Source organism: [Actinomadura] parvosata subsp. kistnae (assembly GCF_900323885.1).
Lineage (GTDB): Bacteria > Actinomycetota > Actinomycetes > Streptosporangiales > Streptosporangiaceae > Nonomuraea > Nonomuraea composti.
Genome location: NZ_OOHJ01000022.1, coordinates 566,832 through 622,642 on the forward strand (window position 1 = coordinate 566,832; position 55,811 = coordinate 622,642).

Consider the following 55,811-nt stretch of genomic DNA (forward strand, 5'->3'; position numbering starts at 1 on the left):
ACAATCCTGGCCAGGGGCTCGCGCCCGCGCAGGCCGGCCTCGTCGGTCAGCAGCAGGGCGGCGGCGCCGTCGTTGAGCGGGGAGGAGTTGCCGGCGGTGACGGTGCCGCCGTCCTTGCGGAAGGCGGGCTTGAGCTTGGCCAGCGCCTCCAGCGAGGTGTCGTGGCGGATGCCCTCGTCGCGGGTCACGCCCGCGATCGGGACGATCTCCCGCTCGAACGACGCCTTGGCCGCCTTCTGGTGGCTGGCCAGCGCGAACGCGTCCTGCTCAGCCCGGCCGATGCGGTGCTTGTCGGCGATCAGCTCGGCGCCCTCGCCGAGGGCGACCGTGTGCTCGGCGGGCATGGCGGGGTTGACCAGCCGCCAGCCGAGCGTGGTGGAGACCAGCTCCTGACCGCCCGCCGGGAACGCCTTGTCGGGCTTCGGCAGCACCCACGGGGCGCGGGTCATCGACTCGACGCCGCCGGCGATCACGGTGGAGGCGTCGCCGAGCGCGATCGCGCGGTACGCCTGGATGACGGCCTCCATGCCGGAGCCGCACAGGCGGTTGACCGTGACGCCGGGTGTGGTGACGGGCAGGCCGGCCAGGATGGCGGCCATGCGGGCGACGTTGCGGTTCTCCTCGCCGGCGCCGTTGGCGTTGCCGAGGACGACCTCGTCGGCGGTCTCCAGGCCGTTGCGTTCGGCCAGCGCGGCGATGACGTGGGCGGCCAGGTCGTCGGGGCGGATCTTCGACAGGGCGCCGCCGTAGCGGCCGAAGGGGGTGCGTACGGCATCGACGATGTAAACGTCTTTCACGCTGCGGTCACCTCCTCCGCTGAGACGATGCGAACGTTCCTCATGCCGCGATCACCTCCGCGCCGGTGCGCTCGCGCACCTCGTCCACGCTCACTCCGGGCGCGCGCTCCACCAGCGCGAGCCCCCGCTCGGTCACGTCGAGCACGCCGAGGTCGGTGATGATCCGGTGCACGCACTCCTTGCCCGTCAGCGGCAGCGAGCACTCCTCGACGATCTTCGGGGAGCCGTCCTTGGCATTGTGGTCGGTGATCACGATGACCTTGCGGGCGCCGTGCACCAGGTCCATGGCGCCGCCCATGCCCTTGACCAGCTTGCCGGGCACCATCCAGTTGGCCAGGTCGCCGCGCGCCGACACCTGCATGGCGCCGAGCACGGCCACGTCGATGTGGCCGCCGCGGATCATGCCGAACGACAGCGAGGAGTCGAAGAACGACGCCCCGGGCAGCACGGTGACCGTCTCCTTGCCGGCGTTGATCAGGTCGGGGTCGAGGTTGTCCGGCGTCGGGTACGGGCCGACGCCGAGGATGCCGTTCTCCGAGTGCAGCACCACGTCCACGCCGGGCGGCAGGAAGGAGGGGATGCGGGTGGGCAGGCCGATGCCGAGGTTGACGTAGTCGCCGTCGCGCAGCTCGGCCGCCGCGCGGGCGACCATCTCGTCGCGGGTCCAGCTCATGCGGTGATCGTCCCTTGTGCCTGGGGGTCGGAGACCGTGCGCCGTTCGATACCCTTGTCGGCGGCCTGTTCGGGGGTCAGGACGAGCACGCGCTGCACGAAGACGCCCGGCAGGTGCACCTCGTCGGGGTCGAGCTCGGTCAGCTCCTCGACCTCCGCGACCGTGACGCGGCCCGCCATGGCGGCCAGCGGGTTGAAGTTCCTCGACGCCTTGTTGAAGACCAGGTTGCCGTACCGGTCGCCCTTGGCCGCGCGGACCAGCGCGAAGTCCGTACGGATGCCGTGCTCCAGCACGTACTGGCGGCCGTCGAACTCCCGCACCTCCTTCGGCGGCGAGGCGAGCGCGATCGAGCCGTCGGGGTGGTGGCGCAGCGGCAGGCCGCCGTCGGCGATCGGCGTGCCGACGCCGGCGGGCGTGTAGAACGCGGGGATGCCGCTGCCGCCGGCGCGCAGCCGCTCGGCCAGGCTGCCCTGCGGCGTCAGCTCGACCTCCAGCTCGCCGGACAGGTACTGGCGGGCGAACTCCTTGTTGTCGCCGATGTAGGACGCGGTGACGTGGGCGATGCGGCCGGCCGCCAGCAGGATGCCGAGGCCGCCGCCGTCGACGCCGCAGTTGTTGGAGACGACGGCGAGGCCGGTCACGCCGGTGTCGTACAGGGCCTTGATCAGCACGTTGGGGATGCCGCTGAGGCCGAAACCGCCGACGGCGAACGACGCGCCGTCGTGCACGCCGGCCAGCGCCTCCGCGGCCGTGGCGACCACCTTGTCTCTGGGCACGACGCTCCGTTCGTGACGTGTTCGCTCTGCGAACTTTAGTTCATTATGATGATGTGCTCCAGTATGTGGAGCGGGGCACGGGCTGTCAAAGGTCCCTGTCGTGCCCGTTTTGCGGTGAGGAGCAGCCCATGGAAGCGGCCGGAACCCTGGAGCGTGGCCTCGCCGTGCTGCGCGCGCTGGCCGCCGACCCCCGCCGGCCCGTGCGGGCCACGGACCTGGTGCGCGCGACCGGCCTGGCCAGGTCCACCGTGGACCGCGTGCTCGCCACGCTCGCGCACCTCGGTTACGTACGGGCGGAGGGCCGCGACGTGCAGCCCGCGCCGCGCCTCATGGAGCTGGGCGAGGCCTACCTCGCGGGCGGCGGCCTGCGTGACGCGCTCGCGCCCCTGGCCGGACGCCTGGCCGACGAGCTCGACGAGTCCGTGTCGCTGGCCGTCCCCGACGGCGACGGGGTGCGCTTCATCGTCCAGCGCACCCGCCGGCGCACCATGTCGGTCACCTTCCGGGTCGGCGACCTGCTGCCCGCCTCCCGCTGCGCCGCCGGCCTGGCCCTGCTCGACCCCGCCGCGCCGTGGGCGGAGGACGACCAGCTCATCGAGCCGGGGCTGATCGCGGTGGCGATGCCCGTACGGGACAGGGCGGGGCGGGCGGTGTGCGCGGTCAGCGTCGTCAGCCACACCAGCCGGCACACGGTGGCCGGGCTGCGCGAGCACTGCCTGGGCGCGCTGCGCAAGACGGTCGCCGAGATGGAGGCGGCGCTGGCCGGACGCCTGCCGTCCCCTACGGAGGCGGCGCCCGTGCCGTCCCCTAGGGAGGCCGGACCTCTGCCTTCCCCTTTGGCGGCGGAGACCCTGTCGTCTCCGCCGGGCGCCACCGGTGTCGATCCGTCCCGCGCGGCCAAGCAGGAGCTCGGCATGGGCTTCCTGCAGTCGCTCGCCCGCGGCCTGGCCGTCATGGTCGCGCTCGGCACCGCGCCGGGCGGCCTGACCCTCGCCGACTGCGCCAAGGCCACCGGCCTGCCTCGCGCGACCGTCCGGCGAGCGGTGCAGACCCTGGAACGCCTCGGCTACGCCGGCGCCGCCGGTGGGGGCCGCTTCGTGCTGCTGCCCCGGGTGCTGGAGCTCGGGTACGCGGGCCTGTCCGGGCTGACGATCGGCGAGATCGTGCAGCCGCACCTGGCCGACCTGGTGGCCCGCGTGCGGGAGTCGGCGTCCGTGGCGGTGCTGTCGGGCGACGACGTGATGTACGTGGCCAGGGTCCAGACGGTCAGCCTGATGAGCATCAACATCACGGTGGGCACCCGGTTCCCCGCGTACGCGACCTCCATGGGCCGGGTGCTGCTGGCCGAGCTGCCCGACGAACGGCTCGCCACCATCGAGCCCCGCCCCCTGTCGCCCAGAACGGTCACCTCGCGCACGGAGCTGCGCGCCCTGCTGCGCCAGGCCGCCGCCGACGGGTACGCCCTCGTGGACCAGGAGCTGGAGGAAGGCGTGCGGTCCATCGCCGTGCCGATCCGCGACCGCACCGGACGCACCGTGGCCGCCGTCAACGTCGCCACCCACGCCGGCCGCGCCACCAACGACACGCTGCTGCGCGACGTCCTGCCCGAGCTGCGGAAGGCGGCCGCCCGCATGGAAGCCGATCTCGCCCACGTGCGCACCGCCACCGACGGGTGATCGGTGGCTAGAATCCGGGCATGAAAGCCGCAGTGCGCGCCCGATACGGCCCGCCGGAAGTGGTGAGCGTTTCAGAGGTCGAAAAGCCGGCCCTCAAAGACGGTGACGTGCTCGTCCGCGTACGCGCGACGACCGTCAACCGCACGGATTGCGCGATGCGCGCCGCCCAGCCATTCATCTGGCGATTCATGACGGGGCTCGTCAGGCCGCGCATCCCCGTTCTCGGCACCGAATTCGCCGGCGACGTCGAAGCGGTGGGCAGCGGCGTCACCGCTTTCAAACCGGGCGACAAAGTGTTCGGTTACAACGACGCGCGGTTCGGGGCGCACGCACAATACATGGTGATCCCGGCGGGCGGCACCCTCGCGCCGCTGCCGGAGGGCCTCACGTACGAGGAGGCCGCACCCGCCACCGAAGGCTCCCACTACGCGCTGGCGCTGATCACCGGCGCCCGGGTGCGTGCCGGCCAGGACGTGCTGGTGTACGGCGCGACCGGCGCCATCGGCTCGGCCGCCGTGCAACTGCTCAAAAGCGTCGGCGCGAACGTCACCGCCGTCTGCGGCCCCGAACACCTCGACCTGGTACGCCGCCTCGGCGCCGACAAAGCCGTCGACTACACCGCCACCGATTTCACCGCCGACGAGCAGAAATACGACGTCGTCATCGACGCCGTCGGCAAGAGCACATTCGGGCGGTGCCGCCGGTTGCTGAAGCCGCGCGGCAGCTTTCTCGCCTCCGACGTCGGGCCCTTATGCCAGAACCTCGTCCTGGCGGTCGTCACCCCGTTGTTCGGGGGGCGGCGGGTGCGGTTTCCGTACCCTCGGCATGACGCGGGAATGGCGCGGCATTTCAAGGAGCTCATCGAGTCCGGCGCGTTCCGGCCGGTCGTCGACCGGCATTACTCCCTCGACCAGATTCTCGACGCCTACCGTTACGTGGAGACGGGGCAGAAAACGGGGAACGTCGTCATCACGGTCCCCTGACCCCGATCATGCCGACCGCCGAGACCTGGGCGGACGGGGACCGCGACATCATGTGCGCGGTCTACCGCCGCACCGGCCGCCTGTCAGGATCGGTCCTGCCCTGACGCCGCCCACCTGCCGGAGGCCGGGGGCCGTCCCGGCACCGCGCGCCTCACGGGCCCGGTGCTTCCCTGAACGTGCACAAGCGCTGCGGGTCAGATGACCTTGCCGGGGTTGAAGATGCCGGCCGGGTCGAGGGCCGACTTGATCGCGCGGTGCAGCGCCAGCACGTCCTCGCCCAGCTCGGCCCGCATCCCGCGCTTCTTCAGCAGCCCGACGCCGTGCTCGCCGGTGACGGTGCCGCCGAGCGCGACGGCGTCGTCGAGGATCGACTCGAACGCCTGCTGCGCCCGCTCCCGCGCCTCCTCGTCGCCGGCCGGCACGACGATGAGCGGGTGCAGGTTGCCGTCGCCGGCGTGCGCGATGTTGGCGATGTGCACGTCGTGCGCCTTGGCGTGCGCCTCGATGCGGGCCAGCATCTCTGGGACGAGGCCGCGCGGCACGCACACGTCCTCGGTGAGCACGGGCCCGAGCCGTTCGAGCGCCGGGTAGGCGAGCCGGCGGGCGGCGAACAGCGCCTCGGCCTCCTCCGCGTCGGTGGAGCGGGTGCTGAAGACGGCGCCGGCCGCGTCGAAGCACGCCTGCAGCGCCGCCGCCTCGCTCTCGTCGCCGGTGTCGATGCGGCCGAGCAGCAGGACGTCGCCGAGGTCGGCCAGGCCCATGTTCTTCCAGTCGTCCACGGCCCGCAGGCAGTAGCGGTCCACCAGCTCCAGCGCGGACGGCGTGATGCCCGCTCTGGCCACCGCCGCCACGCCCTCGCCCGCCGCGACCAAGGAGTCGAACGCGCCGACGACGGTCTTCGGCGGGGCGGCCGGCAGCCGGAGCAGCCGTACGGTGATCTCGGTGATCACGCCCAGCGTGCCCTCCGAGCCGACGAACAGGCCGGCCAGGTCGTAGCCGGCCACGCCCTTCCTGGTGCGCCGGCCCAGCGTGATCAGCTCTCCCCTGCCGGTGACGACCTTCATGCCGAGGACGTAGTCGCGGGTCACGCCGTACTTGACGCAGCACACGCCGCCGGCGTTCGTGGCCGTGTTGCCGCCGATCGTGGACCAGGGCGAGCTGGCCGGGTCGGGCGGGTACCACAGTCCGTGCCCGGCTGCGGCGGCCCGGAGGTGGTCGTTGATCACGCCCGGCTGGACGACGGCGAGCTGCTCGGCCGGGTCGATCTCCAGGATGCGGTCCATGCCGTCGAGGGCGAGCAGCACGCAGCCGTCCACGGCGTTCGCCCCGCCGGACAGGCCGGTGCCGGCGCCGCGCGGCACGATCGGCACGCCGTGCTCGGCGCAGGCGGCGACGACCGCGCGGACCTGCTCGGCGTCCTGCGGCTTGACCAGCGCGACCGGCGTGCCGGCCGGAGCCCAGGCGGCCTGGTCGCGGGCGTAGGCGCCGATGACGTCGGCGTCGAGGACGATGCGACCGGGTGGCAGGGCGGCGGACAGCGCGTCGATGAAGGGCACGAGCAGCACGGTAACAACCCTCCTGAGGGTCGAGGGTCGTGGGACGCGGGTCGCGCGGCGCGGGTCGCCGGTCGCGCGGCGCGGGTCGCGGGTCGCGCGGTGTCCGGGAGCATTCTTGACCGGGCCTTATCCCGTCATATGGGGATAAAAACGGCGCTCGGCACTAGCGTGGCGCGTATGACCTCGGAGGTAGCGACCGAGCTCACGGTCAACGGTGAGGCCGTCCGCCTCGACCTCGACCCGCGGGAGTCGCTGCTCGACGTCCTGCGCGAGCGGCTGGGCCTGACCGGGTCGAAGAAGGGCTGCGACCACGGGCAGTGCGGCGCCTGCACGGTCCATCTGGACGGGCGGCGCGTCGTGTCCTGCCTGCTGCCCGCCGTGCAGGCGAACCATCGGTCCGTACGGACGATCGAGGGCGTCTCCGGAGCCGATGGGGGCCTGCATCCGCTCCAGCAGGCGTTCGTGGACCATGACGCGCTGCAGTGCGGCTACTGCACGCCCGGGCAGGTCATGTCGGGGCTGGCCTGCATCGCCGAGGGCAACGCCGGGGACGACGACGAGATTCGCGAGCACATGAGCGGGAACCTGTGCCGGTGCGGGGCGTACACGGGCATCCTGGCGGCCATCCGCGCCGCCGCCGGAAGATCCGACGAGACGGCCGCGAAGCCTGAGGGGATGACCGGCGAGCCCGGCGGGCGGGCCGACGAGCCCGGCGGGCGGGCCGACGAGCCCGGCGGGCGGGCCGACGAGCCGGCGGGCGGGCCGACGAGCCCGGCGGGCGGGCCGACGAGCCCGGCGGGCGGGCCGACGAGCCCGGCGGCGGGCCGACGAGCCCGGCGGGCGGGCCGACGAGCCCGGCGGGCGGGCCGACGAGCCCGGCGGGCGGGCCGACGAGCCCGGCGGGCGGGCCGACGAGCCCGGCGGGCGGGCCGGGGAGCCGGGCGGGCGGGCCGGGGAGCCTGGCGGTGCGTGCGGGCGGCGGGAGGGCTGAGGGGTGCGGCCGTTCGCGTACGCGGTGCCCGCCACCCTCGACGAGGCCCTGCGCGCCCTGTCCGAGGCGGGCCCCGGCGCGAAGCTGCTGGCCGGCGGCACCACGCTCTACGACCTGATGAAGCTGGACGTCGAGACCCCGCCCGCCGTCGTGGACATCCGCGCGCTGCCCGAGCTGGCCGGCGTCGACACGGCGGGGGCGAGCGAGCTGTCGTTCGGGGCGGGGGCGCCGATGGCGGACGTGGCGGCGGACCCGGTGCTGCGGCGCGACTATCCGGCGCTGGCGGAGTCCCTGGCCAAGGCCGCCTCCCAGCAGTTGCGCAACGTGGCGACGGTCGGCGGGAACCTGTTGCAGCGCACCCGCTGCCCCTACTTCCGCGGCGGCCTCGCCTTCCCGTGCAACAAGCGGCGGCCGGGCAGCGGGTGCGCGGCGATCGGCGGCCTCGACCGCGGCCATGCCCTGCTCGGGGGCAGCGACGCGTGCATCGCCACGTACCCGGGTGACTGGGCGGTCGCGCTGATCGCGTTCGACGCGATCCTGGACGTGGCGGGGCCGCGCGGCTCCCGCACGCTCCCTCTCGCGGGCCTGCACGTCGAGCCGGGCGACCGGCCGGACCGGGAGCACACGCTGGCCTGGGACGAGATCGTCACGCGCATCCGCGTGCCGGTCACCGCCGCCGGGCGCGGATCGACGTACCACAAGGTGCGGGATCGGGAGTCGTACGCGTTCGCGCTGGCCTCGGCGGCGGTGGCGGTCACGCTGGGCGCGGGCGGGACGGTCGAGGAGTGCCGCGTGGCCGTGGGCGGCGTGGCCACCCGGCCGTGGCGCTGCCACGAGGCGGAGCGGGAGCTGGTGGGGGCGGTGCTCGACCGGGGCAGCGCGCGGCGGGCCGGGGAGACCGCGTTCGCGGAGGCGCGCCCGGGCAGGCAGAACGCGTTCCGGATCGAGCTGGGCGTGCGCACGGTTGCCGAGGCGCTGCGCATCGCCGGGGAACGGGCCGAGCGATGACCAGCCGCGAGGACGAGGGGCGCGGCCGAGCGATGACCAGCCGCGAGGACGAGGGGCGCCGCCGGACGATGACCGGCCGCGAGGGCGAGGGGAGCGGCCGGACGATGACCGGCCGCGAGGGCGAGGGGAGCGGCCGGACGATGACCGGTCCCGAGGACACCACGACTCCGATGGGAGCGGCGCGACGATGACGAACGCGGAGATGCCTCGCGTCGGGGCGCGGGAGAAGGTCACCGGGGCGGCCCGGTACGGCGCCGACCACACGCCGCCCGGCGTCGCGTACGCCATGCCGGTCGTCGCGACCGTCGGCAAGGGCCGGATCACCCGCCTCGACACCACTGCGGCCGAGGCGGTCTCCGGTGTCCTGCTGGTCCTGTCGCACCTCGACGACCTGGGCATCGTCCCGGCGGGTTACATCATGGCCGGCGGCTACGCGTTCCAGAGCCTGCAGCCGCTGCTGGACGATCGGGTCGCGTACCGGGGGCAGCCGATCGCGCTGGTGGTGGCGGACACGCTGGTGGCCGCGGCGGAGGCGGCGGGGCTGGTGCGGGCGGTGTACGAGGAGGAGCCGTTCGCGGTGGAGCTGGACGCGGCCGGCACCGAGACGGTGCTCCAGGAGGAGGCGCTGCCGCTGCCGTTCCTGGCCGACGTGGTCGTGGGCGACGCCGACGGCGCGTACGAGCGCAGCCCGCTGCGCGTGGACGCCGTCTACGAGGCGGGACCGCAGCACCAGGTGCCGATGGAGCTGATCGGCGGCGTCGCGGAGTGGCGCGGGGACACGCTCGTCGTCCACGAGGGCAGCCAGAGCGTGGGCGCGCTGCGCGGCGGCCTGGCCCGCCAGCTCGGCCTCGACCCGGACCGGGTGGAGGTGATCGCCCCGTACGTGGGCGGCGGGTTCGGGCAGAAGAACTCGTTGCAGCCGCATCTCGCGCCGCTGGCGGTGGCGGCCCGCCGGCTGGGCCGTCCGGTGAAGCTGGTGCTGCCGCGCGCCGACACCTTCCACGCGGCCAGTTTCCGGCCGGTGAGCCGGCACCGCGTGCGGCTGGGCGCGGACCGCTCGGGCCGGCTGCTGGCCGCGATCCACGAGGTGGACCAGCAGGCGTCCCGCCACGACCTGCTGCCCGCCAGCTACACGGAGATCACCTCGCGGCTGTACGACATCAGGAACTTCCGCGGCCGCCAGCGCCACGTCCGCACCGACGTGCAGACGCCGGGGTACATGCGCGCGCCGTTCGAGCATCCGGCCGCGTTCGCGCTGGAGTCGGCGGTGGACGAGCTGGCGCACGCGGCCGGCCGCGACCCGGTGGAGCTGCGCCTGGCCAACGACGCGGTGAAGGATCCGGTGACGGGCAAGCCGTTCTCGTCCCGGCACCTGGCGGCGTGCCTGCGGCGGGGCGCGGAGCTGTTCGGCTGGGCCGGCCGTTCGCCGGATCCCTGCTCGATGCGGGCGGCCGACGGGACGCCGGTGGGCTGGGGCGTGGCGGCGGGGGCGTACCCGGCGATGACGGTGCCGGTGCTGGCCCGCGTGCGGGCCGGCGCGGACGGCGGGGTGCTGGTCGAGGCGGGCGGGCACGAGATGGGGCAGGGCATGACGTCCGCGCTGGTCAGCGCGGTGGCGCAGGACCTGGGGATCGGCGCCGGCTCCGTGCGGGCGGTGGTGGGCGACACCCGGGTGGCGCCGCACCACTTGACGGCGGGCGCGTGGGGCACCCACAGCACGCTGCTGGCCGTCCACGCCGCCCTGCGTGAGCTGCGCGAACGCCTGGGCGTGCCGCCGGAGGGCCCCGTGGACGTGGCCGCCGCCGTCGCGGCGACCGGCGAACGCGAGGTGGTGACCGAGGCGGTCACCCGGGGGCCGGGCCAGCCGCCCGAGGCGGTCGACCGCATGCGCGCGGGGCTGGTCGCCCCGGACGGCCCCGACTATCCCGATCACGTCGCTTTCAGCTTCGTCGCGCATTTCGTGGAGGTACGGGTGGAGCCGGCGGCGCCGCGCGTCCGGGTGTCCCGGGTGGTGAGCGTGGCCGACTGCGGCCGGGTGGCCAGCCCCGTCACTGCGGACGCCCAGGTGCGCGGCGCGGTCGTGTGGGGCATCGGCGCGGCGCTGAGCGAGCACAGCGAGGTCGATCCCCGCTTCGGCGGCTTCCTCAACGCCGACCTGGCCGACTACGTGATCCCGGTCAACGCCGACGTCGGCGCGATCGAGGTGGACTTCATCGGCGAGCCGGACCTCACGCTCAACCCGATGGGCGTCAAGACGCTCGGCGAGGTGGCGCTGGTGGGCGTCGCCCCGGCCATCGCGAACGCGGTCTTCCACGCCACGGGCCGCCGCCCCCGCCGGCTGCCGATCCGGATCGAGGACCTGCTGTAGCCTCAGAGCCCCGCTCGTACGGCCGGTTGTCGTTCAGAGGGCCGCTCGTACGGCCGGCTGTAGTTCAGAGCCCCGCCCGTACGGCCGGCCGGGACGAGCCGGGCGCCTTTCCCGCGGCCGGGCGGCGCAGGATCGCCCACGCGGCCATCACGACGCAGCCGGCGCCGAGCAGCAGCCCCCACATGACGTCGGTGAGGAAGTGCATGCCCCGGTAGAGCCGGGAGAAGCCGACGATCAGCGGCGCGGCGACGGCGGGCGTCCAGATGGCCACCCGCGCCACCGTGCCGCGCACGCGCGAGGCGAGGACGACCGCGACCCCGCAGTAGAACCCGACGGCGGCGCTGACGTGCCCGGAGGGGAAGCTGGAGGTGGGCGGCGCCGGGTCGAGGTGCGGCACGGGCGGGCGGTGCCGGCCGACGACCTCGGTGGTCGCGAGGAAGACCAGCGACTGGCTCCACACGGCGGCCACGAGGAAGATCGACTCTCGCCACCGGTGCAGCCACAGCCGGAACACGATCGCGGTCACCGCCGTGAGCGCCACGATGTACGGCGTGTCGGACAGGCTGCTGCCGAAGTCGGTCACCGCGTTCCAGAACGGGTCGCGGCCGGCGGCCAGCGCCCGGCTCACCGCCGCCTCCCCGGTGGGCCAGGCCAGGATCGCCTGGCCCGCGCCGTACGTGACCGCCGCCATCAGCAGCATGGGCGATAACAGGGTCAGCCCGTAATACTTCAAATCCTCTGCTCTGACCATGAAGCACCCCTTCACTCGCGAAGCGCCCGCACCGACTCGGGCTCCACTCCCTCTGCCACCGGCGAGGCGGGCCTGCGGCCCTGGTCCCGCCGCCACGTCTCGAACGCCGCCGCCGTCGCGGCGATCACCGCCACCCCCAGCACGAGCCCCGCGACCACGTCGCTCACCCAGTGCACGCCGAGCGCGATCCTGGTGTAGCCGACCGACAGCGCCAGGAAGGCCGCCACCGCCCAGGCCACGCGCCGCCCCCAGCGGGGCAGCACGGGCAGCAGGAGCAGGACGATCACGCCGGCGCCGAGCGTCGCGTTGACCGTGTGCCCGGACGGGAAGCTGTCGCCCGGGGCCAGCGCCACGGGGTCCGGCAGGTGGGGCCGCGCCCTGGCGACGATCACCTTGACCGCCAGCCCGAGCAGCCCGCCCACGGTCACGGTGGTGACGGCCCAGAGCGCCGCCCGTTTCGCGCCCTTGAGCAGCAGCCAGGCGGCGCACGCCACGACGGCGATCCGCCACGGCCACGGCCCGAACACGTCCGTCCACACGAGGAGCACCCTGGTCACGCCGGGGTGCTCGAGCGCGTACGCGTGCAGGTCGGCGGCGACTCCCGCGTCCAGGTCGTTGAGCGGCCGCTTGGCGACGACGAGCAGCAGGCTGAAGGGGATGAGGATGAGCCACGCGGCGAGACCGGCCAGGGTCAGCCGCGGCCCCAGGCCGCGGGCCCGAGCCGGCCACGCTGCTTTCCCTCGTTGCGCATCCGCGCTCGGCTACCCCATCAGGACGTGTCCATTCCTGAGCGGGGGCAGGCCCCCGTGGCGACGGCGGCGCACCTGCGTGGACCGGCTCGGGGCGGCTCCGGGAGTGCTCAGCGGCGCGGCACCGGGAGCAGCGCGAGATGGTCGGCGGTGACCAGGTCGAACTTCAGCGCCACCGACACCAGCGCGTGCCGCTGCCAGTCGGCCTTGCCCTCCCCGCTCTGCGGGCTCTTGACGTGCAGCTTCTTCTCGGCCAGGTAGCCGATGTGGAAGCCGACGGCGGTGCGGCTGAGCCCGAGGTCGGGCAGGCGTTCGATGATCTCGGGGATCGTGGGGATGCGCGAGGTGGAGGGGTCGCGCAGGCGCGGCTCGCACAGGGCGACCAGGATGCGGAAGTACTTCGCGTTCTGGTCGAGCGGGTAGGCGACCTGCGTGACGGCGCCGCCGTCCGCGTGACCGGGCGGCACGTGAACGTGCTGCGGCGCGAACACCAGGAACGAGACCGTCCCGTCCACCGCCGGCAGCGTCACCCGCGAGAACTCGAACGGGATCGGCGCCCCCATCCGCCCCGGCGGCACCTTGACGAACTCGCCGCCGCCCTCCGGGTTCTCCACCACGTACGTCTTGGACGTGCTCAGGTTGGACAGCAGCCAGTAGTCGCCCACCGCGACGATCCGGCCGGCGCGGCGCGAGACGGCGGGGTCGTCCAGCACGAGGTCCACCGGCGAGCCGGGCGTCCCCCGCCCGAAGAACGCCTGCTCCCCCGGCGCGAGCTCCAGCGAGTACGGCCGGTCGTCCGTGGGCGTCGCGGCGAGCTGGATCAGGATCGTGCTGTGGGACATCGGGCGCGACCCTACTCGCGCGCCCGCGCAGGTGTCGAGGTCATGCGGTTCCTCCCCGTATCGGTGCCGCCGCCTCGATCGTGCGGGACGGCGCCCCGTCCGCGTAACCTGCCAGCTTCCAGGGCGCGTGGACGGATCCAGCATGATCCACCATCATGAGCTGAATGACGGCTCCCTCCCACGCAGGCCGCTACCGGATCGAGCAGCTCATCGGGGTCGGAGGGTTCGCCTCCGTCTACCTCGCCCGCGACGACGACCTCCGCTCGTGGGTGGCGGTCAAGATCCTCGCCGACAACTGGGCCAGGCAGGCCGACGTCCGCGAGCGGTTCCTCCAGGAGGCGCGGCTGCTGCGCCGGGCCGACTCCCACCTGCTCGTGCAGGTCTTCGACCTCGGCGAGCTCGACGACGGCCGCCCCTACTTCGTCATGACGTACGCCGACCGCGGCACCCTGCTCGACCGGCTGAAAGGCCCGCCCATGAGCGTGGAAGAAGCGCTCGGCCTGGTCGACGAGATCTGCCAGGGCGTCGCCGTGCTGCACAGCATCGGGGTCGTCCACCGCGACCTCAAGCCGTCCAACGTGCTGTTCTGCTCGCGGCCCGAGGGCGGGGAGCGGGTGATGGTGGCCGACCTCGGGATCGCCCGCTCCACCGACCACCTGAGCGGGCTGACGCTGCCGGCCGGCTCGCCCGGCTACCAGGCGCCCGAGCAGCTCCACTTCGACGGGGCGCCGGACGCGCGGGCCGACGTGCACGGGCTGGGGGCGCTGACGTACCACCTGCTCACAGGGCAGGTGCCGGCCAAGCCCGAGCACCGGGTGCCGCCCAGCGCGCTGCGGCCCGAGGTGCCGGAGGCGGTGGACGTGGCGGTGATGCGGGCGCTGGACCCGGACCGCGCGCTGCGCTGGCCGGACGCGGCCGCGTACGCCGCCGCCCTGTCCTCCCCTACCCCCGCACCACCTCCACCTGAGGACGGCGGCCGGCCCGAGGACGACCGCCCCGAGGACGACCGGCTTGAGGGCGACCGGCTTGAGGGCGACCGGCCCGAGGAGGGGCGGGCGGGGGGTGGCAGGCGGCGGGCGCTGCTCGCCGGCGGCGCGGCGGTGGCCGTCGCGGTCGTGGCCGCCGTGACCCTCGTGCTGATCCGCCCGTCCGGCGGCGCTCCCGGAGGCACCGCGCGCCCGGCGCCCGTCACCGGCTCCCGCTCCAGCCCCGGCTCCAGCACTGACTCCAGCCCCGGTTCCACCCCCAACTCCAGCACCGGCTCCGACGCCGGCTCCAGTGCCGCGACGAGCTCGGGCCCGGCCCGGAGCGTGACGGAGGGCTCGACCGCGCGCTGGCTGCGCGAAGATTCCGACATCCCGCGCGAGTACCGCACGCTGATCGTGCAGGCCGGCACGTACTGCGAGGAGCCCGGCCTGAGCCCGGCCCTGATCGCGGCGATGCTGAAGGCGGAGTCCGGCTACGACCCCGAGCTGTCCGACAGCGTCCGCAACGAGTACGGCATCGCCCGGTGGACCCCCGAGGTGCTGTGGCACTGGCAGCCGGGCGGCCTGCAGAGCCCGAAGCCCGCGCCGCCGTTCGGCCCCGAGCTGTCGATCCTGTCGATGGGCCGCTTCCTGTGCGGGCTGGGCCCGCAGGTCGAGCAGTTGCCCGGCGATCCGGCGCTGAAGCTGGCCGCGCTGTACCGCAGCGGGGTGGCGCCGCTGCGGCGCGCGAACGGCATCCCGGCGAAGTGGCGCGCGTACACGGAGAAGGTCTCCCGTTACCTGCGCGACTACCAGCCCGCCTGACACGGGGGTCTGACCGGTGGTCGTGAGTATGGCTTCCTGGTTTCATTGCACTGTGCAATGATAAAAGTGCGAACCGTTGCAAAGCGGAGGGGTGGAATGAGAAGCGCTGACCGCACCGGCTTCTCCTGGGTCGTCACGCAGAGTGACGACGCTGCTGTCCTGCGTCCTGCCGGCGATCTGGATCTGGCCTCGAAGGAGGAGTTCCGCCACGGCCTGACCGAGGCGATCTCGTGCCTCAGGCCGCCGTCCGTGGTCGTCGATCTGCAGGACGTCGCCTTCTGCGACTCCTCAGGGCTGAACACGCTGATCTGGGCCGCCAACACGGTTGAGGCCGCCGGCGGCTCGCTGCGGCTGAGCGGGCTCCAGCCCCGCCTGACTCGGCTCCTGCACGTGACGGGCCTGGACAAGCGGTTCTCCCGCACGCCGACAGGGTCGTGACGCCCTCTAGGGCTGCCGGCCCACCGCTCCGATGAGGCTGGGCACGGTGAGGTCCACGGCGACCTGCCGGTCCAGCTCGGACTCGGGCCGCCACGACTTGACGGGCACGAGGCCCGGCTCCAGCAGGGTCATCCCGTCGAAGTAGGCGGCGATCTGCGGGAGCGAGCGGGCGATCAGGGCGCCCGGCTTGGTGGCCTTGTAGACCTGCTGGCCCGCCCTGACCTTGGGATCGTCGGTGTCGGGCGCGTAGAAGTGGGAGATGAGCAGGTGGCTGCCCGGCGCGAGCGGCGCGCGCAGCGTCTTGACGATGTCGCTGGTCAGCTGGTCGCCGGGGACGAAGTGGAGCACCGCCGAGATCAGCAGCCCGACGGGGCGGCCGAAGTCGAGGTGCCCGCTCACGTCGGGGTCGTTCAGGATGGCGGCCGGGTCGGTGATGTCGCCCCGCACCGCGAGCGTGCCGGGGTTGTCGGCCAGCAGGGCGCGGGCGTGCGTCAGGACGATGGGATCGTTGTCGACGTACACCACCCGCGCGTCGGGGACGATCCGCTGCGCGACCTCGTGGACGTTCTCCTGGGTGGGCAGGCCGGCGCCGATGTCGAGGAACTGCCGCACCCCCTGCTCGGCCATGAGCCGCACGGCCTTGCCGATGAAGGCCCGGTTGTCGCGAGCCGTCTCGCGCACTTCGGGAACGATCGAGATGATCTTCTCCGCCGCCGCCCGGTCCGCGGGGAAGTTGTCCTTGCCGCCCAGGTAGTAGTCGTACATGCGGGCCACGCTGGGGATCGTGGGGTCAACACCGGGCACATCCGGCTCAACGGCACTCACGCATCGTCTCCCTGCACTGAGGTGCCGCCAGCCTAGCGATCAGTCTGGTACGGGTGAAGTGTCGGTTTTACCGGAGTAATCCAGCTTCGTGAAGTGCCTCCAGAACCAGCCCGTCGACGTACGACACCCGGTGCCGGTCCTCGTACCCGAACCACGCCGTCTCCGCGATCTCCATCGACGGCGTCAGCGGCCCGTCGTGGTCGGCGGTGTAGCAGATCATCCGGAACGGCCCGCGCTCCGGATGCCCGGCCGGCACCTCGAACGTCCCGACATGCACCATCGAGCCCGCGTCGATCGCCGTCAGCAGCTCCTCCTCGATCTCCCTGACGAGCGTCTGGCTGTCGGACTCGCCCGGCTCCCGCATCCCGCCGGGGAAGTAGAACACCTCGCGGCCGTGGCTGCGCGTCACCAGCACCCGGTGGTCGCGCACCAGCACCCAGGCCACCTTCTCGCGTACCGCCTCGTCGTTCGCCATGACGCCAGACCCTAGTGGAGACTTGGGGGGGTGAGCTCCGAGAACGACCGTCCCGCCGCCCCCACCACCAGCGCCTCCATCGTGGTGCTCACGCTGGCGCGCCAGGTCGAGGCCGAGCTCGGCGCCGCGCTCGCGCCGCTCGACCTCACGGTGAGCCGGCTCGGTCTGCTCGGGCACATCGCGGCGATGCCGGGGGTGTCGTTCAGCGAGCTCGCCCGCATGTCGGGCATCACCGTGCAGAGCGTGCACGCGGCGGTGAAGGCGCTGGCCGGGGCGGGGCTGGTGCGCGATCACACCGCCCGCGCGGGCTCGGCGTCCGCCATCGAGGTCACGCCCGAGGGGGCGCGCCTGATGGAGCGGGCGCGGGCGGCGGTGGCCGAGGTGGACGAGCGCCTGTTCGGTGAGTCCGCCGACCCGATCAGGCGGCAGGTGGGCGACACGATCCGCGCCGCGTTCTCCGGTCAGGTCCCGTCCCGGGAGGTTCGTCAGCCCGGTACGGCTTAGGGCCCGTTCAGAGAGGTTCGTCCGTCAGGTACGGCTTAGGGCCCGTTCAGAGAGGTTCGTCCGTCAGGTACGGCTCAGGGCCCGTCTAGAGCGGCTCGTCCGCCAGGTACGGCGGCGCGGGCTCGTACTGGAGCTGCCTGCGCACCGCCCGGGCGTGCTCGCGCCCGTGGAGCCGCCCGACCAGCCACAGCGCGGCGTCGATCCCGGCCGAGACGCCCTGGCTGGTGAGCAGCTTGCCGTCCACGACGTAGCGGGCGTCGCGCACGACCGTCACCTCCCCCAGCGCCTCCAGCTCCTCCTCGTGCTGCCAGTGCGTGGCCACCCGCCGCCCGCGCGCCGGCCCGGCGGCGTGCAGCACGAACGCGCCGGTGCACACGCTCGCCACCCAGCTCGCCCGCTCCGCCACCGCCGCGACCCAGCCGGTGACGACGGGGTTGTGCGCCTGGACCTTCCTGGCGCCCCGGCCGCCGGGGACGAGCAGCACGTCCAGGGGCGGATGGTCGTCGAGGCCGTGGTCGGGCAGCACGCGCAGGCCCTTGGCGCAGCGCACGGGGCCGGGGTGGTGCTCGGCGATCAGCACCGCCGTGTCGGCGCCGCCGCGCAGCGCCGCCGACATGGTGAAGACCTCCCAGGGGCCGCCGAAGTCGAGCTCCTCGGCGTCCTCGAAGATGAGCAGTCCGTACGTGGTCACAGGTCGCCTCCCTGGGCGTGGGCGTGGAATCGGTCGCGGTAGTCGGACGGGGCGACGCCGACGCGGCGGTGGAACGTGCGGCGCAGCGTCTCGGCCGTGCCGAAGCCGCAGCGGCGGGCGATGACCTCGACGGGCTCGTCCCCGCCCGCCAGCGCCCGCTGGGCCGCCTCGACGCGGACCCGCTCGACGTACGAGCCGGGCGGGACGCCGAGCTCGGCGGTGAAGCGGCGTTGCAGGTGGCGCGGGCTGAGGCCGGCGTGCGCGGCGAGGTCGTGGATGTCGTGGCGGGCGCCGGGGTCGGCGTGGATGGCCTGCACGGCGGCGCGGATCGGGTCGGTGGACGGCTGCGCCGACCACAGCGCCACGCTGAACTGCGACTGGTTGCCCGGCCTGCGCAGGAACAGCACCAGGTGGCGGGCCACGTCGAGCGCCACCTCCTGGCCGAGGTCGTCCGCCACGAGGGCCAGGGCGAGGTCCATGCCGGCGGTCACGCCCGCCGACGACCACACGCGGCCGTCCCTGATGAAGATCGGCTCGCTGTCGACGGTGACGGCGGGGTGCTCCCGCGCCAGCCTGTCGGCGCGGGCCCAGTGGGTGGTGACCCGGCGGCCGTCGAGCAGGCCGGCGGCGGCCAGCAGGAACGCGCCCGTGCACACCGACGTCACCCGGCGGGCCGTGGCGCCCGCGGCGGCGATCCAGGCGAGCAGCGCCGGGTCCTGCCTGGCCGTGTAGACGCCGCTGCCGCCGGCCACGACGAGCGTGTCGACGCCGCCGGGCTCCAGGGTGTCGATGCCGTGGCCGGCGTGCACGGGCAGGCCGCTGCCCGCTCGTACGGGGCCGGGGGCGGGCGCCACGATCTCGCACGCGTAGCGGCCCGAACGCCGGCCCGCCTGGTGGAAGACCTCGTGCGGGCCGGTCAGGTCGAGGGCCTGGAAACCGTCGTAGACGACGAAGACGATGCGGCGCTGGCTCACCCCTTCACCCTCCTGGGCGTCGCCGGATGGCGTCAACGACCGCTGCCCCACACATCGCGCCATACCTTCAGGCACCCTGAAGGATTCGTGCTAATCTTCAGGCCATCTGAAGGTTTGGAGGGGAGTACTTCGTGGAGCCTCTGCTGCTGTCCATCCACGTGGTCGCCGGCATCGTGTTCGTGGGTGGCTCGGCGATCGCGACCAGCCTGTTCCCGCGCTATGTGCCGGTGACCGGCGCGGACGGAGCCCAGGAGCGCAGCCGGGCCGTGGCCGCCGCGCTGCACCGCATCACCCGCGGCTACAGCATCGCCGGGCTCGTCGTGCCCGCGGCCGGCATCGTCCTGGCCTTCGTGCAGGGACGTACCGGCGAGATCTGGATCACCCTCGCGATGATCCTCACCGCGGCGGCGGGCTTCCTGCTGGCCGTGCAGATCTACCCGCGCCAGCGCGACGCCCTCGCCACCCCCGGCGCCCGCGACCGCCTGCGGCCCCTGGCCATGCTCGCCGGGGTCTACAACCTGCTGTGGACCGTGGTCGTCGTCCTGATGATCGTGCGGCCCGGCGCCGTGGAAGGGGCGTGAGCGCCATGCGGGCCCTGCGCGTCGCGGTCGCCGTGGAGACGCTCTCGCTTGCGGTCCTGCTGGTCAACCTGGTCACCGTGCACCTCAAGGCGGTCTCGTCGCTCGTCGGGCCCGTGCACGGCGGCGCCTACCTCGCCGTCATCGCCTGCACGGTGCTCGTGCCCGGCAGCGCCGCGACCGGGGCGCGGTGGCGGGCCTGGATCCCGGCCGTCGGCGGCCTGCTCGCCGTCCGCCGCCTCCGCCTCGCCCCGGCCGGCCTCACCGACCGTCCCTGATCTTTCCAAGCCCGCCATGGACCGGGCCTGAGCGGCTTAGAGACTCATCCGGCCATGCGGCCGTCCTGGCGGTGGCGCTCCTCCTGGCCCGTCATCGACCCGCCGTCGCCGCCCCCGTCCTCGATCGAGCCGGGCGAGTAGTAGCGCCGCAGCCAGTCGGCCAGCCCGTCCAGGCCGGGCAGCAGGACGCGCTCGGTGATGTTCGCCTGGTCGAGCCGCTGCCTGACCTCGGCCTTCACCTTCGCCGGGATCACCCAGGCACGCGCGAGCCCCGGATGCTCCTCCAGCCACTCCTCAAGCTGGAACGCCGGGTCGGAGAGCAGCGACAGCACCGAGGACTGGTTGATCACCCGTTCGTCCAGCGACGGCGGCTCGAAGAAGGCCAGGAACGGCCGGTCGCCGGTCAGCCCGTCGAAGGAGGGCAGGTCGGCCGCGACCCGGGCGAGCATCTCCGTGGTGAACACCAGCGCGCCCTCCTCGGCCAGCAGCTCGCTCAGCGACGGCGGCAGCAGCTCGTGGGCGCCGGCGCAGTCGATCGCGAGCAGCACGCCGTCGTCCTCTGGCCAGGAGGCGGTGGCGAAGTGCAGGGCGACGAGCGGGGAGAACGTCCAGTCGAGCAGGCGCGTGGGCAGGCCGTGGTGCTGGCCGAGGGCCAGCCAGTCCCAGACCGTCGGCCCCGGGGCTTGCCGGTGCGCATATTTCCGGAAATTTCGTATCAGGTGGGACTCGACGGCCGCATAGTCCCCCCGCAGCCGCGCCAAACCCGACATGTGCGTGTACGTACTGCGGGCCAGCCCCCGGAACACCAGCGTCGAATGCGAGTGCCCGGCCCCGGCACCGCGGCCCGCCTCGCCCACCGAATCATCCAGCTCCCGCCAGGACGACACCGTAACCTCTTCCATCCTGATCACGTTGCCCCTGGTCAGCCGCTTCACACGAGCCGGTCTCGACAACTTCGGCCACGGAACCTACGTTCGGGGAGACCTACGTCGTTCCCCCGCACGAGGTGACCTCCCATGGCACTGGACCACGCGACGACCGAGTTCCTCAAACAGCTCGCCGAGACGGGCGGCAAGCCCATCCACGAGATGAGCGTGGCGGAGGCCCGCGCCCTCAGCGCCTCCCTGAGCGAGATGTTCGGCAAGGGCCCCGACCTGGCCCGCGTCGAAGAGGTCAGCATCCCCGCCGAGGACGGCGCCGCGTTCCCCGCCCGCGTCCTGACCCCCGACGGCCCGCCGCGCGGCATCCTGCTCTACTTCCACGGGGGCGGCTGGGTGCTCGGCGACATCGACGAGTTCGACACGCTCGGCAGGGAGCTCGCCGTACGCACCGGCTGCACCGTCGTCCTGCCCGGCTACCGGCTCGCGCCCGAGCACCGCTACCCGGTCGCCGCCCGCGACGCCTACGCCACGCTGCGCTGGGCCGCCGGCCACCTGCCCGGCCTGCCGATCGTCGTGGCCGGCGACAGCGCGGGCGGCAACCTGTCCGCCGTCGTGGCCCAGCGCGCCAGGGACGAGAACGGCCCCGCCATCGCGCTCCAGGTGCTCGTCTACCCGGTCACCGACTGCGACCTCGACCGCCCCTCCTACCTCGACCCCGAGAACCAGCTCATGCTCACCCGCGACGCCGTCTCCTGGTTCTGGGACCACTACGCGCCCGACCCCGCCCAGCGCGCCAACCCCGACGCCTCTCCCCTGCGCGCCGCCGACCTGTCCGGCCTGCCGCCCGCGCTCGTCCTGACGGCCGAGCACGACGTGCTGCGGGACGAGGGCGAGGAGTACGCGCGGCGGCTGCGGGAGGCGGGGGTGCCGGTGGAGCTGCGGCGGTTCGACGGGCAGATGCACGTCTTCTTCACGCTGGTGAACGTGCTACCCGCCGGTGCCGACGCCCTCGACCTGATCGCGGAGACGGTGGAGCGGCGACTGGGGTGAGGGGCGCTGTCCGGCGGGTTGGGCCTGCGGTGAGAGGCACTGTCCGGCGGGTTAGGCGTGCGGTGAGAGGCACTGTCCGGCGGGTTAGACGTGCGGTGAGAGGCACTGTCCGACAGGTTAGGCGTGCGGTGGGAGGCGCTGTCCGGCCGGGGTAAGCCTGATGTCACCCGCCCTGCTCCCTAGGGTGAACCCTGGCCGTCCCCCTGTTGTCGGCGCGGCGCGGCCCGGCCTATCGTTTCGGCCTATCGTTTCGGCGGACCTGCCGTCCCCGGAGGTGCGACGATGCTGCTCGCCAAGGTGGCCGCGCCGATGCCGGAGCTGAGGTGGCCGGCGCAGTTCTCGCTCGACGGGCTCGGCGACCGGGCCAGGCTGCACCTCCTCGTTCCCGAGGGGTACCTGGTCGAGGGGCAGCTGGCCGCCGACCTGCTGCGGGCCGGCCGGGGGCTCGGGTGGCTGCGGCCGGACCCGTACGAGCTGGAGCCCGACGACCTGCGGCGCCTGGCGGCGGCGAGCGAGCCCGCCGGCACCGTCGTCATCCAGCAGCCGCTCGCGGACCCCACCCGGCTCGGCGGCCCCGCCCCGGCGCTGGCCGCCAGCGAGGTCGTCCTGTCGCCGTGCGCGGGTGACCGGGGGCTGGCGGTGCGGGCGGAGAGCGCCGTCGCGGCGGCCGGGCACCTCGACTGCCCGCTGCGGCGCGATGTCATCGACCGGCTGGTGGCCGTGACGGGAGGGCGGTCGGCGGTCATCGACTCGGTGCTGCGGGCCGCGTGCCTGCGCGGCGCCGCCCGCCAGGACGTCCTGGCCGAGCGGGTCATGCGCGCCGGCGGCCTGGCCGAGCTCGTCGCCTCCGTCGTGGCGTGGCTGCTCCGGGACGCCGAACCGGCCCGGCTCCAGGCGCTCGCGCTGGCCGCGCGGCTCGGGTACGCCCACGAGGACCTGACGGCGCTGCGGCCCGCGCTCCGCGAGCCCGGCAAGGAGCCGTGGTGGGAGCCGCTCACCGGCGGCTGGTACCGCATGCTCCCGTTCTGGTCCACCGCCATCTGCGCCCTGCGCCCCGCCCGCACCCCGGCCTTCCGGCGGCGGCTGGCGCTGCTGGCGGGCGAGCTGGTGGGGGCGCACGCGGCCCGGGAGGCGGTGGAGCTGTCCCGCCGCGCGAACGACCGCGCCCTCCTGTCCGACCTCCTGTCGGAAACGGACGTCACCCTCACCCCACCCGGACCGGAGGTGATGTCCGCCGAACCGGAGGTGATGTCCGCCGGACCGGACGGGCCGCCGGCCGGGGCGGGCGGGATGCCCGCCGGGTTGGAGGCAGCGTGGCGCCGGGCCAGGGCGGCGCTCGTCGTCGGGCGGCTGGGCGAGGCGCTGGAGCACGGCCGCCGGGCCCGCGACCTCACCACCGAACCGGAGCCGGCGGACCGGATCCGGCACGCGCTGCGCCTCATCCGCCGCACGATGCGGGCCCGCTCGGCCCACAAACGCATGATGCTGCTGCTCCAGGCGATGGAAGCCACCACCTGGCCTCACGCGACCGCCTCGGCCACGAGCACCACCGCCCCGCCGCACGCCACCACCTGGCCCCGCACAGCCGCCTCCGGCACGGGCGCCACCGCTCCGGCGCATGCCACCACCTGGCCCCACGCGACCGCCTCCGGCATGGGCGCGACCGCTCCGGCGCACGTCACCGCCTCGCCGCACGCCACCATCCCGCCGAACGGAGCGGCACCCACCCCGCCGACCCCTGCCGCGCCGCCCGACCACGTGGCGACGCGGCAGGCGACGACCCCCGGCGCGGCAGCAGCGCACACTCGGCCGGAGCGGGCCACCACCTCAGGACCGGAAGGCGAGGTGCACAACGTGGCCGGGGCGGCGGCTGGGTTCGGCCGGGAAGGCGGGCGGGCCGATGTGGAGGCGTGGTTGCTGGGGACGTTCCGGCTGCGGGTGGGCGGGCGGCCGGTGGAGGAGTGGTCGGGGAAGCTGGGCAGGTCGGTGCTGATGTACCTGCTCCTGTCCCACCCCAAGCCCATCCGCCGCGACGTCGTGATCGACGCGATCTGGCCGGGCGTCCCGGAGGGCGCCGCCCGTAACCGGCTCAACGCGACCATGCACGCCCTGCGCGCCGACCTCCGCAAGGCCGCGCACCCGGACCGCCAGGTGATCGTCTACGAGCGGGAGACGTACGCCCTGGCGCCCGGCCTGTCGATCTGGCTGGACGTCGAGGAGTTCGCCGGGCGGTGCGCCACGGCGGCCCTGCTCCAGGAGGAGGACGGCAAGCGCGGGGAGGCGATCGCCCGGCACGAGGCGGCGAGGGCACTGTATGCGGGCGACCTGCTGGAGGACGCCCCGTACCTGGACTGGGTGGTGCCGGAGCGGGAGCGGCTGAGCACGGCGTACGTGGACCTGCTCGACGGCCTGGCCGCCCTGTACCTGGCGGAGGGCGCGTACGCGAAGTGCGTGGACACGTGCCGGCGGGTCCTGGCCAGGGATTCGTGCAGGGAGCAGACCCACCGCCTGCTCATGCGCTGCCACGCCCGCCAGAACCAGCCGCACAAGGCGCTGGCCCAGTACGAGACGTGCCGCAGGGAGCTCGACGCCGTGCTCGGCATGACGCCCAGCCCGGAGACGCACGCCCTGTTCGAGTCGGTACGCCGCCACCTGACCGTCTGAGCCTCGAACCGCCACCGGAAGGATCATCAGCCTCGTGCCGGCCCGCCCGCGCCCGCCTTCGGAGGTGCTGACGACGTTCCGGGGTCACTCCGGCCGCAGGCGGGCGCGTTCGGCGATGAACGCGAGCAGCCGCTCGACGTCCCAGCCGCGCACGCGGGAGACATCGTCGCTCTGGTGGTGGCGGATCTCGCAGTTCAGCACCTCCCTGGTGCCGCTGTCGGCGGTCAGCGTCAGCGTGAACGTGTGCCGCTCCGGCACCGCCCGGCGCTCCCCGGCCGCGAGGTCGGCGGCCTGGCGGATCCAGCCCTGCTTGGCCAGGCGTTCTGCGCCGATGCCCGCCGGGTGCAGGATGGCGGCCAGCTCCTCCACCGACAGGGCCGAGAGCTGCTCGAACGTGGTGACCCCGGCCTCGTGCAGCAGCCCCGCGATCTTCGGGCCGACGCCCTTGACCCGCTGGAAGTCGTCCCCGGCCACGGCCGGGGGTGCGCCTTCCACCGGCACCATGTGGCCGGGGCCGCCGTTGTCGTCGCGCGTCCACAGGCCGCCGCGGTCGGTGACCACGATCTCGCAGTGGTAGGCGCCCGGCGGGAGCCCGCTCAGGTCGGCGCGATGGTCGCGGCCGAAGCCGGTGCCGGTGCGCTCGGCCACGTGCTTGCCGATGGCCAGGCGGGCGGGGACGGTGTGGCAGCGTACCTGCCAGGAGCAGTCCGTGTCCGTCTCCCACAGCAGCGTGGCGCCGTCGGCGCGCACGTTCACGACCTTCGGGAACGCGGCGGTGGCGGCCAGCTCGACGGCACGCGCGACGTCCAGCTTCCCGGCGCCCCAGGCGTGATCGGCATCCGGCTCGCCGGCCGGTCCCGGGCCCGGTGGTCTGGCGGCGCGGCGCAGGAGCTGGGCCGCCTGCTCCCCCGTGAGCTGGGCCAGGCCGCTCATGGTGCGGGCGGCCAGGACGAGGGCGGCGGCGCCGCAGACGTGGGGCGCGGCCATGCTCGTCCCCGCCATGAGGGTGTGCGCGCGGTCGGGCTGGGGCGGCAGCGGGCTGCCGGCGCGGCGGGCCGAGACGACGGTCTCGCCGGGCGCGGTGAGGTCGGGCTTCATGTGGCCGAGCCGGGTGGGGCCGCGGCTGCTGAACGCCGACAGCGAGCCGAAGCCGGCGCTCCAGTCGGTGGGCCGGGTGGCGTACGAGCCGACGGTGAGCAGGCGGCGCGCGGTGCCGGGCACGGTGATCGTCCGGGACGGGTCGGACGAGCCGGCCGCGAACGTGGTCTGCTCCCCCGCCCCGGGCCCGCCGCGCGGCGCGCGCTCGATCCACGCGTCGTAGCGGCCGTGCGTGACGGGGCCGCCGCGCAGCACCAGCCGCCACAGGCCCGCCTCGATGCCCTGCCCGGCCCGCCCTGCGGAGATGATGACGGTGGTGGCGGTGTCGCCGCTGGCCGAGGCGTCGGTCTCGCTGTCGATCGTGACCCGGTCGCCGCCCCTGGTGGTGAACGTCCGCTCCTCGCCCGGAGCGGTGAACGGCGTCTGCGACCCGCTCGGCGGCGCCACGCTCACGCTGATCTCGTCCTCGCCGCCGAACCACACCTCCACGATGTCGTCATCGGCGTCCCCGGGCTGGACGAGCAGGTCGAGCGTGACGACCTCGCCCTGCGCGATCGTGCCGCCCGCGTGGGTACGCCACTCGCGCTCGTTCCCGGCCGACTTGACGATGACGACGCCGGGACGGCGGGCGTAGGCGTCCAGGGCCCGCTCGACCAGCGACTCGCCGGAGTGGCCGCCGCCGTTCATGCCCTGGCTGACGTTGATGGCGACGGGACGGCCCTCGGCCCGCCGTACGACGTAGTCGACCGCGGCAACGAGCTGGGTCGAGCGGCCGAGCGTGACGCCGGGCTCGCCGGCCAGCGCGACCACGATGAGGTCGGCGTGCGGCGCGATGCCCTGGTAGACGCCGCCGAGCTGGCTGTCGTCGCCGGCCGCGATGCCGGCCACGTGGGTGCCGTGCCCGCCGTCGGCGTCCTCGTGCGGCACGATCTCCAGCGGGTGCGGGTCGCCGAGCGCCTTGTCGAGGTCCTCCTTGGCGTACTCGGCCCCGTACGGCACGGAGCCGCCGGCCGGTGCGGGCGCCGACTGGTCCCAGAGGCGCAGGATGCGGGAGCCGCCGGCGTGGCGGAAGGCCGGGTGCGTGTAGTCGATGCCGGAGTCGATGATCGCCACGATGGCGCCCTCGCCGAGCAGGGGGCCCGAGCCGTCGGGGGCGGGGACGGCGCCGCGTACGTCCTTGAGCGAGATGTTCAGCTCAGGGAACAGCGGCCTGGACGACTCGATCCGCGTCACCGACCCGTGCGCGGCCAGCTCCTCCAGCCGGGCGACGGGCACCCGCGCGGTGTAGAGCGGGCCGGGCGGGCCCGCGTCCCGCTGCGCCGTGTGCACGGTCAGGCCCGGCACGTCGTCGAGCGCGCGGCGGTCACTCGCGCTCAGCAGCACCTCGACGGTCCCCTCCACCGCACCCGCTGCCGTGCCCGCTGCCCTGCCCACTTCCGGGCCCGCTTCAGGGCCCGCTTCAGGGCCCACTTCCGGGCCCACTTCCGGGCCGCGCCGCCACCCGACGCGGTCCGCCAGCGTCGTGCCCTCCAGGTCGGCCTGCTCCCGTGTCCGCGCGAGGAGGTGCCGCAGGCGTGCGTCCAGCGTTCTCATGCCCATCCCTGCCCTTGCTCCTGATGCCCCTCGCGGGACAGCTCGATCCGCAGCACGAAGGGCAGCCCGGCCAGCCGCCGCAGCGGCGCGACCCCCTCGACGGCTCCGGAGACGACGGCTCCCTCGGCCGCGTACGTCCTCAGGCCGGCCGCGCGCAGCTCGGCGAGCTGCGCGCGGCTCGGCGGGACCGCGGTGAGCAGGAGGATCTCCAACGGGCCGGCCTCGTCACCGGCGGCGGCCAGGTGGTGCCTGGTCCGCGCGTCGAGCTTGGCCCGCCACCCCTCCGTGCTCATGACGCGCTCATCACGCGGTACGGATGCGGTACGGATGCGTGCTACGCGTAGATCAGCATCCTGACGGGGCTCTCCTCGACGATGCCCGGCAGGATGTCGGGCTGGCCGAGGAAGCCGGGCTGCAGGTCGGGCCGGAACCACCGGCTGGCGAACCCGGCGAACGGCGGCAGGCCGACGCCGACGCCGAGGATGTCCACGGTGAGGTGGATCTCCAGCGGGCGCGGCTGGCCGTCGGCGGGCTGGGGCGCGGTCGGGATCTGCAGGGGCACGATGTTGAAGAACCCGGCGTTGAACGCCTCGGGGGCCGGGGCCAGCACGGGCCCGGGGGTGACGGTGTTGAGGTCGACGGTGACGCCGCGGACCTGGAAGACGTACGGCGCCATGACGTCGGCCGCGGAGGGCCCGCCGGGCAGCGGCATCGGGTTGCGCCAGAGCACGGCGAACAGGACGACCTTCTCGCCGAAGTGCACGACGCGCGCCGGCTGGAGCGGCCCGCCCTGGAACGTCTCCCGGTAGGGCCCCACGGCCATGAGGTCGAACCAGAGGTACGGCGGCTGGAGCTGCGTGATCGGCGTCGTGACCTCGGGCATCCCGGCGGCCCTGGAGCCCATGATCTGCCCGGCGGCGCGGCCCGGCTCGGCGATCCCGGCCTGCTCGCCCTGGCGGCCCTGCTGCGCCATGCCCGGGTACGCGGGCGCGCCGAGCGATTCGTGGTAGCCGCCGGCGCTGACGGGCTCCCGCATGCGGGTGGCCTGCTGGGCGTGCATCGGCTGCTGCGCCTGCATGGGCTGGGCCTGCATGGGCTGCTGGGCCTGCATGGACTCCTGCATGCGGGCGGCGGCCCGCTCCGACAGCATGCGGTACTTCTCCTGGTACCGCATCGTGTAGTGGTCGAGGCTGCCCTCGATCTCCCGCATGATCGCCTGGACCCGGTCGTCGGCCAGCAACTCCCGGGTGGCCGGGTCGGGCTGCAGCTCGGCGATCTGTCTCTGCGTGGTGGTCCTCAGGTCGGTGATCGACATTGATCTGCCCCTCGCTTCGGGCGGGCTCAGTGTCCCGCGTGCCCCGTAACCTGGCACGCCCCGCTTAGCGAGCGCTGAGGACCGCCCTGCGCCGCCGCTTAGTTTCCGCTTCGGTCCTGCCGGTCCTGTCCCGATGTCAGCCGGAGAAGAGCTGGGTGAGCTTCAGGAACAGCTCGTACACCCCGTACGCGAAGGGCACGCCCACCCAGATCCAGGCCAGCACCATCAGCCCGGTGCGCCGTTCCTTCGTGCTCATACGGCCTGTCCTTCCTCCAGCACCGCCGCCGGCCGTTCGTGGTGTCTCTCGTGGACGGGACGGATCAGCTCGTTGGCGAGGAAGCCCACCGCGAGCAGCCCGATCATGATGAACAGCGAGGTCGTGTAGAGGTCGGGCCCCGAGCGCCCGGCGGCCTTCTGGGCGTCGGCGATGGCGTTGACGATGAGCGGGCCGAGCACGCCGGCCGTGGACCACGCGGTGAGCAGGCGGCCGTGGATGGCGCCGACCTGGTAGGTGCCGAACAGGTCCTTGAGGTAGGCGGGCACGGTCGCGAAGCCGCCGCCGTAGAAGGACAGGATGCCGAGCGCGCAGATGATGAACAGCGGCTTGGAGCTCTCGCCGGCCAGGGCGATGACGAGGTACAGCAGCGCGCCGACGCCCAGGTAGACGCGGTACATGTTCTTGCGCCCGATGAGGTCGGAGGTGGAGGACCAGACGAAGCGGCCGGTCATGTTGGCCAGCGACAGCAGCGCCACGAACCCGGCCGCCGCGCCCGCCGCGACGGCCGCGTGGGTGCCGGTGAAGAAGTCGGTGATCATCGGCGCGGCCTTCTCCAGGATGCCGATGCCGGCGGTGACGTTGCAGCACAGCACGATCCACAGGCAGTAGAACTGCGGGGTACGCAACGCGTTGCGGGCCGAGACGTCGGCCGTGGTGATCAGCGGGCGGGTCCTCAGCACGGCGGGCCGCCGGCCCTTCGGGGCCCAGCCCTCGGGCGGCACCCGTACGAGCAGCACGCCCATCGACATGAACACCGCGTACACGACGCCGTGAACGAGGAACGTCGTGGCGATCCCGGTCGTGGTCGGGCCGAACGAGGCGAGCATCTGCGCCGACCACGGCGAGGCGATGAGCGCGCCCCCGCCGAACCCCATGATCGCGATGCCGGTGGCCATGCCCGGCCGGTCCGGGAACCACTTGATCAGCGTGGAGACGGGCGAGATGTAGCCGATGCCGAGACCGATGCCGCCGACGAAGCCGTAGCCGAGCACGACCAGCCAGTACTGGCGGGTGAGCACGCCCAGCGCGGACAGCAGGAAGCCGGAGGAGAAGCAGGTCATCGAGACGAACATGGCCCAGCGGGGCCCGTTGCGCTCGACGAGGGTGCCGCCGAAGGCCGCCGACAGGCCGAGCATGACGATGCCGAGCTGGAACGGCAGCGCGCTCTGGGTGCCGGAGAGCCCGAGCGCGGACTCCAGCGGGGGTTTGAACACGCTCCACGCGTACGCCTGCCCGATGGCCAGGTGCACGGAGAGCGCCGCGGGCGGCACGAGCCAACGGCTCCAGGTGGGTGCCGCCACGGTACGGGAACGACTGAGGAAGCCGGTGGGACTCGCGAACCTCGTACTCATTGACACGCATCATCGCTTATCACATACCGTATGCAGTATCTGGCATGCTTCTGCTCTTTACGGCGAGCGGTCAGATCTCGTCGCCGAACGGCCCCGTAATCTTGGATCCGGATTCCAAGAAAGGCGGCCGAGCATGAGCACCACCACAGACCCCGAGGTCCGGATCACGACAGGCGGCGTGCGCGGCCGCACCGAGGGCGGGCTGGCCGTCTTCCGCGGCATCCCGTACGCCCGGCCCGCCCGCCTCGGCGCCCCCGAGCCCGCCGAGGCGTGGGACGGCGTCCGCGACTGCGTGGCCTTCGGGCCGCCGCCGCCCCAGCGGTCCATGGTCACGGGGGCCGTGGAGGGCGGCGGCGCCGAGAGCTGCCTGACGGTCAACGTCTGGTCGCCGTCCCCCGGCGCCGGCGCGCGCCTGCCCGTCATGGTGTGGATCTACGGCGGCGCCTACCGGGGCGGCCAGTCCGGCGACTCCGTCTACGACGGCGCGATCCTGGCCAGGGAGGGGAACGCGGTCGTCGTCACCCTCAACTACCGCGTCGGCATGGAAGGCTTCGCCCACCTCGACGGGGCGCCCGCCAACCGGGGGCTGCTCGACCAGGTGGCGGCGCTGGAATGGGTGCGCGACAACGTGGCCGCGTTCGGGGGCGACCCGGGGCGCGTCACCGTGTTCGGGGAGTCGGCGGGGGCCGGGTCCATCATCGCGCTCATGGCCATGCCGCGCGCCGCCGGGCTGTTCGGGCGGGCGATCGCGCAGAGCGTCCCTGGCACGTATTTCTCCGCGCCGCTGGCCGCCGACATCGCCGGCGTCCTCGCCGCCGAGCTGGGCCTGCCGCCCGAGGCCGGCGCGCTCGCCGCCGTCGACCCCGGCCGGCTCGTCACCGCCGCCGAGGCCGCCACGGCCAAGATGCGCCAGTACGAGGACCGCTGGGGCGCCGTCGCCCACACCGTCACCCCGTTCTCCCCCGTCGTGGACGGCGACGTCCTGCCGCGTGACCCCTGGAGCGCCCTGTCCGCCGGGGCGGGGCGCGACGTCGAGCTGATCGTCGGTCACACGCGGGACGAGTACCGGCTGTTCACCCAGATGGGGCAGGCGGAGGGCCGCGACCTGCTGGGCGTGTTCGCGCCGGGACGCGAGCAGGCCTACCGCGACGCCTACCCCTCGGCCGGGCCCGACCTGCTCAACGAGCTGGTCCAGTCCGACTGGCTGTTCCGGATGCCGTCCCAGCGGCTCGCCGACGCGCAGGCCGCCGGGGGCGGGCGGGTGTACGCGTACGAGCTGGCCTGGGCCTCACCCGCCATCGGGGCCGCCTGCCACGGGCTCGACGTGCCCCTGGTGTTCGGGAACCTGGGCAGCGGGATGGGCACGTTCTTCCTCGGCGACCCCGTCCCCGGCGAGGCCGCCGCCGTGTCGGCGTCCTTCCGGCACGCCTGGACCCGCTTCGCGGCCGGCGAGGGGCCGGGCTGGGCACCGTACGAACCGGAAGGCCGCCTCACCAGGGTCTTCGACGTGGAGCCGGCGGTCGTCCCCTACCCGGAGGAGGCGTCCCGCCGCATCTGGGCCACCCACACGTTCACCACCCTCCCCCTCCTCACCTGAGCCGCGCCTCCGCTCGGCGAGCCTTACCTCTCCCCGCCTCAGAACTTTGTTCTGTAGTGTGGTAGGACATGACGGACATCTTCGATGACCTCCAGGCCGAGTACGAGCAACTCGACGCCGTCCTCGCCACCCTCACCCCCGCCCAGTGGTCGCACCCATCGGCCGCCACCGGCTGGACCGTCTCCGACGTGGTCCTCCACCTCGCCCAGACCGAAGAGCTGGCCGCCGCCTCCATCCGGGGCGAGCTGGCCGGCCCGCGGAACCGCGGCGAGGTGGACGCCATGGCCGACAGCGCCGTGGCCGCCGAGCGCGACATCGCCCCCGCCGATCTCCTGGCCCGCTGGCGGGCGGCGACCGCGTTCATGCCCGCCGCGCTCCGCGCCCACCCCAAGGACAGCCGCCTGACCTGGGTCGCCACCAGCCTCTCCCCCGCCACCCTGGCCACCACCCGCCTGGCCGAGCACTGGGCGCACGCCCTCGACATCACCGGCCCGCTCGGCCTCGCCTACCCCGACACGCCGCGGCTGCGGCACATCGCGTGGCTGGGGCATCGCACGCTGCCGTACGCGTTCGAGGTGGAGGGCCTGACGGGCGGGCCCGTCCGCTGCGAGCTGACCGCACCCGACGGCGAGGTGTGGCACTTCGGCGACCCGGCCGCGCCGTCCGTCATCACGGGACCCGCGGGCGACTTCTGCCGCGTCGGCGCCCGCCGCCTGAGCCCCGCCGACTCGGCACTCAAGGCCACCGGCCCCCACGGCCCCCAGGCCCTCACCGTCCTGCGCAACTACGCCTTCTGAGCCACCCACTGACCGCCTTCGGCCTTCTGGACCACCCGCTGACCGCCTTCGGAGTTACCCGCTGACCGCCTTCTGGACCACCCGCTAACCGAGCATCCCGCCCAGGCGGCCCTCCAGCATCAGCAACAGCTCCCCCAGCAGGTCGGCGAGCTCCCGCTCCTTCTCGGCGGGCAGGCCGGCCAGCAGCGCGGTCTCGTACTCGAGCTGCTCCGGCACCAGCCGCATGATGAACTCCCTGCCCCGCTCGGTGAGCGACAGGTGCGCCACGCGGCGGTCGCGGTCGTCCACGCGGCGGGCGACCAGGCCGATCTCCACCAGCCGCCGCGCCCGCTTGGTCACGGCGGCCCCGAGGCGAACGTCTCGCGGGCCAGCCTGCCCGGCGTCAGCTCGCCGCCCACCCGGAGCAGGGCGCACAGGAGGTCGTACTCGGCCCGGTTCACGCCGGCGCGGCCGAGCGGCGCGTCGGCGGCCTGGTGCAGGAGGGCGGTGCAACGGTTGAGCCGGCCGATGACGGCGACGGCGTCGAGGTCGGCGTCGGGGAGGACCTTCCGCCACTGGCGCAGCGCGACCGCCACGGCGTCCTCCACGTGCCCGATCCTTCCTGTGGCTGGGGTGTCCGGTGGCTTCCGATCGTACGCGCCACCAATCACCTCCGCGCCCGCCACCGCCGCCCCCTCCGCACCCCACCGCCGCACCCGGCCAGCGTCGCGCCTCGGCACCGCCGTTCCGGTCAGGCGGACAGCTGGGCCAGCCGGTGGTGGCCGGCGCGTTCGGCGGCGGCGATGCGCTCCTGTGGCAGCGTCGCGCTCCACCACTCGCCCGCCGCGACGTCGGCCGCCTCACGCAGCTCCACCAGCGCCCCTCGCAACCGGTCCCGCGCGTCCCTGCCCTCCGTGAGCGGCTCCCCGACCAGCCGTTCCAGCCGCTCCAGCCCATCTTGTACGCGGGCGGCGGCCCGCCGGTCGGGCACGAGCACGCACGCCAGCAGCCCGGCGGCGGCCCCGAGGCACGTGTCCAGCCACCGATCGGCCACGAGCGCCGGCACCGGCCCCGCCCCGGCGAACTCCGTCATCAACATGGCCATCGGCGCCACGAACACGCTCCCCAGCCAGTAGTTGCGGGTGATCGCCGCCTCCGTCACGAACTGCATGGCCAGCACCGCCACGATCAACGCCACCGCACCCCACCTGGTCACGGGCACGATCACGGTGAACAGGGCGACGCCGAGCAGGTTGCCGAGCACGCGCTGGAGGGCACGGCTCCACGACATGGTGGTGTTGGCCGCGAACACGGCCGCCGCCGTCACAACGGCCCAGTACGGCCGTCCCACGCCGAGCGCCATCGACCCCCACCCCGCCAGCGCCGCACCCGCGAACACCGTCACGACCACCCGCCACCACCGGGCCACCAGCACGAACGGCACCCGCCACCGCGCCCCGGCGACCGGAGCAGGCTCAGCCCGCTCGGCGGCGATGCCGTCCAGTTCCGCCCGCTCGGCCGCGTCCGTGCGCGCGTCGCAGAGCGGCGGCTCGGGGACGGGACGGCCCTTGCGCAGGTCATGCGCCCAGGCCATGAGCACGTCGGCGTCCACCCCGCCACCGGCGCTGGCGGCGGCCGACTCGGCCCGCACCAGCAACCGCCGCAGCCCGTCGCGCCGATCCCCGGAACGCAGCAACGTCTGCCACGCCCCGTTCACGGCCGCAGCGGCGGCGTGACGCACCTGGTGATCGTCGCCACCCTGCGTTCGGCGGACGTCGCCGCGAGCGCCAGAAGGCCAAGCCGGGCTTTGCGGGGCGCGAGCGCCAGGAGGCGAAGGCGTACCTTGCGAGGCGCGAGCGACAGGAGGCCAAGGCGCACCTCCCGGGGCGTGAGCAGGCACAAGCCCGGCCGTCCCTTCCGAACCGCGGGCCTCGTCGCGAGCACGCACCAGCCGGGCCGTCGCCTCCAGGGCGCGGGCGACCGCGATGCGCTCGGGCCCGTCCGGACGGACGAGGCCCGGGGCCATCCCGACCACCCAGGCCACGATCCCGCCGAGCACCCCCAGCCCCACGTGCAGCGGCACGTCGGCGAGGCGCTGCCCGGGGACGAAAGCGGCGCTGGCGGCGACGAAGGTGAGCACGACGTTCCCCGGCGGGCCGATCCTGGTGGCGTCGCAGGCCGCCTTGTGCAGCCCCGCCAGCAGGGCGGCCACGGCCACGCGGATGGCGACGGAGTCGGTGAGGGCGGCGGTGACGAGGGCGGCGGCGGTGCCGGCCAGCATCCCCAGCACGACCCAGCCGAGCGCCCTGGCCCGCGCGGCGTACGGCAGGCCGTGCCCGTACAGGGCGCACATCGCGCCGGCGGAGGCGTACAGGGTGAGGTCCAGCCGCCCGGCCGCGAGAAGGGCGAGCAGGACGACGGCGAGTGCGGCCACCCCGCTCAGGGCGGGCTTGTGCCAGATGTCACCGAGGGGCGCGAGACGCAGCGCGGCTCGGACGGGCAGGCGGACACGGGGCTTGAGCTGGCGAAACGGGATGGCACTCACCCAGCAAGTTTAGCAAGTGTTTCACTCGTAAAATAACGGATCGTCATTCAGCCACCGCGCCCTCCGGTGCCAGGGCCTGCCGACGTCGCCGCACGGCGGGGGCCGCGCGCCGCCCTCCGCCAGGACGACCTACGCCGGCCCGCCCCAACCGGCACGGCCCACGCCTGCCCTCCCCACGCCCGCCCTGCCCACGCCCGCCCTGCCCACGCCCGCCCTGCCCACGCCCGCCCTGCCCACGCCCGCCCTGCCCACGCCCGCCGTGCGCACGCCGACCCACACCAGCACGGCCCACACCAGCACGGCCTACGCCTGCACTGCCCGCACAAGCCCACTTCAGCAGGCCCGCAACCTCGCACACCGAGGGCCGCGAGCAGCCCGGTGCGGGCCACGGCGGCGCCAGCACGGTGTCACCACCGGCTGCGGCACACCGCCCCCGACCGGAAAGGCGGCCCACGACCGGATCTGGCAGCGGCCGTGGGCGATTAGGGCGGCGTGCCCGGCCGGGACAGCAGGCCGGGGCGACAGCCCGAAGCGACAGCCGGAGCGCCAGACCGGGGCGACAGGCCGGTGCGCCAGGCCGGTGCGCCAGGCCGGTGCGCCAGGCCGGTGCGCCAGGCCGGGACAGCCACCCGGGGCGTCAAGGCCGGGGGCGGCAGGCTGGGGTGTCAGGCGGTGTGGACGGGGATGCGGCGGGGCCGGGCGGCGTCGGTTTTCGGGAGGCGTACCGTCAGGACGCCGTCCGTCAGGTCGGCGCGGATGCGGTCGGCGTCGACGCCCGCCGGCAGCAGGGTGTGGTAGGCGAAGCGGCCGACGCGGCGGGTGCGGTAGCGCAGCCAGCCCACCTTCTCCTTCTCCTGGATGCGGCCGGTGATGCGCAGCTCGTTCCCGGCGACCTCGACCGTCACGTCTCTGCGCTTGACGCCGGGGAGGTCGATCTCGACGAGGTAGGCGTCGTCGTTCTCGGTGATGTCGGCCGGGGGCGTCCACATGCCCGTCTGGGTGTCGCCGCCGATCAGTACGCTCATGCGGTGCTGCAGGTGGACGAGCTCGTGCAGCGGGTCCGGCGGCGCGAGGGAGTCGCGGGCAGGACGCAGCGGTGCCGAGCGCAGCACGGGTAGGGCCATCGTCTTCTCCCTTCGAAGCGTTGTGGTGCGCTTCGTTCCGTCGCGGACAGGTCGTGTCGGAGCAGCGTGCGGGACGGTCAGGTCGATCGGGCCGAGGGCACCGCCGGGGTGCCGGCGGGCCGTCCGGCGGAGCGAGGGGGAGCGGAACGGTTCGGAGGGGAACGGTTCGGCGCGCATCGGCATGGCTTCCTCCTCGCTGCTCCTTCCCCAGGTCCCGTTGGGTGGAGGACCGTTCCTTGAGTCTCATCGACTCAACTTACCTACATCCGTACAACGAACTAATATGCCTGTCAAATTCCATTGCCGCCGTCGCGGCAGGGCCGTCAGGCGCGGAAGTCGGCGGCGTGGTCGCGGGCCCATGCGGCGAAGGTCTGGGCGGGCCGGCCGGTGAGCTTCTCCACGATCGTGCTGGTCTCGGGGGCGGTCGTCGTGCCCGCGGCCCACGCCCCCATGATGGCCTCCACGCCCATGGCGGGCATGACCTCGCTCAGCTCCGCGCGCGCCTGCTCGGGAGTCACCTCCTCGACGGGGATCCGCCGGCCGAGGGCCGCCCCAATGTGCTCGACCTGCTCGCGCAGGGTGAGCGCCTGCGGCCCGTACACGGTGTAGGCCTGCCGCCCGTGCCCCGGCTCGATCAGCGCGGTCACCGCGAGCGCCGCCATGTCGCGCTCGCTGACGGGCGCGGTCATCGCCTCCGGGTACGGCAGCCGCACCGCCGCGCCGTTCCTGATGGGGCGGCTCCACCACCACAGCGTGTTGGTGGCGAACATGCCGGGCCGGATGAACGTCCACGACAGGCCCGATTCCTCCAGGGCCGACTCGACGGCGCGGTGCTGCCGCGCGATGGGGTTGCGCGCCGAGCCGGGCAGGACGACCGCCGCGGACGACAGCAGCACCACGCGCCGCACCCCCGCGTCGGTGGCGGCCCGGACGAAGCCGTCGATGCCGTCGGGCCTGGCGTAGATGAAGGCGTGCGTGGCGCCCGCGAGCGCGGCGGGCAGGGTGTCCGGCCGGTCGAGGTCGGCCGCCACCACCTCGACCTCGGCAGCACCGCCCGCCGCACTGAAGGCCGCCTCACTGATGGCCGCCTCACTGAGGGCCGCCGCGCTGAAGGTCGCGGTGACATCGAGTGGCCGGAGGGTGGCGGGGTTCCGGCTGGTGAGGCGGAGCGGGTGACCGGCCGAGCGCAGGGCTGCGGCGACGTGGCGGCCGACGTTGCCGCCCGCGCCGAAGACGACCATGACCATCGTGGCGAGCCTTTCTAGTCTTCGGTGAGCAGGGTGACGAGCTGGGCGGCCAGCAGCTGCCGCAGCTCCGGTGACAGGGGGTCGGTGCCGAAGAGGTCGCGGACGAACTGCGGCATCGCGATCGGGGCGAAGACGATCGCGTACGCGGCGAGCACCGCGAAGCGGGGGTCCAGCCCGGCTCGCAGCTCCCCAGCCTCCTGGCGGCGCGCGGCCCGCCGCACGGCCTCGGCCATGAGTGCCTGGCGCTGCTCGGTCTGCCGCCGGCCGTCGTCCTCGTCGGTGAACGGGCAGTCGCCCAGGGCCTGCCAGATGACGAGCCTGGCCCAGTCGGGATCGTCGAGCGTGGCGTCGAGGTGGGCGCGGACGGACTCGGCGAACGGGGCCTCGGCGCCGGGGGCGGCGGCCTGGCGTTCCTGCCAGCGCCTGCGCAGCTCGTCGAGCAGGCCCTGCTTGCCGCCGAAGTGGTAGGTGATGAGCTGGGCGTTGACTCCGGCGCGTGCGGCGATGCCCGCCGTCCTGGCCCCGGAGTAGCCCTTGGCCCCGAACTCGGCGACGGCCGCGGCGAGGATGCGCTCACGCGTCCGCTCCACCGCGGTTTCCCGCTCCCGGGGCTCCGGTGATCTGCTCGGCGTCATGCCCGGCATCCTAGCCAAAATTTCATTCATTCAGATGAATGAGGAAACCTCCTACTCCAGTTTGAGATTTCCTCTCAGCAGAGCTATAACAATGAGGGAGTTGGACAGACCCGACATCATCAAAGAGGTGGTGACGATGCTGACCACACTGGACACGATCTTCGACGACCTCGAGCGGCAGTTCGCCCGGCTGCGGGCCGCCTCCGGCCTGACCTCGACCGCCGCCATGCCGATGGACGGCCTGCGCCGCGCCGACGAGGTGCTGCTGCGTTTCGACCTGCCCGGCATCGACCCCGACACCATCGACGTGAGCGTCGATCGCGGGGTCCTGACGGTCTCGGCGCACCGGCAGGAGGCCTACGGCGAGGACGAGCGGCTGTTCATCCGGGAGCGGCCCATGGGCGACTTCACCCGCCGGGTCTACCTGAGCGAGCACCTGGACGCCGACCACGTCGAGGCGGCCTATCGCGACGGCGTGCTGGCGGTGCGGATCCCGGTGCTGGAGACGGCCCGGCCGCGCAAGGTCCAGGTTCTCAAGGGCAACGAGGCCAAGGCGATCGGCGGGTGAGCATGTCCCGGACGCGGTGACGGGCAGGAGGAGCCGGGCGGCCCGGCAGTCCTGGCAGGAGGAGCCGGGCCGCCCGGCAATCTCGGCTTCAGAAGCCGGGCGGCCCGCGCGCCGCACCCCCGCAGGCTAGGGAAACCCCTAGGTTGTCTCCCGTGGCGACCCTCGCGGCGCCGGTGAAACCGTGCCGGTATTCGAGCGCGGCAGCGACTTCCGCGCGGACGACCGGAACGGGTGGACGAAGATGACCGAGCCCACGAGCGGGGCCGCGAAGCAGGAGCTCCAGGACTTCCTGCGCACGGCGGACAAACTCACACTCGACGACAGGAGACTCCTGGTCCAGCAGGCGCTGGTGCTCTTCGAGCAGAACTACGTGCATCTGCCGATGAAGGCGGCGATGCACGCCGTGAACCCGGTGCAGCGGCTGCGCCTGCTGGCCGTGCGCCTGAGCAGGCAGACCCCGCAGACCATGGGCCCGGAATGGCGCTTCCACGCGGAGCTGTCCGAGATCTTCCACTCGGTACGCGACCTGCACACCAACTACCTGCTCCCCCAGCCGTTCTCCGGCAGGATCGCCTTCCTGCCGTACCTCATCGAGGAGCACTACGACGGCGACCAGCGCCGTTACGTCGTCACCAAGACGGTGCAGGACTTCTCCTCGCCGGGCTTCGGCCCCGGCGTCGAGGTGACGCACTGGAACGGCATCCCGATCGACCGCGCGGTCGACATGAACGCGGCCAGGTTCGCCGGCAGCAACCCGGCGGCCCGGCACGCGCGCGGCCTGCAGTCGATGACGATCAGGCCGCTGCGCGTGCACGTGCCGCCGGACGAGTCGTGGGTGGTGCTCACGTACGTCGGCCAGGACGGGATCCAGCGCGAGCTGAGCACGACCTGGCGGGTCAGCGACAACCTGCCGCCGTTCGTGAACGCCGACGAGGTGTCGGCCGCCGCCACCGCCCAGGGCCTCGACCTGGGCGCGGACGAGATCAGCCGGGCCCTCAAGCTCCTGTACGTGCCCGAGGCCGTCACCTCGCAGGAGAGCCTGGGCGGCGCGGAGCTGACGGCGGAGCCCGCCGCGCCGGGCGCCGACATCGTGACGTCCATGCCCGGCTTCTTCCGGGCGAGGAGCGTCGTCACGCCGTCGGGCACGTTCGGCCACATCCGCGTGTTCAGCTTCAGCGTCAACGATCCGGACGCGTTCGTCCGCGAGTTCGTCCGGCTCGTCGGGCTGCTGCCGCAGAACGGGCTCATCCTGGACGTCCGCGACAACGGCGGCGGTCACATCTTCGCCAGCGAGTTCCTGCTGCAGACGTTGACGCCGCGCCCGATCCTGCCGGAGCCGACGCAGTTCATCACGACGAACCTGAACCTGCGCATCTGCCGCCGCCACAAGGAGAACCCGACGGGCCAGATCGACCTCGGCCCGTGGTGCCCATCGATGGAGCAGGCGCTGGAGACGGGCGCCGTCTTCTCCGCCGCGTTCCCGATCACCCCGGCGGGCGGGGCGAACGCGCTCGGCCAGCAGTACTTCGGCCCGGTCGTGCTGGTCACGAACGCGCTCTGCTACTCGGCGACGGACATCTTCGCCGGCGGCTTCCAGGACCACAAGATCGGCAAGATCCTCGGCACGGACGACAACACGGGCGCGGGCGGCGCGAACGTGTGGACGCACGAGCTGCTCAAGCTGCTGCTCGACGTCCCCGACAGCCCCTACAAGCCGCTGCCGGGCGGGGCGGGCATGCGGGTGTCGATCCGGCGCTCGCTGCGCGTCCACGACCTGGCCGGCACGCCCGTCGAGGACCTCGGCGTGGTGCCGGACTTCCGCCACCACATGACCCGCAGGGACGTGCTGCAGGGCAACGAGGACCTGCTCGCGCGGGCCGGCGAGATCCTGGCCGGGCAGCCGGTGCGGCGGCTCGACGTGCAGGTCGCCGCCGCGCAGCTCACGCTGACGACGGCGCTGGTGGACCGGGCCGACATCTACCTGGACGGCCGGCCGGCGGCGTCGGTGGACGTGACGCAGCAGGTCACGACCGTGCCGGTGCCGGGGGCCGGGTCGGCGCAGGTCATCCGGGTGGAGGGGTTCCAGGGCGGCGAGCTGGTGGCCGCCCGCACGATCCTCCGCTCCTGACCATCACGGGAGGGGCCCGCACGCCGAGGTGCGGGGTCCCTCGCCGTTGTTGTAGGGTGATCGCAATTCGAACGCGCGCTTTCCAGAAGTAACGCCGCAGAGCGGAAGCGCACATCCCGGTCGACGGGGTGCTGAAGAGGGCGGCACGGTCCTTTGCCGTCTCTTCATACCGGAGGCACCTCATGTACGTCGGCCTCGGCCTGCCCGTCACCGACCCCAAGTCGCTGCTCGACTGGGCCACCCGCGCTGAAGCGGGCCCCTTCACCACGCTGGGCCTGCTCGACCGTCTCGTCTACGACAACCCCGAGCCGCTGGTCACGCTCGCCGTCCTCGCCGGCGCCACCACCAGGATCCGGCTCCAGACCGAAGTCCTCCTGCCGCCGCTGCGGGAGACCGCGCTGCTCGCCAAGCAGGCCGCGACCCTCGACCGGCTCAGCGGCGGCCGGTTCGTCCTCGGCGTCGGCGTCGGCGGCCGGGCCGACGACCACGTGGCCGCCGGCACCGACCTGCGCGCCCGCGGCCGCCGCATGGACGAGCAGCTCGCCACGTTGCGGCGGCTGTGGTCCGGCGAGCCGTACGGTGACGGCGCCGGCCCCATCGGGCCCGCTCCCGCGCGGCCGGGCGGCCCGGAGGTGCTGGTCGGCGGGTTCAAGCCGCGCGCGCTGGAGCGCGTCGCCCGCTGGGGTGACGGCTTCCTCGCCGCCGCCCCGCCGTCCTGGGCGGGCGGGCTGTTCGACACCGTGCGGACGAGCTGGAAGGAGCACGGACGGACCGGCTCTCCGCGCATCGTCGCCCAGGTCACCGCGGCCCTCGGCCCTCAGGAGGTGATCGACGAGGCGCGCGCGGCGATGGGCGCCTACTACGCCTCGTCGGGCGTCGCCGACTACATGGTCTCCGGGATGCGCACCACGCCCGGCGAGATCAGGGACGCCATCGCCCAATTCGAGGAGCTGGGCGCGGACGAGGTGATGCTCTACTGCTTCGGGCGCGACCCGGAGCAGGCCGACCGCCTTGCTGATCTTCTTTAGGACACGGCGGCGTCCGCCTCGGCGACCAGCGGGCTGGTGCGGTAGCGCTGCCAGCCCGCCCGCAGGCGGCGCAGCTCGTCGTGCACCCGGGCCGAGGCGATCAGCCGTACGTCGTCGCTCAGGCCCAGGACGGTGACGGCGGCCTGCTCCGGGTCGCCGGCCCGGACGCTGGCGTGCGCCGCCCGCAGCCCGATCAGCACGCGGGTGCGCAGCTCGACGGGCTGCCGCGCCTCCATGGACGCGGTGAAGTGGCGGGCGGCGGTGGCGTGGTCGCCGAGCTGGGTGAGGGTGAGGCCGATCTGGTGTTCCAGGGACTCGCGCCGGTAGTTGCCCAGCCATTCGGTCTCCGGCGGCGAGTCGGCGCGTTCGAGCTGGGTCTCGGTGCGGCGCAGGAGGGTCAGCGCGTCCCAGCGGGTGCCGGCCGCGGCGTGCGCCTCGGCGCGCATGCCGGTGATCCAGGCCAGCGTGCGCCGGGGGCCGCGCCCGCCGAGGGCCGAGGCGGCGGCGTCGGCCAGCGCGAGCGCTTCGGCGTCGTGGCCCAGCTCGGCGGCCTGCACGGCCATGCTGCGTAACGCCGTCGCCCGCAGCACCAGGTCGCCGGCCTCGTCGGCGAGCCGTACGGTGCTGATGTAGTAGCGCTGGGCCAGCGCGTTCGCGCCCGCGTCCATGGCCATGTACGCGGCGAGGTAGCTCAGCTCGGCCGCGGCCGTGAACAGGTCGGGCCTGGCGCGCCCGCCGGCCACGCCCAGCAGCGGGGTCACCTCGCGTGACAGGTAGGCGGCGACGGCGGCGCGGGCGTGGCCGCCGCCGAAGCGGTCGTCGAGGTCGGCGAAGGCGGCGGTGGCGGCGCGCACGCGGGCCACGTCCCCGGCGCCGGCGCGCGCGGCGGGGGCGCGCGTCCCGTGCCTGACCAGGCCGGGCAGCGCGGCCACGGCCGGCACCCCGCGCCCGGCCAGGCCGGACAGGGCGGCCAGCGTGAACGTGCCGGCGGTCAGCACGGTGCGGCGGTTGAGCAGGTCGTCCTCGCCGAGCGTGGCGAGGCGGGCGACCGGGTCTCCGCGCCACGGGTCGTCGGCGGACGGGGCGGCGGCGGTGCCGGGCCAGCCCAGGTGCTCAGGCGTGAGGTCCGCCCGGCCGAGCCGGCGGCGGAACGCCTCCACGGCGGCGTGCACCGCCTCCGGCCTGGGGACGGTGCCGGTGAGCCAGTGCCCCACGGCCGAGCGGTCGTAGTGCAGGCGCTCGCCGGTCTCGGCGGCGACGGCGTTGACGTGCTGCGCGGTGACGGCGTGCGTCCACCCGGCCTGCTCGATCAGCGCGGCCAGGGCCCGGTTCACGACCGGGCGGGTGCGCCGTGGCGGCATCTCATCTTCACATCGCTTCACATCGCGGTGCCCTCGACGATGCGCCGCACGCAGCGCACCGTCAAGAGAGCGGACGGTGACGTGATGGCCGAGGACGAGGAGGCTCCATGGCAGGGATGGACGTGGCGGCGGCCGAGGTGGCCCATGCCGAGCTGCTGACCGCGCTGGCGGGCAGGCCGCTGGTCGTCGTCGACCGGTACAGCACCGCCCTGCGCACCGGTTACACGGGGCCGATGCCCGTCGAGGCGCTGCGGCCCGCGCTGGGCATCGGCTGCTACGCGGCGTGGGACCCGGCGCTGCCCGGCATGGTCGTGGCCGCCGAGGAGCAGACCGGCAGCCGCTCGGTGGCCGGGCGGCGCGGCTGGCTGCGGCGCGTACGCCACGAGGCCGCCCGGCACCTGGTCAAGCTGGACCGGCCGCCCGTCATCGCCACCTGCCACACAGGCGCGCAGCTCCAGGAGCTGGCGGGGCCCGGCGGGACGGTCGCGGCGATCGAGGCGGGCGTGCGGGCCACGATCGAGGCCCGGCACCTGTTCGACGACCTGCTGCGGGCGGCCGGGGTCCCGGCGGTGGCGCGGATCCGGTGCGTACCGGCCGAGCGGCTGCCGGGACTGGCGGAGCTGCGGCGCGCGGTCGGCACCGAGCGGGTCGTCGTGCAGGCGGGCGACGGGTACGGCGGGCGCGGCACCGTGATCGTGTCGGGCGAGGAGGACATGTCCAGGGCGGCGCGACTGCTCGGCCCGTACCGGGTGGCCGCGTACGTGGACGGCTGGCCGTGCACCGTCACCGCGCTCAGCGTCCCGAACCTCACCGGCGGCGTCGGCGTGTACGTGGACCGGCCCGCGCACGAGACGACCGGCGTCGCCGAGCTGGGCCTCGGCCCGCTGTGCAGCGCGGGCCACGACTGGTCGCGCCCGTGGCCGCTGCCCGCCGCGGCGCTGCTCATCGAGTGCGCGGAGCGCATCGCGGTCTGGGCGTGGCGCAGGTACGGCGTCGCGGGGCTGTTCAGCCTGCGCGGCCTGCTCACGCCGGACGAGCGGGTCTACCTGTCGGCGGTCAGGTGGCGCTGCGACGACAGCACGGAGGTGTCGGCGGTCAACCAGCAGGCCGTCGGCGTGCCCCCGTTCCTGCCGGCCCATCTGGTGGTGATGCTGGGCGGCCGGGTGAGCTGGCTGCCGGACCCGCAGGAGTTCAACCAGGTCAGCCTGCTGCGCGCCACCGAGCGCGGTGGGCCCTTCTCGGTGCGGGTGCGGCTGCGCGGCGACACGCCCTTACGGGTCGCGGCCGGCCAGGGGCCCGGCGTCTACCGGCTGGACCGCGCCGACCGCCCGCGCTGGGTGCGGCGCGCGGCCCATCCGGCCGAGGCCCTGGCCGACCTGGGCGAGTTCCTGCTCGCCGGCCTGCCGGCCACGGACGTGGTCTGCCACCCGGGCGCCGACCTGGCCACCATCGAGGCCGTCACGGACGGCGCCACGCAGCCCTTCCACGGCCCGGCCGGCGCGTCGCCGTTCACCCGCCGGGTGGCGGCGGCCGTCGAGACTCTCCTGGTCCCCGCCTCCCCCTGACGGGCTCAGCGCAGGCCGATGGCGCTCTCCCAGAACCAGTTCCACCGGATCTCGTCGCGGAAGCGGGCCGCGCCCGCCTCGTACAGCACGCCGATCGCGCCGTTGCCGAGCAGCGCCAGGTCCGAGTAGCCGGCGTGGTCGCCGTCGATGCGCACCCCGGCGTTGTCGATCGTGCCGTCGTGGTCGCGCCAGGTCGCGCCCTCGTCGAAGGAGGAGCGCACGTTCATGCCCACGGGGTTATTGTCGGTCTTGGGGGTGGCGGGCGCCGACAGCAGGATGCGGGTGTACGAGCCGCCGTCCCAGCGCTGGCGCAGCAGGGCGGGGTGGGTCGGCGGGGCGGTGACGGCGGTGTCCGCGCGGAAGCCGCCGTCGAACGTCAGGCCGCCGTCGCGGCTCACGCCCGTGGCCAGGCCGTGCACGGAGGTCTGGTCGTCGGGCACGGCGCCGTTGCGGGCGATCACAAGGATGCTGCCGTCGGTCCGCTCGACGAGCGTCTGCTCGCCCAGCTTGAGTACCGATTTGTCGTACGTGGCGGTCGCGCCGGCGTTCCAGGTGCCGCCGTGGTCGTCGCTGTAGATCAGCCGGACGCTCTGCCGGCTCCCCACGGCGAAGTAGACCGGCACGACGAGGCGGCCGGCGTGCGTACCGCGCGTGAGCTGGATGCCGTGCCCGGGGCCGGTCGCGAACCAGTCGCCCGCCCCCGCCGGGGCCTTGATCACGCCGGACAGGTCCTCCGGATCCGACCACGTCACCCCGTCGTCCCTGCTGACCTGCACCTTCGGGGTGCGGGGCGTGGTCTGGGTCGCGGTCGGCTCGGAGGTCGTGAACAGGAACACCGGCCCCGCGGAGTCGGCCACCACGGTCGCGTTCCCCTGGAGGGCGGCCCCCGCGGTGCTCTTCAGGACGTCGGTGCTCGCCCCCCAGGTGACGCCGTGGTCGGTGGAGCGGCGCATCACGACGTCGAACGCGCCGTGGTCGGCGCAGTTGTTCCTGTTGCGCCGCTCGGCGAAGGCGAGCAGCACGTTCCTGCTCGTCCTGACGACGGCCGGGAGCCGGAAACAGGTGGTGAGCGTCGCTCCGGTGGCCGGGTCGGTGCTGGTGAACTGCTTCCACAGGGTCTGCTTGTGCCAGGTGCGGGTGGGCGGCTGCGCGGCCGCGGCGGGCGCGGCGGTGATCGCCATGAGCAGGACCGCGCCGAGCGCGGCGCCCAGCGTGCGTAACTTCCGCATGATTGCCTCCATCTCGGGATCATGATCCCCGCGCGGGCGCCGCGATCAACGTCGGGCTCAGTAACCCACGGTGAAACGCCGCTGAACGTGCCGGGGCAGCTCCGCCTCGTCCACCACGGCGACGGCCAGGTCCTCGGCGGAGATGGCGCTGGTGCCGTCGTCGCGCACCAGCAGCCGGTCGCCGCCCACCCGGAACCTGCCGGTGCGCTCGCCGGGGTCGACCCGGCCCGACGAGGGGCTGAGGTAGGTCCAGCGGCGGTTGGACAGGCGGTAGAGCGCCAGGGCCTCGCGGTGGGCGAGCACGACCTTGACGTACTCCTCCGGGACGCCCAGGTTCGCCGGCAGGCCCTCGGCGAAGCCCTCGGTGTCCACCACCTGGAGCCCGGGGCGTACCTCAAGGCTGCCCGCGCCGCCGACCACGATCAGGCGGGCGGCGGGATGCGACTCCAGCGCTTCGAGCAGCGAACGGGCGGCGGCGGGGAACACGTGGGCGTTGGCGATGGTCTCGGGGATGTCGCGGCCGGCGTTGAGCGCGTTCACGATCACGTCCAGACCGGCGATGGCCTCCGTCATGGCGGGCACGTCCATGACGTCGGCGACGCGCCACGTCACCTGGCCCGCGCCGGCGGGGACGCGGGTGGCGTCCCTGGTGAACGCCGTGACGTCGTGCCCGCGCGCCACCGCCTCGGCGACGACCCGCGAACCGATCACTCCCGTGGCTCCGAACACTCCGATACGCACAGTGGCTCCTCATGATTCTGCGCCGTCCTAAATTTGAACGGCGTGTAGTAAGTGAGCACAGCTTAGACACTGAACGCAGTAGGGTGTCAACGTGAGGTCAGGCGGCGGCGAGAACGCCGGCCAGGGCCCGCAGGGTGTCCAGGGAGGTGCCGGGTGGCGGGGAGACGCGCAGTACGGGCTCGCGCAGGTGCAGCGGGGCGCGGGCCGTCGGCACCACGCCGACCAGCAGAGACGCCTCCGCCGCGCGGGCGGCGGCGCGCTCGGCCGAGTCGCCGGGCGGCGGGGCCAGCGTGACCAGGGCCGAAGGCTCGTCCAGCGGCTCGGCCACCCGCCAGCCGCCCACCCCGTCGAGCAGGGCACGGGCCGTGCGGCCCAGCTCCGCCAGATGGGCGTGGACGGCGGACGGGCCGAGCGCGTGCAGCTCCTCGACCGCGGCGGCCAGCCCGCCCTCGCCGCGACGGGACCCTCCGAGCTCTCGAAACGCGCCGCCCCCTCCACCGGCGCCACCTCGCCCCGCTCCCACCCGGGGCCTTCCCAGACGTGGCCGCTGAGCGTCGGGGCCGGGGCGTCCATCGCCGGGGACAGCTCGGGCACGATCAGGAAGCCGACGCCACGGGGGCCGGCCAGCCACTTGCGGGACGTGCCCACATACGCGGTCGCGCCGATCCCCCGCACCTCCACGTGGCCCAGCGACTGGCAGACGTCCAGCACGAACGGCACCCCCGCCGCCCGGCACAACGCCGCCAGCTCCGCCGCCGGCTGCACGACGCCGTGGTGGGAGCCGACGTGCGAGACGACCACGAGATCCAGCCCGGACGCCAGCCGCGCCCGCACGCCGTCGGGGTCGATCCGGGCGTCGCCGTCCACGGGCAGCTCGACCAGCCGCCAACCGCGCTGGGCGGCCAGGCGGCGCAGCAGCATCAGCGTGCCGCCGTACTCGGTGCGCGCGCAGCCGACGCGGCTGCCGGGGCGAGCCGCCACCCGCCGAGCAGCGCCGCCATGACCGCCGTCCCGCTCTCCAGGAACGCCACCTGCCGCGAACCGCCCCGTGCGGGATCGACCAGGGCGGGTCCCACCTGGACGGGTTCGGCCAGCCCGGGTTCGACCAGCGCGGGTTCGACCAGCGCGGCCAGGGCCGCGCGGGCGGCGGTCAGGTCGGGGACGGCGGCGTAGCCACCGCGTTCGCGTTCCCGCCGCAGGTGCGCCGTCATCGCGTCGAGCACCCGGTCGGCGGGCACGTTGCACCCGGCCGCGTCGAGATGCCCGGACGGCATCACCGCCCGCCCCGCCCGCCATCTCCCGCCCACGGCGCCCGCCCCGGGATCCGCCGCCCCGAGGCCGGTCGCCCCGGAACCGTCGCCCCGGGGCCGGTCGTCCCCGAGACCGCCGTTCCCGGGACCGGGAAGGTGCTCACGCCTCGGCCAGGACCAGGGCGAAGTCTCCGGCCGGGTCGGTGTAGTGGCGGCGCACCCCGAAGCCCGCCGTCTCCAGCTCCATCCGCAGCCCCTCCGGCCGGAACTTGGCGCTGATCTCCGTCCGCATCTCCTCCCCCGCCTCGAACGACACCTCCAGCCCGAGCCCGCCGACCCGCACCCGCATTTCACGGGAGGCGCGCAGCCGCATCTCGATCCAGTCGTGCCGCTCGTCGTACAGGGCGACGTGCTCGAACGCGTCCGGCTCGAAGTCGGCGTCCAGCTCCCTGTTGATGACGTGCAGCACGTTCCGGTTGAACGCGGCCGTCACCCCCGCCGAGTCGTCGTAGGCCGCCACCAGCCGCCCCCTGTCCTTGACCAGGTCGGCCCCCAGCAGGAACGTGTCGCCCGGCCGCAGCGTGGCCCGCAGCTCTTTGAGGAACACGGCTCGGGCGGCCGGTTCGAGGTTGCCGATGGTGCCGCCGAGGAAGGCCACCATGCGCCGCCCGTTGCGGGGCAGCAGTGCCAGGTGCCGTTCGAAGTCGGCGCACACCGCGCGTACGGTCAGCCCCGGATAGCGGCCGGCCAGGCGGTGGGCGGCGGCGTCGAGGGTGACGGCGTCCACGTCCACCGGCGTGTAGCCGCGCAGGGTGCCCGCCGCCGACAGCGCGTCGAGCAGCAGCACGGTCTTCTCGCTGGTGCCCGAGCCCAGCTCGACCAGCGTGTCGGCGCCGGAGACGGCCGCCAGGTCGGCGGCCCGCGCGCGCAGGATGGCCAGCTCGCGCCGGGTCGGGTAGTACTCGGGCAACCGGGTGATACGGGAGAACAACTCGCTGCCGGTGGCGTCGTAGAACCATTTGGGCGGCAGCCACTTGGGGGTGGACGTCAGGCCGGTGGTGACGTCGTGTTCGAGGGCCTGGCGCAGGTAGTCGCGGTCAAGATGGCTGATCACGCGCACGGTGGACTGGGTGACGGGCACGAGGCCTCCAAGAGATGGGTTCACAGCGGCTGGACGCGTACGTCGTCGCGGGTCACGGTCAGCAGGCTCCGCTCGGGCACGGCCTGCCAGCCGGGCAGGTCGTCGAGCGGCTCGCTGGCCACCAGCACGCCGTCGTGGAATCGGTGGTGGAACAGGGTGTCGCCCCAGACGGTCGCGGCGAGCGTCGTGCCGTCGGAGGCGAGCAAGTTGAGGCGGGCGGCCGGGTCCTTCTCCCCGGCCTGGACGACGACCTCGGCCAGCGACTCGCCCAGGCCGGCGCCGGCCCGCCCGCGCTGGAACACCGCGCCGGCGACCCAGGCGGCGTCGCAGGTGCTCTCGGCGGCGTCGCACAGGTCGGCGACCGCGTCACGGGCGACGCGGCCGTTGTGGCTGAGCAGCCACGTGCGGTCGGTGAACGGCGCCGTGGCGCTCTCCTCGACCGGCATGCCCACGGTGGCCGAGCGCACCGCGGCCAGCAGGCACGTCGAACGGGCCACGGCGGCCAGGCCCGGCAGGTTCGCGTCGGTCCAGATGGGCACGGAACGGCGGTAACGCACCGGCTCAGGGCGGCCCGGAACGTACCAGCCCATGCCGTACCCGTCGGCGTTCACCATGCCGTGCCGCTGGCGGCGCGGCGCGTACGACTGCTTGAGCAGCCCGTGCTCGGGCTCGTCGATCAGCGAGGCGAGCGAGCGCTCGGCGCCCAGCCAGGCGGCGTGCCTGCACACTCAGACCAGCTCCGACCGGGCGCAGCGGAAACCGGTGAAGATCTGCCGGCGGATCGGGTAGTCCCAGTTCCTGAACGTGGTGCGCACCGCCGCCGGGTCCGCCGCCCACGAGCCGCCGCGCAGCACGCGGTACTCCTCGCCGAAGAACACCTCGCTGTACTCCTTGTACGGGAAGCTGCGGAACCCCGGGTAGCCGTGGAACCAGGAGCTCGTCCACTCCCACACGTCGCCCACCATCTGCTCGGCCCCGTAGGCGCTGGCGCCCGCCGGGTACGCGCCGAGGGGGGCCGGGTGGGAGGCGCGGTGGCCCAGGTTCGCCAGAGAAGGGCCGGGGTCGGCCTCGCCCCACGGGTAACGCCTCGACCGGCGCGCCTCCGGGTCCCAGCCGCACGCCTTCTCCCACTCGGCCTCCGTGGGCAGCCGCTTGCCGGCCCAGCGGGCGTACGCGTCGGCCTCGTACCAGCTCACGTGCTGCACCGGCTCGTCCATCGGGACGGGCTCGACGCGGCCGAAGCGGGTGCGGTGCCAGGTGCCGCCGTCGCTGGTCCAGAACAGCGGCGCGGTGATGCCGCGCCGCTGCCGCCACTGCCAGCCCTCCGGCGTCCACCAGCGCGGGTCGTCGTACCCGCCGTCCTCCATGAACGCCAGGTACGCGCGGTTGCCGACCGGCAGCCGGTCGATCCAGTAGCCGGGCAGGTCCACCCACGTGGCGGGGCGCTCGTTGTCGTAGGCCCACGGCAGCGTGTCCGTGCCCATGAGGAACGGCCCCGCCGGCACGTGCACCTCCTCCGGCCCTCCTGCGCCGCCCGGCGGCAGCTCGCCGTCGCGCACCAGGCCCGGCTGCCCGGACAGCTGCAGGGTGGCGAGCATGGTCTCGTCGTGCTGGTGCTCGTGCTGGATCACCAGCCCGAACACGAACCCGTCGCGGTGCAGCGGCGACGGCCCCTCCAGGTCCACCTCGTCGAGGACGTCGAGCACCCGGCCGCGCACGCCCTCGATGTAGCCGCGCGCCTCCGCCGGGCGCAGGAACGGCAGGCTCGGGCGGTCTTTGCGCGGGGTCTTGAACGCGTCGTAGATGTCGTCGATCTCGGGGCGCAACGGGGTGATGCCGGCGGCGGCGCGCAGCACCCACAGCTCCTCGTAGTTGCCGACGTGCGCAAGGTCCCAGACGAGGGGGGACATGAGCGGCGAGTGCTGGTTCACCAGGAGGTCGTCGTCGGCGTCGGTGTAGGCGAGCGAACGGTCGCGGACGGCTATGAGCTCTCTGGCGATGCGTTCCTTGATGTCGTTCATGCGTGTCCTTCATGTACGGGGTCGTGGTCGGCGTGTGGCCCTTGGCCGTCGTGGTCGGCGCTTGGATCTTGGTCGTCATCGAGCCATGGCGGGGCCGGGTGGGGTGCCTCCATCAGGTCGGCCGCCGGGGAGCGGCCCTTCCTCACGTACCGGTCGGCGAACGCGGCCACCGCGCCGACCAGCGCCGCATCCGCGCCCAGCCTGGGCAGCGCCTCCAGAGCGGCGCGGAAACCCACCTCGGCCGCGTTCCGCAGCCTCGGATCCGCCAGCCCGCACCGCGCCGCCCTGTCCCATTCCTCCTGGCCGCCCGCTTCTGTCGGGACGGCGGCTATCGCGGCGTCACCGGCCCGGTCGTCGGTGATGAGCGCGTGCGTCACCGCCACGCACACCGGCCAGACCGCCGGATGCTGCGCGTCCAGGTAACGGACCTCCAGCCAGCCGCGGGGCCGGACCGGCGGGAAGACGGTGGTGGCGTGGTAGGCCAGATCCTCGAGAGTCGGCCGCCGCACCCCACCATCGCCCCGGCCCCCACCATCGCTTCGGCCCGCACCACTCTTTGGACCCTCGCCGGCGCCGTTCACCCAGTCGCGGAACGTCGAGCCATCGCGTACCGGCCGATAACGCTCGTCGTCCTCCCGCACGAGCATCAGCCGGGCATCCAGCAGGTACTCCGCCCAATCGGCGACGGGATCGCCCGTGACCGGCACCGGCCGCGTCCGGGTCGGGTCGAGGTTGTTCCACACGTCCTGACGGCCGGACATCCACCCGTACGGCCGGCCGCCGCTCAGCGGCGAGTTGGCGAAGGCGGCCAGCAGCACGGGGCCGAGCGCGTGCGCCCGCTCCCAGCGCACGCCCGGCTGCCGCCCGAAGTCCAGGTTCACCTGGATCGACGCGGTGGAGCACATCATCAGCGGCCCGAACGGCGCCCCCAGGAACTCGGCCATCGCCTCGTAACGGGGCAGGCCCAGTTGTCGGCACGGAACGCGTACCGGATCGAGCCCCACCCCGCCCAGCACCAGCCCGGCCGCCCGCAACCCCGCCCGCACGGCGGCCACGTCGGCACTCAGGCGGGTGATCGTGTCGGGCAGCGCCCCCGCCGGCCCGGACAGCTCCAGCTGCCCGCCCGGCTCGAACGTCACCCGGCTGCCGCCCGGCAACCGTGCGGGCAGGGCCCGCTCCGTCCGCTCCATCGGGACGTGCCCGCCGGGATCCGCCCGGTCGAAGACGAGGAACTCCAGCTCGACGCCCACCCGGTCGCCGGCGGGGCGGAAGCACCGGCGCGCGTACCCCGCCACCTCCGTGACGTCGCGCAGCGGCGTGCTCTCGGCCGTAACCCCGATCATCGTCTTCCCTTCGCCGGCGCCACAGGTACGCACGCGACTACAGAGCCGGGAGGCGCGCGATCGTTACACACGAATTTCCGCGTAACGGATGGGTCGCGTTCGGCACTGTGTGACATGGAGGAGGGTTCACTGGGCTGCACCGACGTGCTCGCCCTGGCCACGGACTACCTGGACGAAGCGCTCCCACCGGCGCGGCACCGCACGGTCGGGGAGCACCTGGACGCGTGCCGCGACTGCTCGGCGTGGCTGGCACAACTCCTGGCCACGATCGCGGCCCTGGGCTGCCTGCGCGACGGCATCATCACCCGACCGGTTCTGACGGCACTGCGGGACAGCTTCAGCCGCCGGAAAGGCCAGCCCGCTGGCACCTGCCCGACCGCCGTGGGCGATGGCGGTGCCGACGGCAAAGCGGCCGGCACCGGCGGAGGCGAACGTAGGGGCGGGGGCACGGACGAAAACCCCAGGGGCTGAGAACGGCGGCGAGCCAGCGGCGGCGAGGACCGGCGGCGAGCCAGCGGTGAGGGCGCGACCAGCGGCGGGGCGGGGGCCGGGAGTGGGCCAGCGGTGAGGGCGGGCCAGCGGTGGCGAGGACCGGCGGCGGAGGCGCGCGCTCAGCCGTAGGGCCGGCGGAGGCGGAAGTGAGAGGCGAGGACAGCGGCGGGAGTGGACCGGCTACGAACGACGGTCGTGGTCGTGATCGGGGTCGTGGTGGCGGGGGCGGGGACGAACCAACTACGAACGACGGTCGGGGTCGTGGTGGTGACGGTTGCGGTTGCGGAAGGCCGACATGAGCCGATCCCGTACCGGCGCGGACAACTTCTCCGGCGGCTGGTCACCGAGCACCTTGATCGTCGTACGGAACTGGTCGAAGTAACGCCCGCACCCCTCGCAGCAGGACAAGTGCGCCCGCACGCCGTCGCGGGACGGCTGGTCGAGGGCGTCCTCAAGGTAGGCGGTGAGAAGTTCCGCCAGCTCGTCGCAGGTGAACCGCTTCACGACGTTGACCGCCCTCGTCTCTGGGATGAACCGTTTCACTCATTGTCGCCGTTGTATCGGCCTGATGGGGCCGCGCAAACTCATTCGGGCTGTTTGACGGACTCGTAGTAGTCCGCCAGCCAGCCGCGTACCGCGGTGCGGGCGCGGTGCAGCAGCACCCGCTGGTTGGCCGCCGAGATCTCCAGGATCTCGCAGACCTCGTCGGAGGTGCACCCCTCCACGTCACGCAGGGTGATCACGACCCGCTGCCGGGGCGGCAGCCGCCCCAGCGCCTCGGCGATCAGCACGCGCACCTCCGCCGCCAGCGCCTCCCCCTCGGGCGTCGGCCACCCCGAGGCGCCGTCCACCCGGGCGCCCTGGGCCGCCGCGCCGAGGTCCGCGAACACGTCACCGTCGCGTTCGAACGCGCTCCACGGCAGCGTACGGCTCTCCCGCACGCCGCGCTTCTTCGCGGTGTTGACCAGGATGCGGAACACCCACGTCTTGACGGAGGCGCGCCCCTCGAAGGCGTCGATCCCGTCGATCACCGCCAGCCAGGTGTCCTGCACGACCTCCTCGGCGGAGTGGTCGGTGGACACGTAGGACCTGGCGACCCGGAGCATGCCCCTGGACCAGGTGTCGAGCAGCGCCGCGAACATCGCCTCGTCGCCGTCGCGCAGGGCGCCGACGACGATGTCATCCGGGGGCAGCCCGCCGCCCTCGAAAGACCCCACGATCGCTCCCCCTCCGGTCGAACGCTGGGACATCTCACCTCCGAGACCGAACCCGAGCCCGGCCCCACCCCACCTCCGGCGGGACACCGCTCAGGTTAATCTCCCCCACTGACGTTTCCCCGGCACCACCACCCGTAGCCCTCCCATGTACGACTTGTCCCGACACACCCACCCCTCCACCACCCCCACCGCCCCGCATCCCGCCCACACCACGCCCTCCGCTGCGTGCCCACGCGGTGCGGCGGGGGCGGTGCCGTGGCCGTGCTGGGCACCGTGGCCCAAGCTGGGCGCCGTGCCCGAGCTGGCCGCCATGCGCGTGGCGCCGGGCTCCGCCGCACACCCTCCCGCCGACCCGGCGCTTCGACGCGAGCCGTCGCACCGTGGCCGCGCGCTGGGTGACTCCACGGCACGCTGCGCTGGGCCACGCCACGCGCCGTCGCACAGCGCCGGGCTGGACAGGGCCCCACCTCGCCCGCCGGGCCGTGTTGCGCCCGCCACGCCTCATCCCGTCCGCGCCCACGCCGCGGCATCACATCCGCGCCGCGCCGCTTCGTGGCCGCGCAATGTGGCGCGGTGCCGTGCCGTGCCCGAGCTGGGCGCCGTGCGCGTGGCGCCGGACTCCACCGCACACCCTCCCGCCGACGCGGCGCTTGGACGCGAGCTTTCGCACCGCCCGCGTGCTGGGGCACGCCACGGCACGCTGCGCTGGGCCACGCCACGCTCCGTCGCACTGCGCCGGGCTGGGCAGGGCCCCACCTCACCCGCCGTGCCGCCGTGCGCCCACGAGTGCGCCCACCATGCCGCATTGCGTTCACCCCCGCGCCGCCGCATCGCGTCCGCGCCGCTCCGCTTCGTGCCCGTGCGGTGTGGCGCGGGCGGTGCGGTGCCCGAGCCGGGCGCCGTGGGCGTGGCGCCGGACTCGGGCGGGGGCTGTCCGGAGCGGGGGCCGGCGTGGCGGAGGGGGCGGGCGGGCGTCGGGGCGGCCGGGAGGTGGGTCAGCGTTCGCCGGCCGGTTCCTCCACCGGCTCCACCGGCTCCACCTGCGCGGCGGGAGAGGGGCGGAGGCGGTCGCGGTGGTTGGCTAGGAGGCTGGTGGCCGTGACGGTGATCAGGACGGCCACGATGACCCCCAGCGAGGCCAGGGTCGGGATTTCCGGGACCCACGTCCACACCCCGTGCGCCCAGTGCAGGATGAGCTTCACCCCGATGAAGGCGAGGATGACGCTGAGCCCGTGGTTGAGGTGGCGCAGCTTGGTGAGGACGCCCTGGAGGACGAAGTACAGCGCTCTCAGTCCGAGCAGGGCGAACGCGTTGGTGGCGAAGACGAGGAACGGGTCTTCGGTGACGCCGTACACGGCGGGTACGGAGTCGACGGCGAAGACGATGTCGGTGGCCAGGATGGCGACGGCGGCGAGGGCGAGCGGGGTGAGGGCGAGCCGGCCGCGTTCGCGGACGACGAGGCGGGAGCCGCGGTAGTCCTCGGTGACGGGGACGAAGCGGCGGACGAAGCGGACGGAACGCATGGAGGAGATGTCCACTTCCTGTTCGTCGCCGCGCAGCACGTCCTTGATGATCTTGCCGGCGGTGACGATGAGGATGGCGCCGAACAGCAGGAAGGCCCAGGTGCCGCTCTGGAGGGCGGCGGCGCCGAGCCAGATGAAGATGACGCGCAGCACGAGCGCCCCGACGATCCCGTACAGCAGGACCTGCCTGGCGAGTGCGGACGGCACCGCGAAGGCGGCGAGCAGCAGCATGAAGACGAACAGGTTGTCCACTGACAGCGACTTCTCCACCACGAACCCGGTGTAGAACTCGACCGCCGCGCCGCCCCCGTGGCCGGCCCACAGGTA

General features: G+C 73.9%; 55 protein-coding genes and 2 pseudogenes (2 of these 57 cut by a window edge). 20 read left to right on the forward strand and 37 right to left on the reverse strand.

The window, feature by feature from the left end; genetic code table 11:
* The 3 genes in view from KIS93_RS45355 to KIS93_RS45365 are tightly spaced (at most 40 nt apart) and all read right to left on the reverse strand, a layout consistent with a single transcriptional unit that may run on beyond the window.
* Window positions 1-797, reverse strand: partial view of a thiolase family protein gene (locus KIS93_RS45355; RefSeq protein ID WP_080041482.1) — the 5' portion only. 352 nt of this gene lie to the left of the window's left edge; only the first 797 of its 1,149 coding nucleotides appear in the window; it begins with the start codon at window positions 795-797; its stop codon lies beyond the left edge, outside the window.
* Window positions 798-837: 40 nt separating this feature from the next.
* The gene (locus KIS93_RS45360; RefSeq protein ID WP_080041483.1) at window positions 838-1,470 is read right to left on the reverse strand and encodes a CoA transferase subunit B; all 633 of its coding nucleotides are present in this window, start codon (window positions 1,468-1,470) and stop codon (window positions 838-840) included.
* Window positions 1,467-2,246, reverse strand: coding sequence for a CoA transferase subunit A (locus KIS93_RS45365; RefSeq protein ID WP_080041484.1), 780 nt, complete (start codon window positions 2,244-2,246; stop codon window positions 1,467-1,469). Before KIS93_RS45365 ends, KIS93_RS45360 begins: the two co-directional genes overlap by 4 nt.
* Window positions 2,247-2,374: 128 nt before the next feature.
* Here KIS93_RS45365 and KIS93_RS68495 point away from each other — a divergent pair, with 128 nt between their 5' ends.
* Entirely contained in the window at window positions 2,375-3,922 is a 1,548-nt protein-coding gene (locus tag KIS93_RS68495; RefSeq protein ID WP_080041485.1) for an IclR family transcriptional regulator domain-containing protein, read from the forward strand.
* 20 nt (window positions 3,923-3,942) lie between these two features.
* On the forward strand, window positions 3,943-4,905 hold the full coding sequence (locus KIS93_RS45375) for an NAD(P)-dependent alcohol dehydrogenase (RefSeq protein ID WP_080041486.1): 963 nt from the start codon (window positions 3,943-3,945) through the stop codon (window positions 4,903-4,905).
* Between the two features lie 194 nt (window positions 4,906-5,099).
* Here KIS93_RS45375 and KIS93_RS45380 read toward each other — a convergent pair whose 3' ends face one another.
* A complete protein-coding gene (locus tag KIS93_RS45380; RefSeq protein WP_080041487.1) occupies window positions 5,100-6,470 on the reverse strand; it encodes an FAD-binding oxidoreductase in 1,371 nt (456 codons plus the stop codon).
* Between the two features lie 168 nt (window positions 6,471-6,638).
* Here KIS93_RS45380 and KIS93_RS45385 point away from each other — a divergent pair.
* From KIS93_RS45385 to KIS93_RS45400, 4 genes and pseudogenes are all read left to right on the forward strand, one after another.
* Window positions 6,639-7,031 (forward strand): annotated as a pseudogene (locus KIS93_RS45385) ((2Fe-2S)-binding protein); the annotation flags it as partial.
* A 424-nt stretch (window positions 7,032-7,455) separates the two neighbouring features.
* Window positions 7,456-8,460: an FAD binding domain-containing protein gene (locus tag KIS93_RS45390; protein WP_080041489.1), complete on the forward strand. Its 1,005-nt coding sequence runs from the start codon at window positions 7,456-7,458 to the stop codon at window positions 8,458-8,460.
* Complete coding sequence (locus KIS93_RS45395; protein ID WP_080041490.1) at window positions 8,457-8,651, forward strand: hypothetical protein; 195 nt, start codon at window positions 8,457-8,459, stop codon at window positions 8,649-8,651. Before KIS93_RS45390 ends, KIS93_RS45395 begins: the two co-directional genes overlap by 4 nt.
* Complete coding sequence (locus tag KIS93_RS45400; RefSeq protein ID WP_080041491.1) at window positions 8,648-10,828, forward strand: xanthine dehydrogenase family protein molybdopterin-binding subunit; 2,181 nt, start codon at window positions 8,648-8,650, stop codon at window positions 10,826-10,828. The genes KIS93_RS45395 and KIS93_RS45400 overlap by 4 nt, the downstream gene beginning before the upstream one ends.
* Before the next feature lie 64 nt (window positions 10,829-10,892).
* Here KIS93_RS45400 and KIS93_RS45405 read toward each other — a convergent pair whose 3' ends face one another.
* The 3 genes from KIS93_RS45405 to KIS93_RS45415 form a co-directional block, all read right to left on the reverse strand.
* Complete coding sequence (locus tag KIS93_RS45405) at window positions 10,893-11,579, reverse strand: phosphatase PAP2 family protein (protein WP_080041492.1); 687 nt, start codon at window positions 11,577-11,579, stop codon at window positions 10,893-10,895.
* A gap of 11 nt (window positions 11,580-11,590) precedes the next feature.
* Window positions 11,591-12,136 (reverse strand): phosphatase PAP2 family protein, encoded by a 546-nt coding sequence (locus tag KIS93_RS45410; RefSeq protein ID WP_246005462.1) that lies wholly within the window; start codon window positions 12,134-12,136, stop codon window positions 11,591-11,593.
* Window positions 12,137-12,438: 302 nt separating this feature from the next.
* The gene (locus tag KIS93_RS45415; protein WP_080041493.1) at window positions 12,439-13,170 is read right to left on the reverse strand and encodes an FHA domain-containing protein; all 732 of its coding nucleotides are present in this window, start codon (window positions 13,168-13,170) and stop codon (window positions 12,439-12,441) included.
* A gap of 164 nt (window positions 13,171-13,334) precedes the next feature.
* Here KIS93_RS45415 and KIS93_RS45420 point away from each other — a divergent pair, with 164 nt between their 5' ends.
* Both KIS93_RS45420 and KIS93_RS45425 read left to right on the forward strand, forming a co-directional pair.
* Window positions 13,335-14,960, forward strand: coding sequence for a serine/threonine-protein kinase (locus KIS93_RS45420; RefSeq protein WP_080041494.1), 1,626 nt, complete (start codon window positions 13,335-13,337; stop codon window positions 14,958-14,960).
* A 96-nt stretch (window positions 14,961-15,056) separates the two neighbouring features.
* Entirely contained in the window at window positions 15,057-15,398 is a 342-nt protein-coding gene (locus KIS93_RS45425) for an STAS domain-containing protein (RefSeq protein ID WP_168018593.1), read from the forward strand.
* 6 nt (window positions 15,399-15,404) lie between these two features.
* Here the strand turns inward: KIS93_RS45425 and KIS93_RS45430 are convergent, their stop codons facing one another.
* On the reverse strand, window positions 15,405-16,223 hold the full coding sequence (locus tag KIS93_RS45430; protein WP_230465449.1) for an SAM-dependent methyltransferase: 819 nt from the start codon (window positions 16,221-16,223) through the stop codon (window positions 15,405-15,407).
* Between the two features lie 67 nt (window positions 16,224-16,290).
* On the reverse strand, window positions 16,291-16,698 hold the full coding sequence (locus tag KIS93_RS45435; protein WP_080041496.1) for an NUDIX hydrolase: 408 nt from the start codon (window positions 16,696-16,698) through the stop codon (window positions 16,291-16,293).
* Between the two features lie 30 nt (window positions 16,699-16,728).
* Here KIS93_RS45435 and KIS93_RS45440 point away from each other — a divergent pair, with 30 nt between their 5' ends.
* Complete coding sequence (locus tag KIS93_RS45440) at window positions 16,729-17,202, forward strand: MarR family winged helix-turn-helix transcriptional regulator (RefSeq protein ID WP_080041497.1); 474 nt, start codon at window positions 16,729-16,731, stop codon at window positions 17,200-17,202.
* A gap of 85 nt (window positions 17,203-17,287) precedes the next feature.
* Here KIS93_RS45440 and KIS93_RS45445 read toward each other — a convergent pair whose 3' ends face one another.
* Together KIS93_RS45445 and KIS93_RS45450 are read right to left on the reverse strand one after the other, a co-directional pair.
* Window positions 17,288-17,893 (reverse strand): DJ-1/PfpI family protein, encoded by a 606-nt coding sequence (locus KIS93_RS45445; protein ID WP_080041498.1) that lies wholly within the window; start codon window positions 17,891-17,893, stop codon window positions 17,288-17,290.
* Window positions 17,890-18,867, reverse strand: a complete 978-nt coding sequence (locus KIS93_RS45450; protein ID WP_080041499.1) for a GlxA family transcriptional regulator — start codon at window positions 18,865-18,867, stop codon at window positions 17,890-17,892. The genes KIS93_RS45445 and KIS93_RS45450 overlap by 4 nt, the downstream gene beginning before the upstream one ends.
* A 131-nt stretch (window positions 18,868-18,998) precedes the next feature.
* On the opposite strand from KIS93_RS45450, the gene KIS93_RS45455 reads away from it, so the two are divergent.
* Together KIS93_RS45455 and KIS93_RS45460 are read left to right on the forward strand one after the other, a co-directional pair.
* Complete coding sequence (locus tag KIS93_RS45455; RefSeq protein WP_080041500.1) at window positions 18,999-19,448, forward strand: hypothetical protein; 450 nt, start codon at window positions 18,999-19,001, stop codon at window positions 19,446-19,448.
* A 5-nt stretch (window positions 19,449-19,453) separates the two neighbouring features.
* Window positions 19,454-19,723 carry a hypothetical protein gene (locus KIS93_RS45460; RefSeq protein ID WP_080047084.1) on the forward strand — a complete coding sequence of 90 codons (270 nt, stop codon included), beginning with the start codon at window positions 19,454-19,456 and terminating at the stop codon, window positions 19,721-19,723.
* Window positions 19,724-19,767: 44 nt separating this feature from the next.
* Here KIS93_RS45460 and KIS93_RS45465 read toward each other — a convergent pair whose 3' ends face one another.
* Window positions 19,768-20,625 (reverse strand): FRG domain-containing protein, encoded by an 858-nt coding sequence (locus tag KIS93_RS45465; RefSeq protein WP_080047085.1) that lies wholly within the window; start codon window positions 20,623-20,625, stop codon window positions 19,768-19,770.
* A gap of 114 nt (window positions 20,626-20,739) precedes the next feature.
* Between KIS93_RS45465 and KIS93_RS45470 the strand changes: the two genes are divergently transcribed.
* Together KIS93_RS45470 and KIS93_RS45475 are read left to right on the forward strand one after the other, a co-directional pair.
* Entirely contained in the window at window positions 20,740-21,654 is a 915-nt protein-coding gene (locus tag KIS93_RS45470) for an alpha/beta hydrolase (RefSeq protein WP_080041501.1), read from the forward strand.
* 282 nt (window positions 21,655-21,936) lie between these two features.
* Entirely contained in the window at window positions 21,937-24,318 is a 2,382-nt protein-coding gene (locus KIS93_RS45475) for an AfsR/SARP family transcriptional regulator (protein ID WP_080041502.1), read from the forward strand.
* 84 nt (window positions 24,319-24,402) lie between these two features.
* Here KIS93_RS45475 and KIS93_RS67890 read toward each other — a convergent pair whose 3' ends face one another.
* The 5 genes from KIS93_RS67890 to KIS93_RS45495 form a co-directional block, all read right to left on the reverse strand.
* Window positions 24,403-27,009, reverse strand: a complete 2,607-nt coding sequence (locus KIS93_RS67890; protein ID WP_155128267.1) for a S8 family serine peptidase — start codon at window positions 27,007-27,009, stop codon at window positions 24,403-24,405.
* Window positions 27,006-27,302: a hypothetical protein gene (locus KIS93_RS45485; protein WP_080041504.1), complete on the reverse strand. Its 297-nt coding sequence runs from the start codon at window positions 27,300-27,302 to the stop codon at window positions 27,006-27,008. The genes KIS93_RS67890 and KIS93_RS45485 overlap by 4 nt, the downstream gene beginning before the upstream one ends.
* A gap of 41 nt (window positions 27,303-27,343) precedes the next feature.
* The gene (locus tag KIS93_RS45490) at window positions 27,344-28,324 is read right to left on the reverse strand and encodes a hypothetical protein (protein ID WP_080041505.1); all 981 of its coding nucleotides are present in this window, start codon (window positions 28,322-28,324) and stop codon (window positions 27,344-27,346) included.
* Between the two features lie 136 nt (window positions 28,325-28,460).
* On the reverse strand, window positions 28,461-28,580 hold the full coding sequence (locus tag KIS93_RS69290) for an MFS transporter small subunit (protein WP_418113028.1): 120 nt from the start codon (window positions 28,578-28,580) through the stop codon (window positions 28,461-28,463).
* Window positions 28,577-29,953: an L-lactate MFS transporter gene (locus KIS93_RS45495; protein ID WP_080041506.1), complete on the reverse strand. Its 1,377-nt coding sequence runs from the start codon at window positions 29,951-29,953 to the stop codon at window positions 28,577-28,579. The genes KIS93_RS69290 and KIS93_RS45495 overlap by 4 nt, the downstream gene beginning before the upstream one ends.
* Window positions 29,954-30,086: 133 nt before the next feature.
* On the opposite strand from KIS93_RS45495, the gene KIS93_RS45500 reads away from it, so the two are divergent.
* Window positions 30,087-31,550, forward strand: coding sequence for a carboxylesterase/lipase family protein (locus KIS93_RS45500; protein WP_080041507.1), 1,464 nt, complete (start codon window positions 30,087-30,089; stop codon window positions 31,548-31,550).
* Between the two features lie 68 nt (window positions 31,551-31,618).
* Entirely contained in the window at window positions 31,619-32,347 is a 729-nt protein-coding gene (locus KIS93_RS45505) for a maleylpyruvate isomerase family mycothiol-dependent enzyme (protein WP_080041508.1), read from the forward strand.
* A gap of 84 nt (window positions 32,348-32,431) precedes the next feature.
* Here KIS93_RS45505 and KIS93_RS63860 read toward each other — a convergent pair whose 3' ends face one another.
* The 7 genes from KIS93_RS63860 to KIS93_RS45535 all read right to left on the reverse strand — a co-directional run bounded on the left by KIS93_RS63860 (window position 32,432) and on the right by KIS93_RS45535 (window position 37,877).
* Window positions 32,432-32,686, reverse strand: coding sequence for a helix-turn-helix domain-containing protein (locus KIS93_RS63860; RefSeq protein WP_222107882.1), 255 nt, complete (start codon window positions 32,684-32,686; stop codon window positions 32,432-32,434).
* Window positions 32,683-32,934, reverse strand: coding sequence for a hypothetical protein (locus KIS93_RS63865; RefSeq protein WP_222107883.1), 252 nt, complete (start codon window positions 32,932-32,934; stop codon window positions 32,683-32,685). The genes KIS93_RS63860 and KIS93_RS63865 overlap by 4 nt, the downstream gene beginning before the upstream one ends.
* 143 nt (window positions 32,935-33,077) lie before the next feature.
* Window positions 33,078-34,871, reverse strand: a complete 1,794-nt coding sequence (locus KIS93_RS45515; RefSeq protein ID WP_222107884.1) for an FUSC family protein — start codon at window positions 34,869-34,871, stop codon at window positions 33,078-33,080.
* Between the two features lie 129 nt (window positions 34,872-35,000).
* Window positions 35,001-35,171, reverse strand: coding sequence for a hypothetical protein (locus KIS93_RS45520; protein WP_155128270.1), 171 nt, complete (start codon window positions 35,169-35,171; stop codon window positions 35,001-35,003).
* 365 nt (window positions 35,172-35,536) lie between these two features.
* Window positions 35,537-35,995, reverse strand: a complete 459-nt coding sequence (locus tag KIS93_RS45525) for an Hsp20/alpha crystallin family protein (protein ID WP_080041511.1) — start codon at window positions 35,993-35,995, stop codon at window positions 35,537-35,539.
* Between the two features lie 323 nt (window positions 35,996-36,318).
* On the reverse strand, window positions 36,319-37,242 hold the full coding sequence (locus KIS93_RS45530) for an NAD(P)H-binding protein (RefSeq protein ID WP_080041512.1): 924 nt from the start codon (window positions 37,240-37,242) through the stop codon (window positions 36,319-36,321).
* 14 nt (window positions 37,243-37,256) lie between these two features.
* On the reverse strand, window positions 37,257-37,877 hold the full coding sequence (locus KIS93_RS45535; RefSeq protein ID WP_080047087.1) for a TetR/AcrR family transcriptional regulator: 621 nt from the start codon (window positions 37,875-37,877) through the stop codon (window positions 37,257-37,259).
* 100 nt (window positions 37,878-37,977) lie between these two features.
* Between KIS93_RS45535 and KIS93_RS45540 the strand changes: the two genes are divergently transcribed.
* From KIS93_RS45540 to KIS93_RS45550, 3 genes are all read left to right on the forward strand, one after another.
* Window positions 37,978-38,445: an Hsp20/alpha crystallin family protein gene (locus KIS93_RS45540; protein WP_230465450.1), complete on the forward strand. Its 468-nt coding sequence runs from the start codon at window positions 37,978-37,980 to the stop codon at window positions 38,443-38,445.
* Between the two features lie 181 nt (window positions 38,446-38,626).
* Window positions 38,627-40,573, forward strand: a complete 1,947-nt coding sequence (locus KIS93_RS45545; RefSeq protein ID WP_222107885.1) for a S41 family peptidase — start codon at window positions 38,627-38,629, stop codon at window positions 40,571-40,573.
* Between the two features lie 182 nt (window positions 40,574-40,755).
* Window positions 40,756-41,601, forward strand: a complete 846-nt coding sequence (locus tag KIS93_RS45550) for an LLM class flavin-dependent oxidoreductase (RefSeq protein WP_080041513.1) — start codon at window positions 40,756-40,758, stop codon at window positions 41,599-41,601.
* On the opposite strand, the gene KIS93_RS45555 is transcribed toward KIS93_RS45550, so the two are convergent.
* Window positions 41,598-42,935 carry an NsdA family TPR-like regulatory protein gene (locus tag KIS93_RS45555; RefSeq protein ID WP_246005463.1) on the reverse strand — a complete coding sequence of 446 codons (1,338 nt, stop codon included), beginning with the start codon at window positions 42,933-42,935 and terminating at the stop codon, window positions 41,598-41,600. The two genes, KIS93_RS45550 and KIS93_RS45555, sit on opposite strands and share 4 nt — an antisense overlap.
* Before the next feature lie 134 nt (window positions 42,936-43,069).
* On the opposite strand from KIS93_RS45555, the gene KIS93_RS45560 reads away from it, so the two are divergent.
* Window positions 43,070-44,527: a hypothetical protein gene (locus KIS93_RS45560; RefSeq protein WP_155128272.1), complete on the forward strand. Its 1,458-nt coding sequence runs from the start codon at window positions 43,070-43,072 to the stop codon at window positions 44,525-44,527.
* 5 nt (window positions 44,528-44,532) lie between these two features.
* On the opposite strand, the gene KIS93_RS45565 is transcribed toward KIS93_RS45560, so the two are convergent.
* The 9 genes and pseudogenes from KIS93_RS45565 to KIS93_RS45595 form a co-directional block, all read right to left on the reverse strand.
* On the reverse strand, window positions 44,533-45,756 hold the full coding sequence (locus KIS93_RS45565; RefSeq protein WP_186404807.1) for a sialidase family protein: 1,224 nt from the start codon (window positions 45,754-45,756) through the stop codon (window positions 44,533-44,535).
* A 57-nt stretch (window positions 45,757-45,813) separates the two neighbouring features.
* Entirely contained in the window at window positions 45,814-46,497 is a 684-nt protein-coding gene (locus KIS93_RS45570) for an NAD(P)-dependent oxidoreductase (protein ID WP_080041516.1), read from the reverse strand.
* A 97-nt stretch (window positions 46,498-46,594) separates the two neighbouring features.
* On the reverse strand, window positions 46,595-47,020 hold the full coding sequence (locus KIS93_RS66345) for a hypothetical protein (protein WP_246005494.1): 426 nt from the start codon (window positions 47,018-47,020) through the stop codon (window positions 46,595-46,597).
* Window positions 47,021-47,127: 107 nt separating this feature from the next.
* Window positions 47,128-47,418 (reverse strand): annotated as a pseudogene (locus tag KIS93_RS66350) (aminotransferase class V-fold PLP-dependent enzyme); the annotation flags it as partial.
* Window positions 47,418-47,804, reverse strand: a complete 387-nt coding sequence (locus tag KIS93_RS66355; RefSeq protein ID WP_246005464.1) for a hypothetical protein — start codon at window positions 47,802-47,804, stop codon at window positions 47,418-47,420. The gene KIS93_RS66355 and the pseudogene KIS93_RS66350, both read right to left, overlap by 1 nt.
* Window positions 47,805-47,907: 103 nt before the next feature.
* A complete protein-coding gene (egtD, locus tag KIS93_RS45580) occupies window positions 47,908-48,888 on the reverse strand; it encodes an L-histidine N(alpha)-methyltransferase (protein ID WP_080041518.1) in 981 nt (326 codons plus the stop codon).
* Window positions 48,889-48,908: 20 nt separating this feature from the next.
* A complete protein-coding gene (gene egtC, locus KIS93_RS45585; RefSeq protein ID WP_080041519.1) occupies window positions 48,909-49,616 on the reverse strand; it encodes an ergothioneine biosynthesis protein EgtC in 708 nt (235 codons plus the stop codon).
* Window positions 49,617-50,909, reverse strand: a complete 1,293-nt coding sequence (egtB, locus tag KIS93_RS45590; RefSeq protein WP_080041520.1) for an ergothioneine biosynthesis protein EgtB — start codon at window positions 50,907-50,909, stop codon at window positions 49,617-49,619.
* Window positions 50,906-52,252, reverse strand: coding sequence for a glutamate-cysteine ligase family protein (locus KIS93_RS45595; RefSeq protein ID WP_080041521.1), 1,347 nt, complete (start codon window positions 52,250-52,252; stop codon window positions 50,906-50,908). Before KIS93_RS45595 ends, egtB begins: the two co-directional genes overlap by 4 nt.
* A gap of 114 nt (window positions 52,253-52,366) precedes the next feature.
* Here KIS93_RS45595 and KIS93_RS45600 point away from each other — a divergent pair, with 114 nt between their 5' ends.
* On the forward strand, window positions 52,367-52,723 hold the full coding sequence (locus KIS93_RS45600) for an anti-sigma factor family protein (protein ID WP_080041522.1): 357 nt from the start codon (window positions 52,367-52,369) through the stop codon (window positions 52,721-52,723).
* A gap of 261 nt (window positions 52,724-52,984) precedes the next feature.
* Here the strand turns inward: KIS93_RS45600 and KIS93_RS45605 are convergent, their stop codons facing one another.
* From KIS93_RS45605 to KIS93_RS45615, 3 genes are all read right to left on the reverse strand, one after another.
* Window positions 52,985-53,287, reverse strand: a complete 303-nt coding sequence (locus tag KIS93_RS45605) for an anti-sigma factor family protein (RefSeq protein ID WP_230465452.1) — start codon at window positions 53,285-53,287, stop codon at window positions 52,985-52,987.
* 41 nt (window positions 53,288-53,328) lie between these two features.
* Window positions 53,329-53,961 (reverse strand): RNA polymerase sigma factor, encoded by a 633-nt coding sequence (locus KIS93_RS45610; protein WP_155128274.1) that lies wholly within the window; start codon window positions 53,959-53,961, stop codon window positions 53,329-53,331.
* A gap of 995 nt (window positions 53,962-54,956) precedes the next feature.
* A protein-coding gene (locus KIS93_RS45615) for a TerC/Alx family metal homeostasis membrane protein (RefSeq protein ID WP_080041523.1) crosses the window boundary here: on the reverse strand, window positions 54,957-55,811 show its 3' portion. It continues 201 nt past the right edge of the window; only the last 855 of its 1,056 coding nucleotides appear in the window; its start codon lies beyond the right edge, outside the window — the gene reads right to left on this strand; its stop codon occupies window positions 54,957-54,959.

Bases quoted from the DNA above. Each gene is read 5' to 3' on its own strand.
- KIS93_RS45360 (WP_080041483.1), bottom strand. From the start codon at position 1,470: ATGAGCTGGACCCGCGACGAGATGGTCGCCCGCGCGGCGGCCGAGCTG.
- KIS93_RS68495 (WP_080041485.1), top strand. From the start codon at position 2,375: ATGGAAGCGGCCGGAACCCTGGAGCGTGGCCTCGCCGTGCTGCGCGCG.
- KIS93_RS45375 (WP_080041486.1), top strand. From the start codon at position 3,943: ATGAAAGCCGCAGTGCGCGCCCGATACGGCCCGCCGGAAGTGGTGAGC.
- KIS93_RS45395 (WP_080041490.1), top strand. From the start codon at position 8,457: ATGACCAGCCGCGAGGACGAGGGGCGCGGCCGAGCGATGACCAGCCGC.
- KIS93_RS45400 (WP_080041491.1), top strand. From the start codon at position 8,648: ATGACGAACGCGGAGATGCCTCGCGTCGGGGCGCGGGAGAAGGTCACC.
- KIS93_RS45405 (WP_080041492.1), bottom strand. From the start codon at position 11,579: ATGGTCAGAGCAGAGGATTTGAAGTATTACGGGCTGACCCTGTTATCG.
- KIS93_RS45415 (WP_080041493.1), bottom strand. From the start codon at position 13,170: ATGTCCCACAGCACGATCCTGATCCAGCTCGCCGCGACGCCCACGGAC.
- KIS93_RS45420 (WP_080041494.1), top strand. From the start codon at position 13,335: ATGACGGCTCCCTCCCACGCAGGCCGCTACCGGATCGAGCAGCTCATC.
- KIS93_RS45425 (WP_168018593.1), top strand. From the start codon at position 15,057: ATGAGAAGCGCTGACCGCACCGGCTTCTCCTGGGTCGTCACGCAGAGT.
- KIS93_RS45435 (WP_080041496.1), bottom strand. From the start codon at position 16,698: ATGGCGAACGACGAGGCGGTACGCGAGAAGGTGGCCTGGGTGCTGGTG.
- KIS93_RS45460 (WP_080047084.1), top strand. From the start codon at position 19,454: ATGCGGGCCCTGCGCGTCGCGGTCGCCGTGGAGACGCTCTCGCTTGCG.
- KIS93_RS45465 (WP_080047085.1), bottom strand. From the start codon at position 20,625: ATGGAAGAGGTTACGGTGTCGTCCTGGCGGGAGCTGGATGATTCGGTG.
- KIS93_RS45470 (WP_080041501.1), top strand. From the start codon at position 20,740: ATGGCACTGGACCACGCGACGACCGAGTTCCTCAAACAGCTCGCCGAG.
- KIS93_RS45475 (WP_080041502.1), top strand. From the start codon at position 21,937: ATGCTGCTCGCCAAGGTGGCCGCGCCGATGCCGGAGCTGAGGTGGCCG.
- KIS93_RS67890 (WP_155128267.1), bottom strand. From the start codon at position 27,009: ATGAGAACGCTGGACGCACGCCTGCGGCACCTCCTCGCGCGGACACGG.
- KIS93_RS45485 (WP_080041504.1), bottom strand. From the start codon at position 27,302: ATGAGCACGGAGGGGTGGCGGGCCAAGCTCGACGCGCGGACCAGGCAC.
- KIS93_RS45490 (WP_080041505.1), bottom strand. From the start codon at position 28,324: ATGTCGATCACCGACCTGAGGACCACCACGCAGAGACAGATCGCCGAG.
- KIS93_RS69290 (WP_418113028.1), bottom strand. From the start codon at position 28,580: ATGAGCACGAAGGAACGGCGCACCGGGCTGATGGTGCTGGCCTGGATC.
- KIS93_RS45495 (WP_080041506.1), bottom strand. From the start codon at position 29,953: ATGAGTACGAGGTTCGCGAGTCCCACCGGCTTCCTCAGTCGTTCCCGT.
- KIS93_RS45500 (WP_080041507.1), top strand. From the start codon at position 30,087: ATGAGCACCACCACAGACCCCGAGGTCCGGATCACGACAGGCGGCGTG.
- KIS93_RS45505 (WP_080041508.1), top strand. From the start codon at position 31,619: ATGACGGACATCTTCGATGACCTCCAGGCCGAGTACGAGCAACTCGAC.
- KIS93_RS45525 (WP_080041511.1), bottom strand. From the start codon at position 35,995: ATGGCCCTACCCGTGCTGCGCTCGGCACCGCTGCGTCCTGCCCGCGAC.
- KIS93_RS45530 (WP_080041512.1), bottom strand. From the start codon at position 37,242: ATGGTCATGGTCGTCTTCGGCGCGGGCGGCAACGTCGGCCGCCACGTC.
- KIS93_RS45535 (WP_080047087.1), bottom strand. From the start codon at position 37,877: ATGACGCCGAGCAGATCACCGGAGCCCCGGGAGCGGGAAACCGCGGTG.
- KIS93_RS45550 (WP_080041513.1), top strand. From the start codon at position 40,756: ATGTACGTCGGCCTCGGCCTGCCCGTCACCGACCCCAAGTCGCTGCTC.
- KIS93_RS45560 (WP_155128272.1), top strand. From the start codon at position 43,070: ATGGCAGGGATGGACGTGGCGGCGGCCGAGGTGGCCCATGCCGAGCTG.
- KIS93_RS45565 (WP_186404807.1), bottom strand. From the start codon at position 45,756: ATGCGGAAGTTACGCACGCTGGGCGCCGCGCTCGGCGCGGTCCTGCTC.
- egtB (WP_080041520.1), bottom strand. From the start codon at position 50,909: ATGAACGACATCAAGGAACGCATCGCCAGAGAGCTCATAGCCGTCCGC.
- KIS93_RS45595 (WP_080041521.1), bottom strand. From the start codon at position 52,252: ATGATCGGGGTTACGGCCGAGAGCACGCCGCTGCGCGACGTCACGGAG.
- KIS93_RS45600 (WP_080041522.1), top strand. From the start codon at position 52,367: ATGGAGGAGGGTTCACTGGGCTGCACCGACGTGCTCGCCCTGGCCACG.